This window comes from Cytobacillus spartinae (assembly GCF_042865285.1).
Taxonomy (GTDB): domain Bacteria; phylum Bacillota; class Bacilli; order Bacillales; family Cytobacillaceae; genus Robertmurraya_A; species Robertmurraya_A spartinae.
This window is the reverse complement of the sequence record NZ_JBIACK010000008.1, coordinates 1-57,671: the sequence shown is the minus strand read 5'-3', so window position 1 is coordinate 57,671 and position 57,671 is coordinate 1. Positions and strand designations below refer to the sequence as shown.

Genomic DNA, 57,671 nt, shown 5'->3' with positions numbered 1-57,671 from the left:
GTCACAAATGTTGACCTTCATGTAGAAGCAAAAAAAAATAAAGAAGCACAACAACCAATCCAGATTCTACCATGGAAAGAAGTCAATAGCTTGCTCCCAAAGTACAGTAAATTTACTGTAGAAGATTTCGAGACTGGAATGAAATTTAAGGTTCAACGTCGTGCAGGGAGTCAGCATGCTGATGTACAACCATTAACAGTCAAGGACACTAAAATAATGAAGGAAATATATAATGGTAAGTGGAGTTGGAAACGCCGAGCCATTATCGTTCATCAGGATGGTAGGAAGCTTGCGGCTTCTATGCACGGAATGCCACATGGAGCTGGCGCATTAAAAAATAACTTTCCTGGCCACTTTTGCATCCACTTTTACGGTAGTACTACACATAAAAGAAACTATATGGATTTATCCCATAAGCTAATGGTATTAAAAGCTGGTGGGAAGCTTCAGGAATACCTAAACCATGCAGATCCGTATGAAATAACCAATTCTTTTATCGCTGGTTTTAAAGAGCAAGATGAAGATATCTTAAAATATGTGTCACTACAATTAAGAGATGATTGGGACGAATTAGTCCTTGAAGTAGAAAACGTTGCTATAGGGAACATGTCCGTCTTACCTCCTGAGGACTTAACAGAAGAACTTTCGTTAGACATACCAGTTACCATCGATTGGTTCTTAAAAGGAAGAGGGGGGAGCAAATATAGAGGAAGTGTGCATCTCATAAGATTTTCTCCTTATGACACTTGGAAAGTAGATACAAATAAATTTATTGAAGAAAACCGTCTCACTTCAAAGTAGAGGCGGTTTTAAATTTTTACAATGTTCATGTATTTTTAATATAATTGTAACTTAAATCATAATCGTTACGAATTAAATATGATATAATAAATGAGATTTGAATGTAAGGAGAGAAGATTTTTGACTTCAAAGAGGCTAGATTTTATTAGTATTTTACTATTTTTATTATTTTTAGCCCTTTTCTTGTTTTCGGAGGCCTTATCAATAAATAGTAGACTTTCGATTCCAAAAGAATGGTTAAATGTAAATACGATATTTATCAGCATAGTTTTAGAAGCCATTCCGTTCATTTTGTTAGGTGTCTTTGTGGCAGCTCTGATACAAATTTTTGTATCAGAGGAATGGTTAAAAAAATTCATTCCAAAAAATCCAGTGTTAGCTTTGTTTCCAGCGGTCATTATGGGTGCTATATTTCCAATTTGTGAATGTGCTATTGTCCCAATCGTTAGAAGATTGCTTTTAAAAGGAATGCCTTTACACGTCGGGATTGTATTTTTAGTATCAGCACCTATCCTAAATCCAATTGTATTTGCTTCAACCTATTATGCTTTCGGTGCAAAAGATGTATCCATTGCTTATTCGCGAATGGGAATTGCTTTTGTTGTTTCTTTAATTATTGGTGCCGTCATATATATGATCTTTAAAAATAAATGGCAATTAAAAGAAAAAGAAGATAGCCTTGTTGTTCAAGAGCACTCTCATTCTAAGAAGAAGAACAAAGTAATGGACACGCTTCAGCATGCATCAGATGAATTCTTTGACATGGGTAAGTATCTCATTATCGGTGCTTTTATCGCATCTCTATTCCAAACTTTCTTAGATCGGTCTATACTTGAGGCAGTTGGAATGAATGTATGGCTATCACCAATGGTCATGATGGCTTTTGCGTATGTTTTATCATTGTGTTCAGAGGCAGATGCTTTTGTTGCGTCGTCATTCTACAATCAGTTCACAGGTACATCTCTTATCGCATTTTTAGTTTATGGACCAATGATAGATTTGAAGAATACAGTTGTCATGCTTGCATACTTTAATAAGAGATTTGTACTTATATTTATTGGGATTTTAACCGTAACCGTTTATATAAGTGTCATGGTCTACCATGTATTTTTCTAGGAGGTAGAATCAGTGGAAAGAAAAGCTATTATGTTCTTAAGAGGGGTTATTTTACTAGGTTTCACCATGCTTATATTTAAGTTAATGATTACGGGGGAAATAGCAAATTTCATTGCACCTAGAATGTACCCATTTATGTATTTTGCTATTGCAGTCTTCCTTTTACTAGGGATCATTCAAATTTGGACAAGCTCATCCAAAAAGAATGATGAAGGTTCTTGTTCATGTTGTTCTCATGATCACCATCATAAGAACAGTCCCTTAAAGAATATTTTTATTTATTCCGTTTTTGTCATTCCAATTCTTACAGGCTTTGCTTTTAGCGATCAACTAATGGACAGCTCGATTGTGCAAAAACGTGGAATTACGTTTGCCGGAACTAGTCAAGCTAGTGAAAAAAATGAATTAGCTAGAGATGAGTCGGCTGAAATTGGTTCAGAAAATGAAAAAAGTCTAGCAGAGCAATATTTAGAGGACCCAGATAAATATATGGAAGAACTGGATGAGAGAGTTTCGTCAGATTCGAATGAAGTAGAAGATGATGTTCCAATCGGCCCGCCAGATGGTTACTATGATGAAATGTTAGCAGAGTTAGTAGTGAAGGACAAAATTGTTGTAACGGATGATCAATTTATTCAAACATTAAATGTCCTTGAAATGCATATTGAAGAGTTCCAGGGTAAAGAAATTGAAATAAAAGGGTTTGTCTATCGAGAGGATGGATTTTTAGAGGATGAAGCAGTAGTTGCTAGATTTGGTATGTCCTGCTGTGTGGCAGATGCATCGGTGTATGGTGCATTTTCTACAGGGAATCTTCTAAAGAACATTGAAACGGATGGCTGGGTTGAAATAACGGGTACAATCGGGAAAAAAGAATACAACGGCTATATTCTTCCATATATTCAGGTTACATCCCTTAATGAGATTGACCCGCCAAAGGAAGCTTATGTGTACGAAGAATATTAACTTAAAAGGGTAAAAGCTTGAGAATATTGTTTCTCAAGCTTTTTGTGTACCTTAATAGGAACTAGTTCCGAATTTAGAAAAGGTTTTTTCATCTTCCACTAATCCACATGCTGCACATTGAATGCGATATTCAGGTCCTTTATAGGGTAAGTGAAAAGGCGATAGCTCTTCATTCGAATATTGTTCTAAAACTTGGCCTGTTTGAGGATCCATTTTTATGGGCTGTGATTCTTGTCTTATTACATTAAAACGACTTCGATTTGTTTTACAATTAGGACAACGATAAGGTCCATTCATAAGAATTCTCCTTTCAAGAGGAATTATTTATATTATTTTTTGCATAAGGCACCAAAATTATGTAACATAACGTTTGATAATAATATTTAAAGGATGTTACTAGATGACTGATTATAATTACTTACTAATGCAATATAGAACTTTATGGAATAACAGATTGTTAATGGACGAAAATGATAGCGAGCAGATACTAAAAGAAGCCATCATGAGGGAGTTGAAAGATGAAAATTCCCATCCGCGTATTAGAAAGCCACTACATGAAAAATTCTTCCTGGGCACAAAACGAATCACTGATTCTTCTCTTGCGCCAGAAGATAAACTTGCGCTTATACAATTGCATATTGAATTATTGGAAAAAATAAAAATAGATGGACAATAGTGTATTATCTAAAAATCGTTCTATGAGGGACGATTTTTTTCTTATAAAAGGGTAGAGACTCTATTAAATTACACAATTTTCAAAGAGATTTCACAGATTTATCACACAAACCTTATATGATTAAAATAGATATAGTTCATTTAGCAATAGTTTTAAGAAGCTGCTCTCAAGGGAGAATGGTTATATGAGATTGTTTATAAATTTTTCATTCATATTACTCTTATCAATATGGCTAACAGCCTGTACCAATAATGACTACTCTTCTATTATTGAAGAAGGATCGTTAGCTATTACAGTAAATATCAAAGATATGACCGTTTCATTTATCAATCTCGACAGTCAAGAAAAGATAGATGATTGGAAAATGAAAAAGCCTTATACAGGTGGACTGTTATTACCGGATGGCGATTCTTTATTACTTTATGGGAAACAAGTTGAAACAGCAGATATTTTTTCATTATCACAAGGAAAAGAGGTTGACAGTTGGGACATAGGTAAAGGAGTAGCAAATGCAAAGCTTCTAAATTATGGAGACGAGATTGTTTTTGCTGACCAAGCACAGAATGCTGTCCGATTTTTTACCATTAATGGAGAAGAGATAGGGAAAGTAAGAACTGGAAGAAACCCACTTACTCTTTTAGAAGGCGAGGAGCAAGATAAGTTATATGTGGTTAGTTTCAACGATGAACAATTAACGGTAATAGATATGCGTAGCAAAGAAAAATCGTTCCAGTTTACAATCCACCCTTCGGCAACTGGGGCGATCTTAAGGGAAGAACAAAATGAGCTTTGGATAGGTGGACATGGGGTTGGGGTGGATATTGAAAGCGACATACATGTCTATGACACGGAAAATGGAAAACCAAAAAGAGACATCTCTGCTCCGATTATGCCTATAAATTTTGTGGAAGAGGATGATTATATTTTCGTGCTGAGTCATGGTTCTAGTACTCTTTACAAATTAGATGGAGAAGGTAAAACCATTAAAACATTAAAGGTGGGAGCCAATCCTTTTGATTTATCCATCATCACTGATCAAATGGTTGTTGCCGGATATGATAGTAACGATATTCATGTAATTAATACTCAAACTCTAGAGATTCAAAAGACTATAAAAGTAGGAAAAGGTCCTTTCCAAATCATTATTAGGGAGAGATAATTTCGGTGAGAAAGATTAATGTTTTAATCGTAGACGATGAAGAAGATATGAGGCATCTGGTTCAGATGTACCTAGAAAACTCTGGTTTCTTCTGCTTTCAGGCAGCAACCGGAGAAGATGCTTATAAAGTTATGCAAAAAGAGGATATTGATCTCATCCTTTTAGATGTGATGATGCCTGGCGATGATGGCTTTCAAGTTTGTGAAAAGGTGAGAGAAGAATCTGAGATTCCTATTATTTTCCTTTCGGCTAAGGGAGAGGAATGGGATAAAGTGAAGGGTCTTCAGATGGGTGCGGATGACTATTTAGTGAAACCCTTTAGTCCAGGAGAATTAATTGCACGAATGAATGCGGTACTTAGAAGAACGAATTTCATAAAGATAGAAGCGGATTATGTTAAAATTGGAAAAATTAAAATCGACAAAAAGAGTAGGAAGGTAACAGTCGAAGGAAACAATATCCCCTTAACCTTAAAAGAGTTTGAACTATTAGTTTTTTTCGCTGAACATCAAGCGTTTGCACTCAGTAGAGAACAGTTACTAGAGCATATATGGGGTATGGATTACGAAGGTAGTTTAAGAACAGTTGATACCCATGTTAAAACACTAAGAATGAAGCTTGGAAAAGGAGATTATATTCAAACGGTTTGGGGAATTGGATATAAGTTTGAGGTGCCAACTGAATGAAAAAACTCCATTTAAGCCTTACTAAGAAACTATGGCTTACGATTACTGCTAGCATCATCATTACGATTTTATTTAGCTATTTTTTATCTCATTTATTTTATGAAAAATTGTATGTAGACCATATAGAGGTGTCATTACTTATTGAGGGGAATTTATTAGCAGCTGATTATGAAAGTGGTCCCCTCACTGATGAACTAAGAGATCAAATAGATTGGTATAACTCTAAAAATGAATCAGAAGTGTTTGTTGTCAGTAATCCGAGGGAGCTAAGTGCCTGTCTACCATTTGAAATTGATTATGAAACCCTCATTGGCGCTGAGGAGAGAGAAGAGTTACTAAAGGGAAACCCAGTTACAAAAATGGGTTACGAAGAAAGATTTGATCGTCAAATTATGGCCGTAATCATCCCATTGCTCGATGAAAATGGGCTAGAAGGCATTATTTATTTGTATCTTCCATTGGCTAAGATAACGGAACTAATGAAAAACTTTTCATACTTATGGCTCATCGCAGCTCTATTGTTTGGAACCATAACCATTTATCTTGGCACCATTTTAGTGCAAAGATTAACAAACCCTCTAAAACAGATGAAAGATGCCGCCGAGAGAGTATCTAGAGGAGACTACTCGGTTAAAATTCAGCGTAATTCAAATGATGAAATTGGACAGTTAGCTGAGGCTTTTAACCATATGTCTTCCTCAATTCAAAAAGAGGATGAGAGGAAAAAGGAGTTTCTTGCCAATGTCTCGCATGAATTGCGTACTCCGATCAGTTATGTTTTGGGGTATAGTGATGCGATGTTAACAGGGGTTGTGAAAAAAGAAGAAGAACATCAAAAATATTTACAACTTATCCACCGTGAAGCAGGGAGAATGGAACGTCTAGTTGGTGATCTATTAGATTTGACCAAGTTAGATACACAAGAATATAGGCTAGATAAAATGCCACTCCCTTTAGCACAGTTGGTGGAGGATGCCACTCAAAAATATATTCCTATTATGAAAGAAAAAGGGTTAACTTTTTCACTTCAATTAGATCCAGACATTATTGTTAATGGTGATGAAGGTAGAATTGAACAAGTTGTACAGAATATCATGGACAATGCCTTAAGATACACTGAGTTGGGCGGGATTACGATTACTCTTCAAAGGGAGTCTAACGAATGTATTCTTATGGTTAAAGATACAGGTATCGGCATTCCTGAAGAAGATTTAGAAAAGATTAAACATAGGTTTTACCGGGTGAATAAAGCCCGTACCCGTTTAGATGGCGGGACCGGTCTCGGGTTAGCCATCACAGATAAGATTGTTCATCTGCATGGTGGTAAGTTATTAATTGATAGTATACAAGGAAAAGGAACAACGGTAGAAATTACATTGCCTGTTATAGATGTGCCTGAGTAATGAAGTTATTCTAAACAAACCTAAATCAAGAATACGTAGAGGAGATATTATGATGAGAAAAGGATTATTTATATTGTTTATTTCAATTATGTCCAGCTTTATGTTGGTAGCATGTTCTGAGCAACAAGTAGAAAAGGAGCCACAATTTCTTGATGTACAGCTAACGATAAACCCTGAAAAAGCAAACCCTAATGAACCAGTTGTCTTTGAAGCAAAGGTAACGTATGGAGATGAAGAGGTTACAGACGCTGATGAAGTAAAATTTGAAATTTGGAGAGCACATGATGAGAATCACGAAAAAATTGAAATTGAGCATTCTGAGGATGGAATTTATAAGTTAGAGAAAAGCTTTGAAAGAGAAGGAACGTATTACATTTATTCACATGTTACAGCCAGAGGCATGCATAATATGCCAAAGAAGGAATTTGTCGTTGGTGAACCAAGTGAGCCTGAGGAGGACTCTTCATCTTCTCACATGGATAAAGACGAAGACGCAGAAACAGAGGATCATAGTGGACATTAAGTAGCTATTTAAGCTACTTTTTTTCTTATATGGAATGTTTTGCGGAGAGGAATTAAGTCTAACGGAATAAAATATCTTTATATTTATGACTTTCTAGACCAGAATATAGTTCCAAATAAATTAGGGTAATATAGAATAGATACTCTTATAGGATGTGATGAAATGGATATTCGTAAGGGGGAAATCTCAGACCTCGAACAAATTATGAGGCTGGTCAATCAAACCGTTGAGTTAATGAAGGCTGAAGGAAATGATCAGTGGAAGGATGATTATCCAAAGGACGAAGATTTTCTTCTTGATATAAAACTTGATGCATTGTTCGTTGCTGAGCAGAACGGTCAAATTATTGGTGGTATTACAGTTGACCAAGTAGAGGCTGAAGAATATCAAGAAGTAAGTTGGAGAAAAGAAGGTGAGGATGCCTTTGTATTTCATCGGCTTGCTGTTGATCCTAATATTAGAGGAAGAGGAATAGCATCCGAACTTATCAAATTTGCTGAAAGATGGTCTATTGAAAAAGGGATTTATTATATGAAGACGGATACGTACTCCCTTAATGTAAAAGCTCAACGATTATTTGAGAAAAATGGCTATATGAAAGTAGGGCAAATTTACTTTGAAGGTAGGGAACATCCATTTTATTGCTATGATAAAATCTTAGAAAAATAACGATTAGTTGAAATAGAACCTATTGATCATTGGTATTGATGGAGATTGGCACACGATCCTCCTGTTCAATCATTGGAAGAGAAATCGTTAAGATTCCATCTTTAAGGCTAGTTCGAATTCCTTTTTTATCAGTGTTTACCGGTATCGCTATACTCTTTTCGAACGTTCTATTTTGTCTTTCTTTTAAATAGTATTGGATTTGTGGTTGTAATGTTTTACATTGTCCCTTAATGATGATCGTGTTGTTTTGCATAGAAACATGAATATCACTTTTATGAACACCTGGGACTTCAGCTTCAATTATTATCTTATTGTCGTACTCGTATAAATCGCATTTAGGAAACAAATCCTGCTGTTTGAAAAATTGATGAGCCACTTGGTTACTATCCTTCTTTGAAGAATATACGTTATCAATGAATTGATTCCAGAAACTCTCGTGTTGATTTTTCTTTGTTTGTTCAATGTATTCTAATATTTTTTCCATGTCCATAAGAATACCTCCAGAAAGTGATTGATAGTGGTAGGTTACACTCATGTTAGTAAATTTCGGTTACGTCAATCTCAGAAAATTGCATATCAATATTTTTGGGGATTTTTACTTCTAACGTTCCATCTTTACAATAGGCAGTAGAGCCTTTCTTCTTAACAACAGCAGGTAAAGTAATGGTATGTTTGTCTTCCATCGCTGGAATATGCTCGATAATTAACTGATTAGATGTATGGTAGAGCTTTAACCTCTTTAACCATTCATCCTCTTTGACAGAAACTCTTACAAAGACAAAGTCGTGTGTTTCAAAAACTTCGGAGTGAAGAGGAGTAATTGAATGATTAGGAGAGTTTTTACTGTGTTGTCCAAAGCCTTTCATGAAATCTTGGGGGTTCATGGTCCCTTTCATTTGATCTGAAAACATATTACCCATCATACTTTGTACATACTTCTCTATTTCTTGAGGATTCATTTGCTGCATCCATTTTTTCATATCATTTTGTTCCTTACCAAAGGGGAATAAATTCCAAGGAAACATAAATATCACCTCCAAAATTCAATGCTAAGTCATTCACTTTTGATTTTTTAAAACAGTGGGTAAACTAACAATTTATTTTATGCAAGATGACCTAGATAGGTTAAAGTCTATTTTAGAAAATCTTCTTAGTTGTTTGTTTGTACTAACATTAGGTAAAATAAAAGTTCTTATTGTTTGCATATCTACATAGTTCTTTTTAGTATATTGATATAGGTGAGTACATGGATTATTGAAGAATAATAAATGTTGGCTTAAAATAATGAGCTTAATAAGTAAAGGCTCTTTTCGTAAACTTTGTTGCTATTTAAATACTTTAAACTGCTTTTAAACAGATTATGGTGCTGTTCTCTTTATTCTTGTAAGAAAAGATGCCACGAAGCAAGAAGAAACTGCTCTTTTAAAAAGCCGGCAGTAGGGCTTTTTAATGTTTCTTCTCATCTAAGTACTGATGAAGAACTAATTCAAAATAGCAACAATCTATGCGAAAACAGCCTAAGTAATAAAATGATTGCGGGGTAATCATTTGTGAGAAATAAGACAGCTTTAATAACGGGAGGGGCCACTGGGATAGGAAAGAGGACAGCCCATGAGCTTGCTGAGAAAGGCATAAATCTTATTATTAATTTCCGTAATAGTGAAAGGGAAGCAAAAGATTTATGTGAACAATTAAGTAGAAAGTATGGAACGCATAATTCAACCGTACAGGGTGATATATCAAAGCAGAGTGACTGTGAAGAAATTGTTTCTCATGCACTTAATATGACATCAAGTATTGATATTCTGATTCATAATGCTGGACCTTACATACATGAAAGAAAAAGTATGATTGATTATTCGTTTGAAGAATGGAATTATATCATCAACGGTAATCTAAATGGGGTATTTTATTTATCTAAGTTACTAATCCCAAAGATGAGAGAGCAAAAGTGGGGACGAATTATAACCATTGGATTTGACCGTGTGGAATCCTCTCCCGGATGGGTTTACCGTTCAGCTTTCGCGGCTGCCAAAACAGGTTTGGCATCCTTAACGAAAACAATCTCGATAGAAGAACTTAACTATGGCATAACCGCTAATATGGTTTGTCCAGGTGATATTTTTGGCGAGTGGAAAGAAAAGGGAATTGAAGATACCCTCGATATACTAGAAACGTATTCCCCGATAGGAAGGCCAGGTACTGGTGAAGATATTTCAAGGGTGATTGCTTTTTTAGTCGATGAAAAATCGAGCTTTATTACTGGAAGTGTTATACCTATAACTGGCGGTAAAGATGTATTAGGGAAAATTAGTTACTAATAATGGAGCACCTTTTAAATCTGGCAGAATGTCGGATTTATTTTTTATGGTTTATAACATTACTTAAATAGTGAGTTCGCGGATCTTAATATATAGACCTTTTTTACTAAAATTATCTTTGTAAGCTCTAAATATAGGTCTTTGTATAGAAAGCTTACCTGTATAATGTTAAGATGTTACTAATATCGTACTACAAATTGGTTAGCAGGTGTTGCTTGATGAAGATGTATAGACAGTTTTTAAGAAACTTACTTTGGAACTACACAATTGGATCCTTACTAGCTGTGTTTGGAGTCGGAGGCACTTTTATTTTTTCTTTTTCTACTCTTGAAGTGATCCCTGAAGAAAAGTCCCTTCTTTTCTTTATCATGCTGGGTTCTGTTTTATGTATGTTCATGTTTGAGGGTCTGTATTTTTATAAACACCTGAAACCAATAAGAGAGCTCCTTTTACATACGAATCCAAATCATGAGGTAATTGAAAGAGGTCTTAAAGAGCTTTATCGTTTTCCAGTAAATTCAGTAAAGCGAATTATGTTACCACATTTTTTAGGGTTAAGTATCCCGGCAGCGATTACTACGATTGTCTTAATTCAGGCTAATAAGCTACACATTCCTAATTTATATGTAGTTTATGCACTTATAGCAGCCTTTTCTGTAGCAGTACTGCATGCACTAATTGAATATTATTTGACGGTTCAAGCCATTCAACCCGTTTCTTTGTATATTAAATCTAATTTACAAAGTCAAGATGAGTTCTTATTTTTAGAAAATGAACTACTAATTCCTATTAGTCGTAAGTTTAAAGTGACGGTAATCCTTATTGGGATTTTGCCTATTTTTCTATTTTTACTTGCTGCACAAGTAAAGTTGTCAGATCTAACTGGAATGGAGATGACTATATATTGGCAGTGGGCAGGAGTCATTCTTTTATTTACGATTATATATGCGTTCCTAACGGCTAAGTATCTATCAAAAGACATTGAGAAACCGATTCGTCAACTCCAAGAAGCCATGAGCAATGTTCAAAATCAAAACTATGAATATGTACGAGTAAATGTTTATTCAGATGAATTTTCACAGGTGTTTTCGGGTTTTAATCACATGATTCAAGCTATTAAGACAAGAGAAGAAACGAATAAACAGCTGCTAGAAAGCTTTATGGCAGCACTATCGATTACATTAGATGCGAGAGATCCTTATACATCGGGTCATTCCATGAGAGTTGCTTCGTTTTCTTACGAGTTGGGTAGAAACCTTGGGATGTCAAAAGAAGAACTAGAGCAACTATATCAAACTGCTCTCCTTCATGATATTGGAAAAGTAGGAGTACCAGATCATGTCCTTTTAAAGGATGGTAAGTTAACAGAAGAGGAATTTCAATACATTAAAGCCCATCCTGTTATTGGAGAAAATATTCTCAAACAAGTTCAGCCTGCGAATCAGGTTATAGGTTTGTTACCAGGTATTCGGACACATCATGAACGAATGGATGGCAAAGGGTATCCTGATGGATTAATGGGCGAAGAAATTCCTCTAGTGGGAAGAATTATTGCCGTAGCTGATGGGTTTGATGCGATGACTTCAGATCGTCCATATCGAAAAGGGATGTCCGTTGAGAAAGCTTTAGAGATTCTAACTGAGGGTAGAGGCACCCAATGGGATTCTAAGATTGTAAATGAATTTGTAAAGATTATCATGGCTAAAAGAGAATTGCTAGATATTAAACAGAATGCGGGATAAAGTTGAACCTTGTGAATGTTCGTTCGCTTAAACAAACTTAATAAAACATAAAGATTTATTATAAAAAGGGCAAATCTTATTTAAAAGGTTTGCCCTTGTCATTTGAATTTTACTTATAGCATGCTATACAATATTTGGCTTAATCCATAACTCTCTAAAATCCAAATGTCCAAAAGACTCAAACTTTATATGTTTAAGAGTGGGGTCAAAAGTTTTCTTTTTAATTGGATGGTAGATATAAATAATAAGGTTTTCCCTTTTAATGTAACTTTCCACATTTTCAATTATTTCATCTCTTTTGTTTTTATCTCGCTCCTGCTTCATTTGTTCGAAGTGAATTTTTAAGTTTCTGAGATGGTCTTCCCCAAGGAAACGATTAAATGTAAGGCACTTATTTAAAAATGCTCCCATAAATGAAAGGTGATAGTCTGTTGAGGAGACCTCTCCCTTGAATATTAAATCAGCTTCTTCAATCCTCGAATCATAGAACTCTTCTAAGGGATACGTATCTAATTTAAAATGGATTCCATATAGGTTTGCTTCCCTGATAAGCCATTCTGCCTCTTCAATATAATGGGGATACGCTCCGGTAAAAATAGTTAATTCTTCCCCTTGATAATTAGCTTTATCTAATAGGTATTTGATATGAGCTTTATCTTTGTTTTGAGGAGAAGCTTTCCAATGAAAATAACTTGAAGATTCCTTCAAATTATCTCTCCCCAAATCACTAATCATTCTTTTAACGTCTGCTAAGTGAAAAATAGCTTCTCTAAAGTAAGGATTATGAACAATCGTATCTTTTTTAAAGTTAAATGCTAGAAATCGGAACCCTACCTCAATAACGGTTTTATTAATAGGGTCTTGAGAAGCTGCGTTATGGTCGACATCATAGGAAGTAATATACTTAGCTGTCTCATGGTCAACAATATTAAATTCAACTCCATCTATGAGGGGACGTGTTAGAAAATATTCATCAAAAGCGCTCAATTCCAGTTTCTTTTCAGTATAGTTTTTAATTTTAAAAGGCCCAGTACCAATCCAATTTTGTTCACTGACTGGCTCATTTTTAGCTAAGATCGATAAGTTATGAGCTCCTAAAAATCTTAGAAAAAAGGGATTTGAGTTCCTTAGTTTAAATTGGATCATATACGGAGATATGCAATTAATTTCAATGATATCCTCGGTTAGCCAATCAAAGGCAGTTTCGTTATGAAGAAATCGTTCAAATGTATATTTTACATCCTCACTTGTTAAAACACTTTGATTGTGAAATCTTACACCTTTTCGTAAGTAAAATATCCAATCTTTATACTCAGTGTCAACATCCCAATCATGTGCTAAGTGGGGGCGAATTATATCTTCCTTTTCATCGTATACGACAAGAGTATCCCCTAATTGATGAATGAGAAAAGTCTCAAACTTCATGGATGTATATAGTGGATCTATCGTTGTAATAGGTCTAGAAATGATCGTACGTAAAATATCGTATGAACCCTTGGCGGTTTTAATCCCGAATAAAAGTTGTACTTCTTTCGAAATATCGGCAATCCAAACCTTAGGGATAGGTAATTGAAGTAATTGTATAACGTCTTCGAGCTGATCTCTTTTGATTAACTCTGTTACTTCTAGTTCAATTTCTTCTTTTAAGCCCTTCTTAAATGTTATAAGAGAAGGATTTCCACGCCCAACCCCTGGTAGATAAGAGAGCTTACCTTCATTTACAAACTGTTTTAACTTTCTTTTTACGTTTTTTAATGAGCAGTACCATACTTTCTCAAGTTCCGTAAGTTTAAAGTCTATAGAATAATTGATTTCTCTTGAATAAAAATAAGCCCTCATTTGAAAATACATTAGTTGTTTCAAGCCCATCACCTTCTATTTAAAAGGAATAAAAAATAATCGTTCTAAAAAATGGAGAATAATAGAATATTATATTCTATAATAGTTATTTTTACCAAATTAGAAAAAAATAATAGTGAGGACTCTTTATTAATGTGGTGTGATATTGATCTTGAAAAGGGGTCAATCTAATAAAAAGTGTTCCCTTTTTTTAACCCTAAACGGAGAACATAATATAAATATCTTATTTATCTACTTAGAAGGAGAGCATAATAATCGTACTTTGGAATTATGGTGCAGTTAGTTGTTCAGGTTTAACAATCTTTTAATAATTGATAGAAAGGGGAGGTATATAAAATGGAAGTAGTTTTTGGTCAATATCCCAATTGGAATAAGATTATAGAATTTATCCAGAATCATATCGAGTTTGGGAAAACAAAACTAAACCAGTTAACTTCTAATGATTATGAGAATATGTATCAATATTTATTTGAACTGATAGAAAAAGGAATCGAAGAAGGCGAGTTTTCTCCAGAACAATCGACCGAACTGATTATTAATTCCACTATTATAACTTTAGTTGGCACAGGAACATTGCATCAAAATATTAAATCTCGTAGATTCATTGTGGCAAAGCAATTGCAGTTTATTCAAGACCAGTTAAGAGAGGATTTAGTAGTTATATAGTTAACCCGTGTAGTTCTAAAAGAGGACAATATTTAAAACAGTATACCCTTTTTATGAGGTTTCTTGAAAAGTATATTAATACTATAAAACGTATGGTTCTAAGGAAAGTAGGATTGAGAATGATGAAGATCGTAGGGATTTGCGGGAGTATTCGAGAGAACTCAATAACATTAAAAGTTAGCAAAATAGCCTAACTATAGAATGGACTGGAGGAGTAAGTGAACATGAAAATACTTATTATTGGTGCAACAGGAACGATAGGAAAGGCTGTAAGCGAAACGCTCGAATTAGCTCAACATGATTTAATCTCGGCAGGGAGAAATGATACTGACTACTATGTTGATATCACTTCTCCTAATAGCATTAAAGCTATGTATCAAAATGTTGGAAGAGTCGATGCAGTCATTAGTGTTGCGGGAGCTACCCATTTTGGGTCATTAGCAGAACTAACTCCTGAGAAAAATGAGATTTCAATAGATAGTAAATTAAAAGGACAAGTAAACTTGGTACTACTAGGTCTTAATCATGTAAATGATTTTGGAAGTTTTACATTAACCACTGGAGTAATCGTTGATGATCCGATTATTGGTGGAGTGTCAGCTGCAATGGCAAGTGGTGCAGTTAGAGCATTTGTTCAATCTTCTGCTCAAGAAATGCCACGTGGAATTCGAATAAATGAGGTGAGTCCGAATGTGTTAAAAGAATCAATTGAAAAATACGGACCATTCTTCCCGGGATTTGAACCAGTTGCAGCTGATAGAGTTGCACAGGCTTACAGAAAGAGTGTAGAGGGTGGACAAACCGGGAGGACCTATAAGGTTTATTAAAAATATGAATAGATACGAATGATGACTATAATCAAAATTTTTGGGAGGATATAACCTATGAATAACTATATTTGCTCGACTTGTGGTGTCCAATATGATGCAACTGAAGATAACCCGTTAGAATGTAAAATATGTATGGATGATAGACAGTATGTCCCTTCAACAGGACAGAAGTGGACGACACTCCATAACTTAAAACAAGATGGTTATACAAATGAATTTGTTGAGGTTGAACCTAATTTAATTGCTATTAAAACGAAGCCACAAGTTGGTATCGGTCAAACAGCATACTTAATGAAGACACCTGAGGGAAATGTCCTATGGGATTGTATTACTTATATAGATGAAGATACGGTACAGAGAATTCAAGACATGGGTGGACTTAAAGCAATAGCCATCTCTCATCCACATTATTATAGTGCGATTTGTGAATGGGCCGAAATCTTTAACTGTCCTATTTACATTCACGAATCAGATCAAGAATGGACGACTAGAAAAAGTGATCACTATGTTTTCTGGAAAGAGAAAAGTTTACGCATAAACTCAAGTATTGAACTTATTAATCTTGGTGGGCATTTTAAGGGAAGTTCTGTTTTATTGTGGAAATCAGATACAAATCCAGAGGGTGTTTTATTAGTAGGAGATACGATACTTATGGTTCCAGATTCTGGATGGGTTAGCTTCATGTATAGTTATCCAAATCGAATTCCGCTATCGCCTAATGTTATAAAAAATATTAGGGGTATGATAATTAAATATGAGTTTAATAGGTTATATGATGCATTTGGTAAAAGTATTTTAGAAGATGGAAAAGGCTCAGTAATAAAGTCAGCAGATAGGTATCTTAAATATATTGAAATCGAATAAAGTAGATAAAAAGTAGCAGAAATATTTCTGTTGCTTTTTTAGTGGCTATTGTTATAAAAGGGACAAAACCTCAATATATATATCCTTTTTGTAGCTCTGCCTGAAAGTATAATGATAATAGATAGGAAAACCTGAGGTATAAAAATAGTAAAGTTAACAAGTTAAATTGGTTCTGAGGATTAATATTTCTTTCGGAATATACTAAATAAAGGGGATTGTTTAACTATGAACACACCAAACATTTCAGAACAAAGCATAAACTATATGAACGCATATGAAAAGAGCTTAACACTTTGGCCAGTTCCGTACAAATCATATTTTGTTAAAACTAATTTTGGAGATACACATATTATCGAGAGTGGTGATGAAGCAATGCCACCACTAGTGTTACTTCATGGGGCTAGCATGAGCTCAACAATGTGGTACCCAAATATAGTAGATTGGAGTAAAAACTTTAGGGTCATTTGTATTGATTTAATGGGAGATAAAAATAAGAGTAATTCTATTGTAGATATTTCAGAGCGTGCAAGTTACGCGATATGGCTTGAGGAAGTATTTAATAAGCTTAATATTGAGAAGGCAGATATAGTAGGATTATCATATGGAGCATTAAATACCGTTAACTTTCTTATGTATTTTCCTGAAAGAGTGAAGAAAGTAGTGTTAATGAGTCCTGCAGCAACATTTATTCCATTTGATCCTATTTTCTTTAACTATGCTTTTGGGATGGTAAATAATAGAGAGGGTGTTGAAAAATTCTTCCAATGGATTTTTGGAAATCGTTATACTGTCCATTCGCTTATTTTAGAACAGATGGTGTCGGCGATGATGTGGACCGATACAAACAAGAAAGCAACTCCAAAAGAGAATGGTTTCCCTTATGTATTTACTGATAACGAATTACAAAAATTAAAGACCCCCATACTTCTATTACTTGGTGAAGAAGAAGTGATGTATAACCCTATGGAAGCATATACCCGCGTCAAAACATCAACTAATATTACTGTAGAAATGGTAGAAGGTGCTGGTCATTTAATGAATATGGAAACTCCTGAATATGTGAATAAACGTGTAAAGGAGTTTTTAGTCTAAAAATGCAATTTGCTTCCTCTATATGGAATACTTCAACAGTAGTGTCGGAGGTTCACTAATTCTACAGTCTGTAAGTTCCAGGTCATATTCTGGAACTTTTTTGTATTTTTTCCGTCACATTATATAAAGGGTGTTTAGGAGGGGGAGAAAATGCGAAAGCATTTAATCTTTATTTTAGCTAGTTTAATGTGTCTGCTTTTAGCAGCATGTCAAGGTGAGACAAAGGTGGGAAATACCCATGTAACGGGTGATGTGGTAAATATTCATGGGAGTGTGGAAGGTCTTGAGAATATGGAGGGCTTTCTAGATAGTACTGAAAATAAAGAAAAGTCACATATTAAAATTACTCATTATACGACTGAAGGTGATCCTATCTATACAGACCTCTCGTATGAGGAAGATGTTTATACTGTTAAACATGATTACACGAAGGATTCGTATGGAAGTGGTGGGATTCAAACATTTACCTGCCAAAACTTTATAAAAGAAGAAACACCTGTTTCACTATCTTATATTGTGACAGATTGTGATAAATCCAATTTTAAGATGGATCGAATTCTCTACGTAGAGTATGATTTGTCGAGACAAGATTTATTTGAAGTACAATTAAAATACGGAATAGATTTAGAAAATGATATTAATACCATTGAGAAGGAAATGACAAAGATATTAAATGTAAAAGAAACGCTCCATGTATCAGATTTTGATTTGCCCCATAAAGTAAAACAAAAGATTTTTAAAAGATTGGTACTAGCAAATTACCTTGACGAAGAAGCTCCTCTAAAAACTGACTGTGATGCAGAGGATTATATGAAATATCATCTCTTGGTAAAAATAAATGGCGGGAGCAAAGAATTTAAATGGTCTGCATGTGAAACAAGTGATAAAGGAAATAAATTAACGGATATGGCTGAGTACATGATAAAAGCTTCCGAATTAGAACCAGGGAGCGTTCAGGACGTATATATACAAGGCTATATAGTGGATGTAAGTGAAGAGGAAATACTAATTGCAGAAAATCTTAATAAGTTTGATTATGAATTATTAAAAGATTACAGTCATCAGGAATGGATGGAAACTTACCAACTAAACCTCATTTCTGTACGTCATAATGATAAAAGGAAGCTTGCAAAAGGGACAAAAGTTTTAGTGAAAACCAATGGCAACATGATGGAATCAATGCCTATGAAAGCTACTGCTGAAAGGATAGAAATAATGGAGTAAGACCCTAGAATTAGCTACCCTGTTGCCCATGAAGCTACTTCAATAGAATTTAAATACTACTAATCATACCCGCTACAATCTCTAAAGATTGGGAGCGGGTACTTTTTGTCAAGAAAAATTAAAAATAGAGGACTTTTATATTATACATAGAATTTCTCTAACATAATGTTTTAGGGAGGTCTCCTATGCTTACAAACGAAGTGATTAATGCTTATTTTCACTCACTCGGACCATTGAAAATGGAGGAGAAAATAGAAAAGGGATTTTCAGGAGAAGACAAATATATCATCTCCAATCACGAAGGTGTAAAGTTTTTATTAAGAATAGATGATTTAGAAAAGAAACAGGGTGTATTGGAACACTATGAAATTCTAAAATTGGTAAGCACTACAGGTATCCCAATGACTAGGCCGGTAGATGTTGCATTCATGGAAAAGGAGAAAAAAGTAGCAGTCCTTCTAACGTATGTTGAAGGAATAGATGGAGAAGAAATTCTCCCCTCGTTAAGTGAAGATATACAATATCACTGTGGATTGCAGGCAGGAAAAGTTTTACGGGGAATACATAGTGTTAAACCAAATCCCCCTACAGAGTCTTGGCAAATATTCAAGACTAGAAAGAATGAGAGATATGAAGCAGCTTTGTATGATATAAAAAAATATTATGATAAGTATCAATTTGTTGTGAAATATATTCAGGATCATCTTTTTAGATTAGAAGGTAGACCTAGTGCTCTTACACATGATGATTTTCATCCTGCTAATCTAATCATACACAACAACACTTTTGCCGGTGTCATTGACTTCAATCGATTTGAGTGGGCAGATCCTATTCATGATTTTCACAAAATAGCTCTTTTTACTAGAAATATTTCCATCCCCTTCTCAAATGGGCAGATACATGGTTATTTTGATGGGGATCCTGGAGAGGAGTTTTGGCATTTATACACTCTTTATGCTGCAATGATCGTCACGTCTGCAATGGTATGGTCGTATAAAGTTACCCCTCATTTAGTAGATGACATGGAAGTTAGGGTAGACCAAATCCTAGAGGACCATCAACAACTGCAATCGTCCATTCCTTCCTGGTATCTACCGGCAAGTAGCTATATTAAGATAGAAAAACGGTAGACTGGCCTAGTCTACCGTTTTGTATCATATTAAAAAGATTCATTCTCCCCAGTAAAGCGATACTTCTTTTTCTGAATATAAATAAGCCTACCGCTCAAGCAAATAGCACCTGCTGCTAGACCAGAAATCAACCCAATCCAATATCCGAATGCTCCCCATTCAGTAAAGTTGGCTAGGTAATATCCAAGTGGAAGTCCAATCACCCAGTAGGAGACAAGAGACATAATGAAGGTCGCATTAACATCCTTATACCCACGTAAGGCTCCCTGAATGGGTGCTGCAATAGCATCTGAAAGTTGGAAAAATAGTGCGTACAGTAAGAAATGAGCCGTTAATTCAAGAACTTGTTGATCAGTTGTGTAAATTCCGGCAATCTCTTTCCGGAAAAACAGTAAGATAACACCACATGCAAAGGCTAGGAATACGGCCATTGTAACCCCAATCCAACTATATTCCTTCGCATCCTTGTACCGTTTTGCACCAACCTCAAAGCCTACAACGATGGTAAGAGCCATTGATATGCTTAATGGAATCATATATAAGAATGAGGCAAAATTAAGTGCCGCCTGATGGGAGGCGATCGTTGCTGTATCAAAATTACTCATCAATAGGGTAACAGCTGCAAATATACTAGTCTCAAAGAAGATGGCTAACCCAATTGGTACACCAATAAGTAAAATCTCTTTCCATTTTTTAATAGAGACTGGAAATAGCACTCTGTAAATTTTAAAGTTTGAGAACGGTAAATGCTTCATGACGATATATACGGAGATCCCACAAATCAACCAGTATGTAGTAGCAGAAGCATAACCAGCACCAACTCCCCCTAACTTTGGAAATCCAAATTTTCCAAAGATAAGGAGATAATTGAATAATACGTTAATCGGAAGGGCTGTAAGTGTAATGAACATTGAAACTCGCGTTTTCCCTAATGCATCAATAAAAGATCGTAAAACATTATATACAAACAGTGGAATGATTCCTAAACTCAGGGCGACAAGATAATCATGAGCGATTCTCTGGACATCTTCCTCGAGCTGCATTCCATTTAGGACAGGATTTAAGAATAGTCCACCTATAATAACAATGAGAATAGCCATTATTAGAGATAAGTAGGTACCTTGAACCACATTATAAGAAACTTCATTTTCTTTCTTTCCACCTACCAGTTGAGCAATAATTGGGGTAATTGCAAGTAATATCCCGCTAAGACCCGTGAATATTGGAACCCATAGAGATGAGCCAATTGCCACCCCAGCTAAATCAATCGGACTGAACTGTCCTGACATCGTAGTGTCGAAAAAGTTCATTGAAAACATTCCTAGTTGTGTCACAAGTATAGGGAGTAAAATATATAAAAGCTGTTTAATCTTATCCCTTCTTTGAAAAGTTTGTATCATCTAATAACCTCATTTTCTTCATTTCGGATAACGAAAAGAATTATAACACATTCTTCAATGGGAATACTGACTTAATGTCATTAATTTTTTCAGGAAACGATTGGATAAGGGTTTAGAGACGTACAAATAAAAAAAGCCTAAATATTAGGCTTTCAGACTGTAGACAAACTCGAAAATTTCGAGCTTGTCTACAGTCTTTTTTCTATGATAATAAAATTATCTCTTGGTAACCGTTGATTTACGCTACGGGCGAACGCTTTCCGCGGGGTGCGACTTGAGCCTCCTCAGTCGCTCTGCTCCCTGCGGGGTCTTAAGTTTCGCACTATTCCCGCAGGAGTCGTCGCCCTTCGCTCCAACCAACTAGTAATCTGTTATTATTTAGGGGTGACATACTATGATGACAAAAAATAACCAAAAGTACGCGAACAAAATTGACCAGCTAGTTCCTGATTATCATTTTGTAAGTAAGATAGAATCAACCATTGATTTTGTCGTTCATTTTTCCCAGGGGTGAAAACCTATATTCTGATCTCTGTCGTCCATTAATCCAGATATAATGTTTAAAATGATATTCAAACAATACGTATTCTTTCTATGGGCCAGACAATCGAAACAAATATGACATTATTTTGGGGTTCGGAATGCTATGGAGAACCTTACAAGGTCTAAAGAAATTGTTCATGTAGGCGCTGCTTACGCTTGTAACCATGAACTTAAAAAAACTAGCAACTTAGACATGGAAAGTTGATTAGGACGTTAAACTTAGATTGATTGAAGCGGAAGGCGCTTGACTCCTGGGGGAGTAGCGGGACAGGTGAGACCCCGCAAGAGCGAAAGCGATGAGGAGGCTCACCGCCTGCCCCCCGGAAAGCAAGCGCCTGGAGCGGAAATCAATCATTTTCGTTGCAAATTAAATTAAAAAAAGACAAAAGGCATCATTAAATGCCTTTTGTCGACAATCTGAAAGCCTAAATATTAGGCTTTACGAATTGGATGCTACTTTAAAAGGTTCTTTTTCTTGTGATAACTCGACTTGATCTGGTTGCAATAGAAGTGTTCGAGTAGGAAATGCGATTTCAACACCTTCATTTTCTAAAATCGTTAAGATCCGAAAATTAATGTCTTCTCGTATTTTTAAATAATCATTATAGCCGGTTAAAGTGGTGAAAAAATAAAGAAAGATGTCTAAGCTAGAATCGTTAAAGCGATCGAAATTAACAATAATTGTATCGTTATGAACACTATGATGATTCTTTAGCATGCTTTCTATTTCTTTGACCAATCTCTCGAGTTTACGTTTAGGAGTAGAGTACGTGACGCCTAAATGAAACGATATTTGCCTCTTTCCCATTTTAGACCAATTAATAATGGGTTCATTTGCAAGGGTAGAATTAGGAACCGTTACAAGTGCCTGATCAAAAGTCCTTACCTTTGTGCTTCTAAAAGTAATGTCCTCGATTATACCTTCAACGCTTGGTGTCTTTACCCAATCTCCAATCGTGAATGGTTTTTCAGTAACGATGACAACTCCTCCGAATAAATTACTCACTGTTTCTTTTGCAGCAAGTGCAAAAGCCAAGCCGCCTAGTCCAAGACCTGCGATAAAGCCGTTAACGTTAAAACTCCATTCCTCTGCTATCATACTAGATGCTAAAAGAACGATAATTGTTTTTAAAATTTTCGTTACAAATGGAACGACGATCTTATCAATGTTGATATCTAGTTTCTTCATCAGTTTAGGAAAAAGGAGGGTTGTTACAGAGCTAAGGTTAAGAAGGCCCCATCCGATAATCACAATAAACATGGTTCTAAATACGTTTCTCTCTAATTCTGAAGACATGATTTCAAAAGGAAAATACAAAAGTGTTAGTTGTAGTCCTAATATTACAAATAGCCATCTAACAGGTTTTTCAAATGCGGTTAGTATAGTGGATGCTACATTAATTTTTTTATTCGTTGTAAACGTTAGAATGATCTTGAATAAGGAGGTTGTAATCGCTTTTCTTAATATTAAAAAAGCTAGTAGAATCCCTATGGATATACCAAGGTCATACCAAACTGCTTCCTCTAACAAAAATATTTTTATCAACCCCTTTCTTTGAATAGCTTGGACATATATCATCTTATTTTTGTTTATGCAAAATTATTAACTGTTTGTTTGAAAAAGTTATTTAGAATAATGGGAAGGAGATAAAACTTCCTAATATAGTAAAAAAAACATAGTCTCAAAAGCACAATTCACATACAATAATGAACATAAGTAGAATTGGAGATGAATTAAGCTTAAAGCCCAGTTCCAGTAAATCAAGTGGCTTATAACTATTACGAAAGAATATAGATTACTATTCAATTAGATTGATATAACGGATGAGGAGAATACGTATGCACCGCAACATGAAAATAATAGGTACTGGTATGTACACACCATCAAGAGTGGTAAAATCTTATGAGCTTGATCAAAAACTATCGCTTCCTTCTGGTTGGACCTTTGATAAATCAGGGGTTGAAACCAGGTATTATGTCACCGATGAGACTGCTTCTTATATGGGAGCACAAGCCGCAAAAGATGCTGTAAAGAAAGCTGGGATTTCGCTCAAGGATATTGATTGTATCGTCTCAGGAAGTGGGACAATGGAGCAGCCAATTCCTTGTAATGCTGCTTTGATTCAAAACCAGCTCGGTCTTGAAATGTCCGGTATTCCTTGTTTTGATGTGAATACGACATGCTTAAGCTTTGTAAAAGCCCTGGATTTAGTGTCCTATCTAATTGATGCTGGTCGTTTCCAGACAGTACTAGTTGTCACCTCTGAGATTTCTTCGGTCGGATTAAACTATAAACATAAAGAGAGTAGTATTCTATTCGGGGATGGTGCAGCAGCTGTAGTCGTTCAAAGAACACCAGAAAATGAGAGTTCTAAAGTGATAACTTCTCATATGGAAACATATAGTGCGGGTGCATTTTACTCTGAAATTTCAGGAGGAGGTACAAAGTTTCATCCAAGAGAGCATAATGAAGAGACTGAAGATCGGTTTTTGTTTTCAATGAATGGCCGGTTAATTTTCCGTCTTTCATCAAAGCTTCTTCCTTCGTTTATGGATAAACTACTTGAAAATACAAGTATAGGTATGAACGATTTAAAAGCTGTTGTCCCACATCAAGCGAGTGGAATGGCAATGAGAATACTACAGAAAAAGCTTAATATTCCGGATCATGCTTTTATCAACAACATTAAGGAATATGGAAATACGATTGCGTCTTCGATTCCAATTGCCTTACATGAAACGATTGAATCAGGTAAAATCCAGCGTGGAGATCGTGTTATGCTTATAGGAACTTCCGCGGGCTTATCTATTGGAGGAATGATTTTTGAGTACTAATGAAACGGGGCTTACAGGCAAAACCATTAAGACCGTTCTTCTTACTGGAGGTAGGGCTCCTGTCACCCTTGACTTGGCACGTTATTTCTCAGCTGCTGGCTACCATATCTATGTTGCAGACAGTTTTCCGCAATCGCTTTGCAAAGCTAGTAATTGTATAAAAGGCTTTTTTACTATAACAAGCCCAGTAGAGAATTATGATCGATTTTTAGCAGATTTAAAGGGGATTATTCTTAAGCAAAAAATTAACCTACTCATTCCAACCTGTGAGGAAGTCCTATATATTGCAAAGGGAAAAGAGGAGCTATCGAACTTGTGTCATGTGTTCTGCTCTGAGCTCCCTTTTTTGCTTTCTCTACATAATAAATATACTTTTATTAAAAGTGCTTCTGATAAGGGATTACAAGTACCTACAACGTACTTAGTCAAGAATAAAGAAGAATTAACTCAGGCACTTCAGCTTGTCGGCGCAGCCGTCATGAAGCCGGTTTACTCTCGCTTTGCATCAAAGGTCATCTATTCTGATTCACAACACGTGAAGGAAGTACCTGTTTCATCGAAAGTACCCTATGTCGTACAGGAAAGAATCACGGGAAGATTTCTATGTAGTTATTCGGTCATACATCAAGGCTCTATTAAAGCACATGTAGTGTATGATGCCAATTATACGGCTGGGAACGGGGCATCTATCTTATTTAAATCGGTTGATCATGAAGGAATCAGAAATTGGGTGACAAACTACTTTGAAGATTCGAATGCGGAGGGACAGTTTTCCTTTGATTTTATTGAAAAAGAGGATGGACAAATCTATCCAATTGAGTGTAACCCAAGAGCAACAAGTGGAGTTCACCTTTTTAATGGTAAGTCCCTCCCATCGGCGATTGTAGAAGCGAAGGAAGAAAATCCAGACAGCCAAAAGAGGGAAATGATTGGTTTAGCCATGCTTATTTATGGTTGGCAAAAAAAGAATAAGCGGCAGTGGTTAAAAGACTTCTTTCATTCGAAGGATGTCGTGTGGTCGAAAAAAGATAGTATGCCTTTCCTCTATCAATTTCGCTCATACTTTTCAATCTTAAGGCTCAGTAGAAAATTAAATGTAACCCCACTCGAGGCATCAACACACGATATTGAATGGAATGGTGAGGACGAATGAACATACTTGTAACAGGGGGAACAGGCTTTTTAGGGAAAGCCCTTGCCCGAAGGTTAATAAAAGCTGGGCATCGTGTCACCATTATAGGAAGGAACGTAGTAGTCGGTCAGCAATTAACGAATGAAGGGATATTCTTTTCACAAGGTGATTTATCTGATCAACCATTCATCGAAAAGGCGTGTGCGAATCAAGAATACGTCTTTCACTGCGGAGCCCTATCCTCACCTTGGGGAAAGTATGAGGACTTTTACCGTACGAATGTTACCGGAACCAAAAATATAATCTCAGGTTGCAAAAAAGCTGGAGTGAAGAGGTTGATTTATGTTTCTACTCCAAGCATTTACTTTCACTTTGATGATCGTCTAGATGTTAAAGAATCGGATCCTTTGCCAAGTCGATTCGTCAATTCCTATGCCGAAACGAAATACTTAGCGGAGAGAGAAGTAGACCAATCATTTCAAGAGGGGTTACCGGTTATCACAATCAGACCGAGAGCTCTTTTTGGTCCAGAAGATACAACGATCATACCAAGATTAATTTTAGCGAATGAAAAAAGGTTTGTGCCCTTCATTAATGGTGGAAGGGTCATGATGGACATTACCTATATTGAAAATGTCGTAGATGCCCTTCTACTATGTATGACTTCTCATGAGGGGACACTAGGAAAAAAGTATAATATTACGAATGGTGAAAGAATTCTATTCAAAGATGTTTTGGAAACTTTATTTCATAAGCTAGAACAGCCACTTCAGAAAAAGGAAATTTCCTATCGTAAAGCGATGGGAATTGCTACGGCCATGGAGTGGCTTTCAAAGACGATTTTATTTGGAAAAGAACCAGTACTTACGAAATACTCTGTCAGCGTATTGGCTAAAAATCAAACACTAAACATTGATGCAGCAAAGACCGATCTTGGTTATAAACCAGCTATTTCGATTAATGAAGGAATGGATCGATTTGTTGAGTGGTGGAACCTGAGTCAGAATAGGAGGGATTAGCTTTGGGGAAGGTTAAACTTTCGCTTTTTAAGACAGGTTATTGTGTACACCCAGAAAAAATTGCGGTTAAGGACGGTTCTTTTCGCAAGGTGAAATTCCCTGCGTTAGTAGGTTTAATTTCCCATCCGCAAAAAGGATATATTCTCTTTGATACTGGCTATGCAAGTCACTTTTTCAAAGCTTGTGAGAAATTTCCTTACTCCATTTACCCAAAAGTAACACCTGTATTTTTTAATCCTAGTGAAAGTATTAAAGAGCAGTTATTATCCATACAGATTCACCCAGATGAAATAGCTTCAGTTTTTATATCGCACTTTCACGGTGATCATGTTGGAGGGCTAAAAGATTTTCCTAATTCTAGAATCATCTGTTCAAGAAAAGGCTATGAATATGTAAAAGATAAAAAAAGGTTTCAAGCGGTCAGAAATGGGTATTTACCTGATTTAATCCCATCTGACTTTGAAGAAAGAGCAGTCTTTATTGATGATCAACAAATGGTGAAGTTGAACGAAAAATTTGCACCCTTCCAAGAAGGATGGGATCTATTCGGTGACGGTAGCTTAATTTGTATTGATTTAACAGGACATGCTACCGGTCAACTTGGGTTGTTTCTACATGATGAGAAGCGGGGAGACGTACTTCTTTGTGCAGATGCATGTTGGCAGAGTAAAGCTTATCGAGAGAAAATATATCCACATCGATTAGCAAATATTATCATGCCAGACATAAAAAGTTACCAGGACAACTTAGATAAATTATATAGGTTACATCGTCTAAATCCTGAAATCCGTATCATTCCTACTCATTGTACTGAAATTTGGGAGGAAGAATTATGAGCATCCCTACCGTACTAAAAGAATATATAACTCAAAAATACTTTCGTAGGTTTCATACGAGAGAACGGCTTGATAAATTTCAACAAAAGAAAATACAAAGACACTTGAAGTTTGTCTTGTCTCATTCAGACTTCTACAAGAAATATTTTTCATCTTTTTCTATAAAAAACTGGACCACCCTACCGACAATAAATAAAGAAATGATGATGCAGTATTTTGACGAACTAAATACGGTAGGCATTCAAAAGGATGAGGCATTTCAAATTGCATTCAGGGCAGAAAAAGATAGAGAGTTTTCTCCGACGATAAATGGAATAACGATTGGTTTATCTTCAGGAACTTCTGGGAACCGAGGATTATTTATTGTTTCCCCAAGAGAACGGTTTCGATGGGCAGGAGTTGTGTTAGCGAAGCTTCTACCAGGTGGTCTATTAACCAATCATCGGATTGCCTTTTTTCTAAGAGCGAACAGTAACCTGTATACAACAACAAAATCTAAAAAAATTCAGTTTTCCTTTTTCGATTTAATGGATGATTTTGGGAATCATGTAGATCGATTAAATCAATATGAGCCGACCATTTTAGTAGCTCCACCTTCTATGCTAAGGTTTTTGGCAGAAACTAAGCTAGCAGGGAAATTAGAGATAGATCCCATAAAGGTGATATCTGTTGCAGAAGTACTTGAAGACATTGATAAAAATATTATTTCAAAGGCTTTTAATCAAAAGGTTCATCAAGTCTATCAATGTACCGAGGGATTTTTAGGGGCATCATGTGAACATGGGACACTTCATATGAATGAAGATATTATAGCAGTTCAAAAAGAATACGTGGATGAGGATGAATGGAGATTTACCCCCATCATTACTGATTTTTCTAGAACGAGTCAACCTATTATTCGTTATCACCTAAATGATATTTTAATTGAGAGAAAAGAAAGTTGCCCGTGTGGTTCTCCATTCTTAGCCATTGATAGAATAGAGGGGCGAACCGATGATGTTTTCTATTTGAGGAAAATGGAAGATGAGGAATTAAGACCGATTTTCCCTGACTTTTTTAGGCGTGCCATGATGGAGAGCTCTGACTATATAAGCGAATATCGGGTCATTCAATCATCTCCTCAGCTGTTAGAAATTCAAATTAAATGGGAAAAGGGATATAACGAACAGAAACAAGTGGAAGAATCCATTCATCATTTATGTGAATCCTTTAGTGTGTCAAAGCCAGAAATTCACTTTGTTTCATATGCTGAACAAGTAAAAGGTGTAAAACTCAGAAGAATTGAGAGGAGACCATTTGTAATTGAGTAACATTCGCTTATACCAAAGAAGTGATTTAAATGATATAAATTGGGCTAGCAAAGTAGATGGTCTCTATATTAAGGCGTTTTTTGAAAAAATGTTTGAAGAGGGGAGCACCTACTATTTTGGAAATGTAAGAGTGGAACTGTATTTATTAGAATTGGATGATTTTATTTTTCCAATTACAGTCCCAATCCCCTATGAAAACCAATCCTATGTGGCTTCACCCTATACACAGTATATCCGTTACACGATAGAGGAGCTTAGAGAATTAAATTCACCTTTCTTAGAAAATGTTTTAAAAGCAGCTCTTCAGACCATCGGTATCATGTTAAGAAAAGGTATACTTGATCAAGTTATTATCGTTAACAATTGGCTCTTAAGTACAAATCTTCATCATCAGCTTAATAAAGAAACGTTAAAGACGATGGCTGATTTTCTTGTAGAAAAGTTTCCAAATCATGCTGTTTTGTTCCGGTCATTGACGGGTTATTTTCATAAAGATATGATGGGGGATCTTAAGGATCTTCAGTTTCAATTTATTCTAAGCCGCTCAATTTATATATTTAATCCTGAAGAATACGGAACTCTTAATAAAAGACACCGAAAAAACATAAAGCAAGATATCCAGTTTTTACAAAACAGTGGATATACGGTGGTCGAGCATGAAGATTTATCGTTAGATGATTTAATAAGGGTGAGAGAGCTGTACAATTTGTTGTATTTGGAAAAATACTCCTACTTAAATCCTCAATTCACTACTGAGTTTTTTATCAATGCATGGAAGAATCGTATATTGGAATTTAAGGTCTTGAAAAAGTATGGGACAATCTATGGAGCAGTGGGATTCTTTTATAGAGATGGAACGATGACAACTCCCATTCTCGGGTACGATACAGCTTTAGGCAAAGAGGAAGGTCTTTATAAGCTTTGTTCCGTTATGTTAACTCAACAATCATTGGAGAAACATATGGTTCTTCATAGGAGTGCCGGGGCGGGGTCATTTAAGCGTAATCGTGGTGCAATTAATACTTTCGAATTCTCTGCTGTTTACACGAAACACTTGCCGCAAAATAAACAGTGGGTGTGGAAATTTCTATCTCAGCTTTTAAATCAGATTGGGATACCAATTTTAAAGAGGTTTGAGTTATAAAAAGTGGAGTCATGATTCTTTATCTCGTGCATATATTTGTAAGACACACACAAATAGAGAGGAGAATGTAAGTGGCTTATCCAGGTTCCAAGGGTTGGTATGTTCAAAAACTAAAAGACTTAGGCGTTAATAGACACCCAACTGAACGAAAGAGAATCGAACTTTATAAAATGTATGTGGTTCGAAATCTTTATTTGGAACTCACCAATAAAAAATAGAAAAGGGGTGCCCCGTGAATATATATCACGGGGCACTTTTAATGTGGTCTAAGCTCAGGTCACCTGTTTAATGGCTGCTAACATAGCTGTCTCTCACAGTCATATAATATTATGATTTGCATTACTGTTAATGGGGAGTTGGAGAGATGAGAGCTTTAATTGCAAATAAATTGACCACTATTTGGAGCGAAGTACAAAAACAAATAACAGACAAAAGAATGGAAGACTGCCATAAAGATCCTCTGTTAGAACAGAAATTATTTTTACTAAAGCATTATCCTGCTTATTTGCATGAATATTCCTTATTAGTAAAGCGCATGTTAGATTCAGCTTTTATAAAAGAACCAATAAGTATTATGTCCTTTAGGAATGGTAGCGCAATAGACTACGATGCTTTTTATGCCCTCATTGAGGAGGAAGGTAAGGGTCCGTTTTTTTATACAGGGATAGAACCAAACCTTTGGACCGACCATAATGGAGTACCTGTAAACTCACTATCATGGATATGGACGAATCTAACTGAATTACAAGAATTAAATACAGAAGGACAAAATGTATTTATATTTCCAAAATCTTTATCTGTTATGTCCTATCAAGAAATAGAAGCTCTAAAAAGATTAATACAAACTGGAAGGTTTAAAAGGGATCATATCTGTATTGCTTTTTCAGCAATAGATATGAAGACCAAAACATTTGAAAGGAATAGGTTTGAAACTATTGTGCAAACCTTTTTAAAATGGCAAAAATATAAAATTCAAAAGCAAATAGTCTTACAACCAAAGAAAGATTCAGGTGTAGAAGATAAGGGGTTTGAGTATCCTGCCAAATTATATTCTTATATGGATGAACACCCATTTACAAAGAAGTGGTTGCCTGAAAAATGTGTAAGCTACTATAGTGAGTTGGTTTTCCTGAAAAAATAGCTCATTAAATTTTTCAATTTTATGAACAATTTGAAATGCAAGAATAAAATCCCCCTAACATGTAGATGATAAAGTTAAATACTGAGTGAATGAAGGTTACAAGTTTATAAGTAGAGATTCAGTCGATGAAGAGGAAGAAGAAAGGAGATTCTTATGAGTTTTCAATTAAACAGAATTAATCCTAATCAAACTCAACTATTCTTTGCAGATGGACGCTTTGAGACATTGACGAATGAAGAATTGGATGACTTCTTATCCCAAATGGCAGCCAATGAGAACGATGAAGAATTGGGAACAAATCCTATCAGCTAAAGGGCCACACTCGATTGTAGTGTGGCCCTTTTACTTAATGACTTAAAGGTGGTTGCTGATCATATTTAGAGTTTTGGACTCCAGGAGGAATCTGTCCAGGAATTGGACTTCCATGAATGTAAGCAGGAGAAGGATTTAAGTTTGGAATCTGCCCCATTGCTTCTGGGTTAGCGATATATTCAAAGTTTGCCTGTCCATCTAGAGTTGGCCCACTCGCCCAACGCCCTTTTGCACTTTCTTCACCTTTTGAGAAGTTCATGAAGGAGTAGGAAACTTCTTGTTTTTCTAGTTCCTGAGGGAACGTGGATGGAACAATTGCTTTTTGATTTTGTTCTAATTCTTCAATGGCTGCCATCCATTGATTTTGGTGCATCGTGTCCCGAGCAATGAGGAAGGAAAGCATATCTCTAACACCAGGGTCAGTTGTCGATTCATACAGACGAACAACTTGTAAGCGGCCTTGGGATTCAGCATTTAAGTTTGCTCGGAAATCTGCAAGAAGATTTCCACTTGCAATCGTGTAACGAGCATTCCAAGGGTATCCTACACTATCAGTAGGTGTAGCTCCTAAGCCTGAAACAATTACATGTTGAGGATTCATACCACCCAATACAGCTTCAATTACAGGATCTTTAGCAGCTTCTTCTTGATCTTTTACTGGTGCCCCATCTAGAAGCTGAGCAATCATAGTTGCAATCATCTCGACATGGGCAATTTCCTCAGTACCTATATCCAATAGCATATCTCTATATTTTTGCTCTCCACGGCAGTTCCATCCTTGGAAGAGATATTGAATCATGACACTCATTTCGCCAAATTGCCCACCTAATATTTCTTGTAATTTTTTTGCATAGACAGGGTCTGGACGTTCTGGTTTTGCATTATACTGTAATTCTTTTATGTGATAAAACAAATGGATTCCCCCTTTCTAGTTGTTGTCCACTATTAGTTTCTACATAAAAGGAAAGAAAAGTCTGTTAATTATTGGGCAATGGCAAAGAAAAAACCACTCTTCCATAAGGAATGAGTGGTTTCTCATTAAGCTTCCATCAATTGAGACGATTGTTGTTGTTGGTTACCATTACGTAATACATGAAGAGTGTATAAATCTTTTGGAATTTCATAAAGATTGTATATTGTTTCCACTTTATTAATTTCGTCAAATAGAGATTTTCTAGTTTCATTAGCATGAATTACATAAGGAAGTTTTTCAGCGGCCTTTTGAGAGCGTAAGTTAATCATTCTAATACGCATAAACACTGTTTCGATACCTAGTTCGTAGAATAGTTCCTCGAAAAAGTGATCTTTCGCCAGTTGATTATACCCTTTTCCATGGAATGGCTTACCAAGCCATGTACCAAGGAATCCGGCATTGCCCTCTACATCAAATAAGTTTATCGTCCCAATTGGAGTACCCCATTCATCAAGAATTGTGCGTGAAATGATTTCACCGCGCTCTTCTGCTTCGATGGTCTGCTTTGTTAAGAATAAAAATTCATCATATGAATACGCTTTTTGGCGCACGAAAGGGAAGACATCAGGGTGCGTCATCAGTTCGTACAAAGCATGGCTATCGTGAAGATCACGTTTCTTGAGCATGTTTAATCCCTCCAATATGAGGACAGTCCGATCCCATCTCAAAGAGACTACGGTCCACCCTCGAAATTTTTTGTGTTGCTAAAAAATTTCGGGGTGGGAATCGAACCCACTAGAACCAGCTTAACTGGTGGCGCACCATTTGCCTTCCCTATTTCTTCTTATAGGCTTATAAAGTTGTCATTAACGTCTACAAAAATAGACTTGAATGTGGTCATTTAATTATACTCACTTAACGTATAATACTAGAAAAAATAAAAAAAAGAAATAGGTAAAACTCTAAATTTTTATGAAGTTTTTTGTCAAATTTCTACAGCCAATATTCTACATATTTCACCTTTGGTTATAGACAAAATTTCCATCAATCATGGTCCAGTTTGGCTTTGCAAGAAAATGAAACGGATGATGGCTCCATAACACTAAATCAGCATCTTTTCCAACCTCGATACTTCCAAGTCGGTCATCAATTCTTAAGTTCCTAGCGGGTAAAATGGTGATCCCCTCTAAAGCTCTTTGTTCCGATAATCCTTCCCTAACTGCAATGGCAGCACATAGATTTAGGTATTGAATAGGAGTATACGGGTGGTCGGTTGTGATTGATACTTCAACTCCATGAGCTGTTAAGTTTTGATAAGTAATCCAGCTTTTGTTCTTTAGTTCTACTTTTGAGCGTCTAGTTAAAGTTGGGCCGACACTAACCTTCATATTTAAATCCTTTAATTCTTCTGAAATTAAGTGGCCTTCTGTGCAATGCTCAATTCTAAAATCAAGGTTAAATTCCTCAGCAAAACGGACCGCAGAAATGATATCATCTGCACGGTGGGCATGAATTCGAACAGGAATTTCTCTTTTCAAAGCCTTAACGAGAGGAGCAATTCTTAATGCTTCTGGGTTGTCATGATGTTTTGCTTCGTAAAAAGCTTCTCTAAGCATTCCCATAATACCCATTCTTGTAATCGAGTCTTTGTTCCCTTGGCTATGAATGCGTTTAGGATTTTCACCTAATGCGATTTTTAAACCAGCAGTCTCTTGAACAATCATTTTCTTAATGTTTTTACCAAATGTCTTAATGACTGAGGTGGTCCCGCCTATCACATTCGCACTTCCTGGCATGACGTGTGCTGTCGTGATCCCATATCTAACTGCATCAGAAAAAGCAGGATCCAATGGATATACACCATCAATGGCCCTAATATGAGGGGTGATTGGTTCAACTGTTTCATTTGCATCATTGCCAGCCCAACCCGTTCCTTCATCATATAATCCTAAGTGAGTATGAACATCAATCAATCCTGGTAATAAGTATTGGTTTTGACAATCAATGATTTTAACATGGGAATCCGTTACGATATTTACTCCTATGTTTATTATTTTTCCCTGATTGATAAGAACATCACAGTTTTGGATAGGTCTTGAAGTGATAGGATAAACAAATGCATTTTTTAGTAAGATTTTCTCCATAAATGTATCTTTCCCTTACTTTGTTTTTAATACATTTTATCAGTAATTGTTAAAGAAGGGAGCAGCGTTTTTAATAGATAAAAAAAGAACCCACTTTAGTGGGTGGGTACTACGAAGATTGTTTATTGGATCTAAATTTCACAAAAAGAAAATAGATAAGCATACATGATACACTGATCATAATAATGGGGTACAAAAATGGTTTTGCATACTCTTCAATATTTCTCCAATGGTCACCTAATTCAATGCCTAATAACAAAAATAGGATTGTCCATGGGATCATGGCACCTACTGTATATAAAGTGAATTGAGATAAAGGCATTTTGGCTATCCCTGCAGGAATTGATATGGCATGCCTTATGACAGGGATAAATCTGGCTGAAAAAATGACACCTGTCCCATACTTATCAAACCATTTCTCAGAGGCATCCAGATGTTTTTTATGGATAAGGATGTACTTCCCATACCGATCTAGAAATGGTCGTCCACCATAGGCTCCTAACCAATACAAAAATAATTGGGCCAGTGTCCCCCCAATTACTCCGCTAATTAATGCGCCCAAAAAACTTATTTTTTCCTTGTAAACAAGGAATCCTCCATAACTTAAAACGATTTCACTTGGAATTACCTCTACCATTAACCCTAGTGCAATCCCAAAATAGCCTAGTTCAGATATAAACTCAAAGATAGACATAATAAAATCATGCAAGTGTAACTCCCTCCTCGGATTAAAAAATACCGGCAAATTGAAGGGCAAGAATCGTAAATCCTAATACCCATACATAAATGGCAAACACTTTTAATGATTTTTTCTTTAAAAAGTTGATCATCCAGACCACAGCTACATATCCGAAAATAGCAGATGAAACGGTTGCAATTAATAGACTTCCGAATGAAATGGCTTCAACATGACCAGACGCCATTTCACCGAACTGTAGCACAATGCCTCCAGCGATGGCTGGAATGGAAAGCAAGAAAGAAAAATAAGCAGCAGTTTCACGGTCTAATTTTCTAAACAAGCCTGCTGCAATCGTCAAACCTGAACGAGAAACGGCGGGAAAAATGGCAGCAGCTTGAAAGGTTCCAATGAAAAGTGCATCTCCATATCCGATATCATCCATTTTTTTGGCACCCTTTTTAATCCCGTCAGCCATCCAAAGGATGAGACCAGTAAATAGAAATTCCCATCCAATCGTAACACCAGATTTAGATATGGAATCAAATAAATCACTAAATAAAAGACCGACAATCACCGCAGGAATAGTCCCAATAACCATTAACATCGAGAGCTTTCCAAAAGGATTTTTAATTATTTTTATGAGCTCGTCCTTATATATGACGAGTACAGCCAACAATGTGCCTACATGAAGCATAGTGTCAAGGAATAGCCCCGCTTCATCTAAACCAAATAGATGTCTTCCTAAGTAAAGATGACCAGTACTTGAAATCGGAATAAATTCGGTAAGTCCCTGAATAATCCCAAGTATAAAAGCTTCTATTTTAGACATCATCATGATCACCCTCTCTTAAAGTTGTCCTATAAAAAATGTATTCAGAGAGGTGAAAACAAGAACATATTCTATATAAATAAAGGCTCTTTTTATAAACTTTATTGCTTGAAAAAACTTTGATCTGTTTTTAAAACCGATTAAAGTGCTGTTTTCTTTGTTTTGGGGAGAAAAGATGTCACGAAGCAGCATAGAAGTCGTGTTTTAATAAGTGAAGACAGCTTAAATATACGATACAAATATTTAAGGACAGTTTGAAACCTTTTACAAAAAGGAACGTAAATAATAGTATAAAATGAGGAACCATCTTATTTATTAAAAGGGGGAACAAAAAATGCCAACAAACGAGGATCGAATGCTGGCTGCAGCGATTTATGTAATAAGCTTCTTTACTGCTTTTATTGGACCAATCATTATTTGGATTCTAAAAAAAGATCAATCATCTTATATTGACTATCACGGTCGCGAATATTTAAACTTCCTAATCTCCTACACAATATATTCGGTTATTAGTGTGGTATTAATGTTAGTTTTAGTAGGATTCTTGCTTATTTGGGTAGTAGGAATTTTAGGATTTATATTTACCATTATTGCCGCGGTAAAAGCATATGAAGGGAAAGAATATCGTATCCCGTTAACCTTCCGTTTAATTAAATAATTCAGAAAAATAGGGCCAGGCTCCTACTAAAGTAGGGGCCTGGCCCTATTTCCATAACCGACTTACATATATTTGATTGCCGTTAATTTGACGATGAATAATTGGGTGGTCAAATAGGTTTCTATCCACTTTTGTTTCTTTTTTTCTAGGTCGTACATTTATGCCAAAAACATTTTCAATATAGTCTTCTTGCCTATACAATTCCTTAATCCCCCTGTAGTAATACCTTTTCTAATTAGTTAAGTATGGAGATAATTTCTTGATGACATCATTCATCTTATCCGCATTCTTGTTGTACATATTTTTAGCACTTTGGTTTTCAGTAGAAAGCGCAAAAACTTCAAGGTCAGCTTGGCATTTCTTAAGCATAGCCATCAAGAGAGGCCTTTCCTGAGGAGAAGGAACCTTGAGCATGTCGTCATAAACGTCAATGGTTAACTCACCGTAAGAATCTATTTGTGCAAGATAAACATTGTCGATTGAAACACCAAGCTTGTCCAACTCCATATCTAACCATTTGCTTGTTTGTCCAGTTGCATTAAGAGCGTCGTTAAGAATCTTTCCGTCCATGATAACGGAGATCGGTGCCTTTTCATTGGGCATATTTAGTTGAACATCTTTTGGTGTAAGCGGTTGGGACTCGCGCTTTAAAAACACACTAATATCTCCTCGAGGCTCCAAAAGAGCAAACTCTACATCTGCTGTTTTAAATATATTTTTTTGCCGTAGTAGTGAAGTGAGTTCTTCAACAGAGTACCGCTCTTTTTGTAAGTTTTCCTCTAATATCTTTCCATCCTTAATGACAATCGTGCTTTTTCCTTCAATAAACTCACGAAATCTCTTATTTTTTAGAGATAAAATATCTGTTAATACCGTGACGCCTGCAAATATAGACACACCAATAAGTCCGTAAAGAATATTACTTTCAAGTCCAGTAACTACTTCTCCAGCAATGGTGCCAATTGTAATTCCAGCAACATATTCAAAGAAGCTTAATTGTGCAATTTGTTTTTTACCCAACATCTTTGTTAGGAAAAACAAAACAATAATAAATAAAAAGGATCGTAGGACAACATCAACCCACCCAGGCATTTCACTCACCTCAAAAAGGATTTAGGACCCTTTATACTCGGGTTCCTCTTGTTCAACCTCCGTTAATCGAATCTGTAAGTCTTTTTTTATTTCTCCAATCGTCATCATCGTCTCATGGAATGTTATTGATGCAGATTCTTCCTTTGCATTTTGAGCAAGAGAAGACAGCTGGGCTTCAATTCCCTTAATCGTTGATAAAGTTTGTTTTATATTGGATGCGACTGTCATTAAACATCTTCCTAAATATAATTTTATGGTAGATAAAAACGATTATAATAAAAAAATTTATTAAAAGGCTGGCAGTAGCCAACCTTCTAGTCTCTGTATTGGGGTTCCTCTTGCTGGATTTCCTGTAGTCTTGGTTCAATGCTGTCAATAATCGATTGTGTTTGCTGAGCAGCTTGTTGGTACAGCTGCTTTGCACTTTGGTTTTCAGTTCCTAAAGCAAATGTTTCAAAACTAGCTTGAGCACTTTTAAGGCCCGCAATGGTTTGTTTAATCTGAGTAGCTACAGTCATATTCAGCCCTCCATTCTTTCCTTAGTCCATTTACAAAAAATAGTATGAGTTAATAGGTAAATTCCATTCATCTCCCAACTGGTATTTAATTCCAAAAACTTCAAGCAATTCAAATTAAGTTTTTAATAAACTTGATTTCTTTTAAAAAAAACAAAATTTTTCTGAACGATTTTCGAACGTCGTCCGTCATATATACGAAATCATGATTGTTATAACGTGGAGGGATTTATAATGGAAGAACTTTTAAATATTAACTGGGCAATTATTCTACCGATCATTGTCATTCAATTGATTGTAATGGTTGTGGCTTTAGTGGATTTAATTCGAATCGAAGCAACGAATGGTCCGAAATGGATGTGGGCGCTATTAATTTTATTCTTTAGTCTATTAGGACCGATTCTTTACTTCGTTCTTGGAAGGAGAAATAACTAATGTCTGTGATACGTGTCGAGGGTTTGACGAAAAGTTTTCAAAACCTTGAAGTGATCAAATCACTAGACTTTGAACTTCAAGATAAAGGTTGTTTTGCTTTGCTGGGGCCAAATGGAGCAGGCAAAACTACAACGCTTAGAATGTTAGCTGGATTAATGAAGCCAACGTCAGGTTCAATCACTTTTGATGGAATGTCCAAAAATGATGATATTCGAAAGTTAATAGGCTATCTTCCTCAATATCCTGTCTTCTATGAATGGATGAGTGGTAGAGAGTTTCTAGAATATGTAGGAGTGCTTGCTGGGCTTACAAAGAAGGAAGCAAAGGAACGTACTATTGAACTTTTGGAATTAGTCGGAATCTCAGAAGCCAAAAATAGAAGGATTGGCAAATATTCAGGTGGTATGAAGCAACGATTAGGAATCGCTCAAGCGATTATCCACCGTCCAAAGCTCGTCATGCTTGATGAGCCGGTTTCAGCCCTAGATCCATTTGGCCGAAGGGAAGTATTAGAACTCCTTGAAAAATTGAAGAAAGAAACAACGATTCTTTTTTCAACTCATATTTTAAATGATGCCGAGGAAGTTTGTGAGGAAATCTTATTCCTTCACAATGGCAGACTAGTTGAAAGAGGAACGATGGAAGATTTACAGGAAAAATACCAGCAGGGAAAAATTGACTTGGTATTACGAGAACGTACAGAGGAGTTTGTTCAGGTATTTTCAGGAACAAATTGGCTGGGTTCATACTCAATAGAGGGCAGAAAAGCAACGTTTTTTGTAGAAGATATTGAACAAGCAAAAATGGCCATTTTAAAAGAAGTATCAGGGAACAATTGGCCACTAATAAAATTTGAGATTAGTAGAATGAGTCTAGAAGATGTGTTTATGAAGGTGGTGCAAAAATGAGTCAGTGGTTTACTCTATTACAAAAAGAATTGTTGGAAATGACTAGAAATTTCAAATGGATTTGGGTTCCGATCACATTTATTTTACTTGGAGTTATGGATCCTTTATCGACGTATTATTTGCCACAAATTCTTGATTCAGTAGGTGGTTTACCAGAGGGGACAGTTATTGAAATTCCAACACCTTCTGCAGCTGAAATTTTAATGATGAGTATTGGTCAATACAATATGTTAGGTCTATTAATCATTGTTTTAACATCAATGGGGATTATTGCTAATGAGAGGAAAAGTGGAGTTGCTGGGCTAATTTTAGTAAAACCAGTTAAATATAGCTCATACATTACAGCAAAATGGACTGGGGCTCTAATTTTATTATGGGTATCCTATTTTATAGGATTTTTGGTCTCCTGGTATTATGTGGGAATTCTTTTTGACTGGGTTCCATTCACAGATTTTATTAAGAGTTTCTTTGCATTTGGGATTTGGCTTTCTTTAGTTTTAACGATAACCTTGTTCTTTAACGCATTTTTCCAATCGCCGGGTGTCGTAGGGTTTATTTCTCTAGGTGTTGTCATTGTATTGAACCTGGTAAGCAGTATGCTCTCGCATCTTATGGAATGGAGTCCAGCTCAAATCTCATCATATATTGGAACATTTCTGATGACAAACTCTTTTCCGGATGAAATGCTTCCGGCTATTATAGTGACTTTTATTTCCATGATTTTGTTAGTAGTTGGTTCCATTTATGTGTTCCAGAGAAAAGAACTTGCATCCTAGTAGATGGTTAGTCACACACCAAAACGAAGATATTCAGATTACTACCATTATTAAAAGTAGGTTGTTAAAATAGATTAGACCATTATTCCAAATAAATAGAAAGGGAGTATGGATGTGTCTAATCAAACGGGTCTTGTTCTTGAAGGCGGAGGCATGCGCGGTGTTTACACTGCCGGTGTCTTAGAATATTTTTTAGAAAAAGAAATCTTTTTCCCGTATGTAATAGGGGTGTCTGCAGGGGCTTGTAATGCAGCTTCCTATTTGTCTAAGCAGAAAGGGAGAAATAAAACAGTTAATATTGACTATATAAAAGATCGTCGATATTTATCCTGGAATAATTATTTCAAAAGACGTGAGTTATTTGGAATGGATTTTATTTTTGATGAAATTCCACACAAACTAGTTCCCTATGATTATCATGCTTTTTATAGTAATCCAACTGAATTTGTCATCGGAACAACTGATTGTTTGACTGGAGAACCAATTTATTTTGGAAAAAAGGATTATGAAAAGGATGTATTGACCGTTTTAAAAGCGTCTAGTTCTTTACCTTTTGTAGCCTCGGAAATAAAATTCAAGGATAGAATCCTTTTAGACGGTGGAATTAGCGATTCAATTCCCATTAAGAAAGCTGAAAAAGATGGGTTTAAGAAGAACATTGTCATCCTAACAAGAAATGTAGGATACACGAAGCAACCATCTAAATTTCATTTTTTCGTTAAAAAGAAGTACCCACATTATCCGAAGCTCCAAGAAGCGATGATCAACCGCTATCAAAAATATAACGACACGATTTCTTACCTAGAACGTGAGGAGCAAAAAGGAAATGTGATGATCATTCGACCTCAACATCCAGTGGAAGTGGGCAGAATGGAAAGAAATCCTATAAAGTTGGAAAGATTATACCAACAAGGCTATCAGGACGCCCAAAACCTAAAGGGGAAATTACTTGAATGGTTATAACCGGTTCATCCTATGAGGATGACCGGTTTTTCCTTTAAAGACGTTATTCTCCTAACCATTTATACATGTAAAACTCATCCTCTGGAACACCATCAATGATAAGTGAACCTATCTTTTCCCCTTCAATCATAAAGCCCATCTTCTTATAAAGATGTAATGCCGCTTCATTTCTTTTGATAACGGTTAGTTCCAATCTTTTTAATTTCTTTTCTCCAGCCCAGCGAAAGACTTCCTGAAAGAGATTTTTCCCGACTCCCATCCCACGATAGTCTGCATGGATGCCTACTACAATATAGGCAGAGTGTTGTGTTCTTCTAACCGTGTTTCCAAGAACCATCATATACCCAACAAGTTGATGGTCCTTTTCAGCTACAAAAATCGTAGAGTTAGGATCTTTTAGGAACCGTTCTATTCTCTGTCTTTCTTTCTCCTCTGAAGAATCACGTTCTCCCCCTTCAAATAACATGAACCCAGATTCATCTACATGCTTTAATAATGGAAGGAATTGACCCGCATCCTCAAGTGTTATCTCTCTAATCATATGTTCACCTCTTTAAATTTGTAATAGGTATCAAAAGTATATGTTTTTACCTATCTATTCGCAATCAAAATAATAGAAAAAATATACAAATCTAGCATTTTTAAAAACCAAAACGAATAAAGTATAGAAAGAATCCATCGAAAGGGGATTAATATGTGGCAATGGATCTTAATTATACTTGCACCTTTTATTGTATTGGCTCTAGTAGAAGAAACGGTTCAAGGCTCTGTTCATAGATATGTTAATGGACCATCAAAACTAGAATTAAAAATGAAAGTATATGCTAAAAAGTTAATTACTAAATCAAAAGAGACTTTTACAAAGATAAAACGAAAGAAACATAAGGAAAAAGAGTAATTTACTTGTGTTGTGATAACTCCTTTTGTATTAGTTATCAAATAATGTAAGCACTTTTTTTAGAAAACCTAAGAAAGCCCACTATGAAAAATAGTTATTTATAAAAATGAGGAGAACGAAAATGAATATTCAGCAATTTTATCAACAGGCTGCGAATGTTTCCTTAAATGCTAGTTTAGCTTCGTTTATACCTCCTATCATCATTTTAACGTTAGGAGTGTTGGTTCTTCCAAATGGAAATATCATATTATTTATACTGCCGTTTCTGCTATACAGTTTTTTCTGTTATCAATCCTATTTACTTAATAAGGAACGCTCGTTAGGAATTCATCCATATCATTTAGTAAAGGAGCTGGAATTCACATCTTTGTTAGATCAACAAAATCTCCTCTTCTCGTTTATGCCTGCACCGTCATTAAGAATGGTTTTCTTCCACACTACAGGTCAATATGGGGGAGAACTTAAGGATGTAGAATACTCTGGGTATAGGTGGTTTTTACCTTATTTTGCTGATAAAAGGCTTCCAAGAAATTATGGTTTGTATAACGATCAGCAGCAGTTACTGGCAACGTTTAAAAGAAAAGGTAGAAAAATGATAGTCATGGATTCAGAAGAGGAACGTATTATTACCTTACTTTGGTCTAACCATAAGGTATGTTTGATCGAACCGAGTCACACCAAAATAGAAATTGATTCCGCAGCACTTTATATCGATTCAAAATATTACAATGAACAGGGTTCTATGATTGCTCGTGTGCGAAAAGGCTTAATGCCTCTAGAATGGGGAAAAGTATTCAAAGACAGCAATACGCCTGTTTTGTCTTTCGACAAGGATACAACACTACAAGAGAAAATGATCATTTTCTCTTCATTGATATTTCAATACAGTTATTCCAACCATTAAATCTTAAACGTATTGTTTTTTTATAATTTATAAATTTACAGATATAATATTTGTCGATTAATCGGTTTCATGCTATTATTCACTTAATCGAATAGGATTTCCTTCGGGGTAGGGTGAAATTCCCAACCGGCGGTGATGAGGGTTCGTCCTCTTAGTCCGTGACCCGGTTTCATGTTGTATGAAAACGGTGGATTTGGTGAAATTCCAAAGCCGACAGTTAAAGTCTGGATGGGAGAAGGAAAAAGTAGCTTGTGTTAAAAATATTGATTTTTAACGCTTATTTAGTCATGCTTTATTACCCCGTACTTTTTTAAAAGTATGGGGTTTTTATGTTGCAAATGGATGAAAAATGGAGAATACATAACAGCTAAAGGAGGTAATGGTTACGGATATTCAAGATTTAGAATACATGCGTCTTGCAATCTCTTTAGCTCGTGCAACAATCGGCCAGACGAGTCCAAACCCTAGTGTGGGTGCAGTTCTGATTAAAGATGGTCGACTGATTGGTTCGGGTGCCCATTTAAAAGCAGGTACGCCTCATGCAGAAGTTCACGCGATTCAAGCTGCAGGTGAGAACGCAAGAGATGGCATTTTATACGTTACACTAGAGCCTTGTAGCCATTTTGGAAAAACACCGCCTTGTGCTGACCTTATTATTAAGTCAGGAATCAAGAAAGTATTTGTGGCCACACTTGACCCAAACCCCCTTGTAGCTGGTAATGGAATTAAAAAGCTAAAAGAAGCGGGAATCGAAGTTCATGTCGGTCTAGGGGAAGACGAGGCTAAAAAGCTAAATCATTCATTTTTTCATTTTATAAAAACAAACACTCCATTTGTAACAATAAAAGCTGCCGTCTCTTTAGATGGAAAGACTGCAGCGAAAACAGGTGATAGTAAATGGATTACCTCTCCAGAATCCAGATTAGATGTTCACCAGTTACGTCATGAGCATGACGCGATACTTGTAGGTATCAACACGGTTTTAAACGATGATCCTCTCCTGACCACCAGACGACCCCAAGGTGGAAAAAACCCCATTCGTATTGTTTTAGATACGCATCTAAAAACACCTATTCATTCACAGTTGGTTCAAGATCAATCTGCCAAGACCATTATTTTTACTAGCAAAGATGTTGATTCTAAGAAAGTAGAAGAATTAACTGGTCAAGGTGTTGAAATTATCTCTTTTCATACAACGAATATACCGATAAAGGAAATGTTAAAAGTACTTGGGGAAAAGAAGATTATGTCCCTTCTTGTAGAAGGTGGTTCTGAGATTCATGCATCCTTTATTGAAGAAGGAGCCTTCCAGCAAGTGATTCTTTATATAGCCCCTAAAATTATTGGTGGAAGGTCTGCGATTCCATTTGTAGGCGGAGAAGGACCTGAGCTGGTGGAGTACAGCAAAAAACTTGAATTTGTATCGTTTGAAAAGGTTGGTCCTGACTTAAAACTTATTGCGAAACCTCTTGTAGAGGAGGATTAGAAATGTTTACAGGAATTATCGAAGAATTAGGAACGATTAAAAAGATTTCCAAACAAGGGAACACCATGGTACTTAGCATAGCTGCGAAGAAAGTGACCGAGGATCTTAAGTTAGGGGATAGTATTGCAGTGAATGGTGTCTGTTTAACGGCAACAGACTTTAGCAAAGAGTATTTTCTGGTAGATGTTATGCCTGAAACATTTAAGAGTACATCCCTATCGTCATTAAAGGAAGGAACCCTTGTTAATTTGGAGAGAGCCATGTCATCCAACGGACGATTTGGAGGTCATTTTGTAACTGGTCATGTTGACGGAATCGGACAAATTATTAAAAAAACTCCGAAAGAAAATGCTATATATGTTGATATAACCCTCCCTAAGGAATATAGTCATCTGACTATATTAAAAGGGTCAGTTGCAATCGATGGAACTTCTTTGACCATATTTGGATTAACCGATCGTCAACTAACGGTTTCCATTATTCCGCACACGGCAAATGAAACCGTACTAGGGCTTAAAAAAGCAGGCGATATTGTAAATTTGGAGTTTGATATGATTGCTAAATACCTTCATTCGTTTATATCTAAAGATAAAAGTGAGAGTAATGGCTCAACAGGGATTTCAAAAGAGTTTTTAAAAGAAAATGGTTATTTATAATGTTTCTAGCTATTATGAACCAGAGCCTAAAAGAAAGAGGTGTCTTTCATGTTTAATACGATAGAAGAAGCGATTAAGGACTTAAAAGAGGGTAAGATAGTTATCGTTTGTGATGATGAAGATCGCGAAAATGAAGGAGACTTTGTTGGTATTGCAGAGTTTGTAACTCCCGAGATGATTAATTTCATGGCAAAAGAGGGAAGAGGACTCATTTGTACACCAATTGAAGAATCACTAGCTGAAAAGCTGGATCTGAGTCCAATGGTTGAAGTAAATACAGATAGCAAAGGAACAGCATTCACTGTGAGTATTGATCATGTCGATACAAAGACGGGAATTAGTGCATTCGAAAGATCTTATACAATTGAGAAATTAATGAACGAACAAGCAACTGCTAGTGAGTTCTCCCGTCCGGGACATATATTCCCGTTAGTTGCAAAACAAGGTGGGGTTCTAAGAAGAGCAGGGCATACTGAAGCGGCCGTAGATTTAGCGAGGCTTTCTGGAGCGAAACCAGCTGGAATCATTTGTGAAATCATGAATGATGATGGCACAATGGCCCGTGTAGATGATCTTACTGTTATAGCGGAGAAGTTTGACTTAAAAATGATTACCATAAAGGATCTAATCGAATATCGCTTAGATCATGATTCCTTGATTAAAAAAGAGATTGAAATTCAACTTCCTACAGAGTTTGGTGATTTTAAAGCTGTTGGTTTTACCAACACATTAGATGGAAAAGATCATATGGCCTTAGTAAAAGGAGAAATTACTGCTGATGAGCCTGTTCTTCTGAGAGTTCATTCTGAGTGCCTAACAGGTGATGTATTTGGTTCATACCGTTGTGACTGTGGACCTCAGCTAGAAGCAGCCCTTGCGCAAATCGAACAGGAAGGAAAGGGAATTCTTCTTTATATGCGTCAAGAAGGAAGAGGAATTGGTTTGCTTAACAAGTTGAAGGCCTATAAGCTCCAAGAAGAAGGTTACGATACAGTAGAAGCAAACCATAAGCTCGGATTTAAAGATGATTTAAGGGACTATGGTGTGGGTGCCCAAATATTAAGGGCGCTTGGTGTTAGAAAAATGCGTCTGCTCACAAACAACCCTAGAAAAATTGCTGGGTTAGGTGGTTATGGCTTAGAGGTAGTTGAACGAGTTCCGCTCCAAATGCCAGCAAAAGAAGAAAATGAAAAATACTTACAAACGAAAAAATCAAAGTTAGGACATTTACTTTCATTTTAATAATCCCATAATAGATGACCAAGAGGAGTGTATGATTTTATGAAAAAAGTATTAGAAGGTAATTTAGTAGGAACTGGCTTAAAGGTTGGAATTATTGTTGCACGTTTTAATGAGTTTATTACAAGTAAGTTACTTAGTGGTGCTGAGGATGCTCTAAAGCGCCACGGGGTAAATGATGAAGATGTAACCGTTATGTGGGTACCAGGTGCATTTGAAATTCCACTTGCAGCTAAGAAGTTAGCAGAGAAAGGTGAGTTCGACGCCATCATTACTTTAGGAACTGTTATTCGAGGAGCTACACCTCACTTTGACTTTGTAAGCAGTGAGGTCGCAAAAGGCGTAGCAAACACGGGATTACAAAGCGGTGTTCCAATTATCTTCGGAGTATTAACAACAGATTCAATTGAACAAGCCATTGAAAGAGCAGGAACAAAAGCAGGAAACAAAGGTTGGGAAGCAGCTGTTGGAGCCATTGAAATGGGTAACCTGTATCGTCAGTTTTAATTTTTCTAATTGACAGCCTTTAGTAAATCTAAAATACATTCATTAAAAATATATTTCAAAAAGAGTATCTTGTAAAAAAGGTACTCTTTTTAATTTGGGTGTATGGACCTATAAAAGATTTTAAGGAAAAAGACCATAAAAATTGAAAAAAATTAACATCTTTACATATTTCGACAACATCTTTTGGTCTATTTAGTTAAAATAAACGTATATTATTCCTATTTTTCATTTAATTATTGAAATAGTTTGTTTTAGTTATTAGTATGAATATAGGACTAAAGTCATTTAATGTTTGATTTTTAAATTAAATACCTAATAAGGTTTATAAAAAGAAGTAAATGTCGGGGGTCAAAAATGGAAGTATATGTAGCTAGGCAGCCAATTTTCAATATAAGCGAAGAGGTATTTGGATACGAGCTTCTGTATAGAAGTAATGAAGAAAACTCTTTTCCTAATATAAACGGGGATCAAGCTACTGCAGATGTTATCATTAATAGCTTCCTGAATATAGGTATTGATGAACTCTCAAATGGGAAGCCTTGCTTTATTAATTTCACAGCAAATCTTCTTCAATTGCGCTTGCCGACATACTTTAGACCTCGTGAAATTATTGTTGAAATCCTTGAGAGTGTAGAACCTAATCAGGAACTGATTGAGATTTGTAAGGAATTAAAACAACTAGGGTATCAAATTGCCCTAGATGACTTTGTGTTTAATGATCAAAATCCTTACTCTTATCAATTAATTAAATACGCTGATATTATTAAAGTGGACTTCCTTCATACGCCAAGAGAGATGCGCGAGACAGTTGAAACGTTCGCAAAAACATTAAAGCTAAAAATGGTTGCAGAAAAAGTAGAAACGAGAGAAGCATTTGAGGAAGCGAAGGAACGAGGGTATCACTACTTTCAAGGATATTTCTTTGCGAAACCGACCGTCGTATCTACTCATGATGTTCCAACCTATTTTCAATCCTATTTTGATATTATCCATAATCTCTCCATGACGGAGCCTAGTATTGATATCATCTCAGAATTGATTGAGAGAGACGTCTCGTTGTCTTACAAACTATTGAAACTTATTAATTCTCCTGCATTTCGTCCAAAGCACAAAATCAATTCAATTAGACAAGCAATTGTACTTTTAGGCTTAATTGAAATTCAGAAATGGATATATGTCCTAGCAGTCCGTGAAAACACGACAGATAAGAAGGAACTTGTTAAAGAGACAATCAACTTATGTTTAACGCGGGCTAAAATGTGTGAATCCGTTCAAAAGTTGAGGAAAAAAACAGCAGTAACAGCAGGTTACTTTATGACAGGAATGTTTTCATTAATGGATTCTATCATAGGGGTTCCAATGGAAAAACTCCTTCAAGATTTACCGCTTCAGGACGAAATTGTTGAAGCGTTAAAAGGGAATAGCAATCAATTTAGAGAAGTCCTTGATCTCGTCATTGCTGTGGAACGAGCTGAGTGGTGTGTGATAAGTGAAAAGTGTCAAACACTACAGATAGAAGAAAAGGATCTGTTTCTACTCTATGCAGACTCGATTAGTTGGACTAGAGATTTGATATTATCAGAAGTAACCTCATAATTTGCCTAACACTTGTCAAAAAATTGGCAAGTGTTTTTAGGTACTTTTATTGTAACTCGTACATTTGTAAATTAGAAGATAACACCGTAGGGAGAATATGACAGATAGGTGACATTTATCACAAATAATCAATGAACGAATACAAAAAGTGTTCGCTTTGTTCATGCTACGTTTTTTCCATTGAACAATACAATATTTTATGGCACTCTTAAATATATCATTTTGAAAACTTCTCGGAGGTGCAAGCCATTGGAAATCGAACTTATTAAATGTCATGGATCAGGTAATGATTTTCTACTAATAGATGAAATCTCCAACAATTATTCATTTACCGAAGTACAGCGTGCTGAACTTGCAAAAACACTTTGTAATCGTGAAAAAGAATTGGGGGCAGACGGAATTCTATATGTGATGAAAAGTGACAAAGCAGACGGGAGAATGCGCGTATTCAACACAGATGGATCTGAGGCATCCATGTGCGGAAACGGTCTTCGTTGTGTGGCACGTTATGTTTGTGAACTTTTAGAAAAAGATGAAGCCCTTATTGAAACCATGAAAGCAGATTTACTCGTAAAAAAAGAACAAGATGTTTACGAAGGAATTCCAACTTACTTGGTAGAAATTTCTCCGGTTTCTTTTAAGCTAGAGGATTTACCTTTACACTTAAATCAAGACACATTATTAAATGAAAAAATCCCATCACTCTCTGAACAATTAATATTCACTGCATTAGCTGTTCCAAACCCTCATCTTGTCTCCATTGTGGAGAAGCAAGATGTTGAATCTACTATTCAAAAAGAGTTAAGTGAGTTTGTTAACGGTCCTAATGAGTTATTCCCAGATGGGGTAAATGTTAGTTTTGTAAAACCACTCAAAAAAGGTCATATCTATGTTCGCACCTTCGAAAGAGGAGTAGGGTTCACGAATGCTTGTGGTACGGCCATGTCAGCTTCAACTCTTGTTACTTGTTTAAGTGGATTAAATGATTTCGAACAATCTGTAGAAGTATACAATAATGGCGGTAAGGTTAGATGTATCGTTCATAAGTTGAATGAGGAAACATTCAAAATTGATTTAATTGGCAATGCCACTTATGTGTATTCGACACTAGTGGACGTAGATCCCGATAATCCAACTACTTTCACTTGTGGAATGAAAAATGAATACTTGGACGAAAATGTGTTGTATTCAAAATTACAAGAAGATGTTAAGCAGTTCTTACAGGTAAATATGTAAGTAAGCTTGCCTAAAGAGGGATATTCATGTTATTTGAAACGATAATCGAACTATCGGTTAGAGCTGTTGGAGGATTCGTTGAAATTACTCTAATGTCATATGAACCAAAGTCAAGAGCAGAGAAAGTTCAAAAGCAGTTGGAGTCTTACCAGGGGAAAAGAGTCAAGATTAGAACGGGTGAAGTACTTCTTGGTGGGAAATTTCGGTTCGACGAGGTGCTTGACGTTGAGGCGTTTCATTCTACGTTAGACGGTGAAAATCTAAAATTAATAACAAATCAAGAACTTAAAACGACTATTACCATTCAAGGCAAATCAATTTCTAGATTTTATACGGGGAAAAAAAGCAATGCCCGCATTTGTATTAATACAAACGGAGTAGATTACTTAATTGAAGATGTAATGTTACAAGAATCCCTACAAAAATAAAGAGAGCTACAGTGCTCTCTTTATTTTTGTTGTTTTAGAAATTCAAGGACAGGGGAAAAATTTTGTTCTTCTTTGGCCTGGAAAAAAGATCTGAATGGGTCGCCGTGCTTGTTGATTCTTTTTAACATATTTGTCACTTGAAAATCCTCCATCCGCAAATCTTCACTTACCTCTTCCCAAAATAAAGGAGCAGCAATGGTTGCCTGTTTATTCCCTCTTGCCGAATAGGGAGCTATTATGGTTTTTCCCTCTGCATGCTGGATGTAATCAACATATAAGCGGTTACCTCTGTTCTTTTTCAATCGTTCAATCGTAAAAGACTCAGGCTCCTTAGATATAAGATACTCTGCAACAAATTCAGTGAACAATCTAGTGTCGCCATAGGTATATGTGTTCTCTGGTAATGGAATATATACTTGAAGCCCCTTATTCCCAGAAGTTTTAATAAAGCTAATGAGACCCAAGTGGTCTAGAACCTCTTTAATATAATTCGCAGCTTTGATAGCTAAATGGAAAAAGTCTCTTGAAGGTGGATCTAAATCAAATACAATCTCGCTAGGACCGTTGCTTGAAATGGTTTGAAAGGGAATATGAAATTCGAATGAAATTTGATTGCCCAACCACAAAAGTGTTTTTAAGTTATTACATACAATGTAATTAATCCCCTCATGAACCTCTGTACTGACAAAATCAGGTGCGTAATCGGGACAATTCTTTTGGTAGAAGGCCTCCCCAAATATCCCGTGCGGATAACGAATAACGGTCAATAATCTATTTTTTAGAAACGGAAGAAAGTAAGGGGACACCTCTCTTAAATAATGAATGAAGTCCATTTTTTTGACAGGGGGTGTTTCCCATAATGGCTTGTTAGGGTGAGTAATATCCACATCGGTAGGAAGGTTCTTTTGCTGCTGTATAAAATCTTCGTACTTACAATCCTTTGGTGTGAGATCGAACCGAAACCTTTCAAAATGAGGTTCCCGCATTTGCCCCTCATACATTTCTAAGTACTTAAGTTCCAGACAAATAGCTGGTTCTACATGGGTAAATTGTTGATCCTCACCCGTTTTATTTTGTTTAATAATTTGTGCTAAAGCCTGCTTCTCATCTGGTTTTATCCCAAATAAAAATAATCCAATTGGATGGATTTGATTTTCATTATAAACTGCAACATGAAAATACCCATTTGATTTCTCGTATGCAGTAACAAAACAAGAAACATATTTCCAATTTTTATATTTTAACCAAAGTGTGCTTCGCTTCCCTTCCTCCCACTTGTTTTTTAATTGTTTTGCAACAATTCCTTCTCCGTCATGAAGAACAACTTTCTCCCAAATTTCATCAAAGGACGTATAGGGAGGGATTAATTGTAGCAGTTGATTGCTTTTAGGGTCGGGAGTCGTTGGAAGGTTTATATCGTTAAATAAATCTTCAAGAATTTCTTTCCTTTTCGTATAAGCTTCATTTGTTAAGCTCTTTCCCTTTACCTTTAAAATATCAAATATTAATAACTTGCATGGTGAGTGTTTAGCTTTTTCTATAATTCGTTGCTCAGAACGCATTCTTCCTCTGATTTGAATACTTCCAAAGTTAGCCTTATAAGTGTTTTCTAAAGAAACAAGCTCTCCGTCAAGTATCAAGGGAAGGTATGGCTTGAACGTTTCTTTATTGTTGAGTAAATAGGAATGAATTTCTGGAAAAATTTCAAGAAGTGACTTTTCGTTCCTACTTGTCAGACGAATATCTTCATCCCACTCCAAGAATGCTCGAAATCCATCGTACTTTACTTCGTACATCCAGTCCTTACCAGCCGGAACATCAAAAGTAAGGCTTGGTAACATCGGTTTCAAAAAAATCAATCCTCTCATGTTAGATGAATGTATTCATAAGATTGCCAACGCCTATTAAAAGTACTCAGCTTATCATTGGGAGATAATTCTCGTCCGTTATTTAAACCGTTTGAGTTACCAAAAGTTTATTAGCATGTTCGTCTTGTCTTCACACAAATTAATAATAAACTTAAAAAGAATGGAGAATTTATATGCACACGATATGGAAGGGAAGCATAAGCTTTGGGCTTGTTAATATCCCCATTAAACTACATGCTGCTACAGAGGATAAAGATATAAAGCTTCGCACTTTGCACAAAGAATGTCATTCTCCGATTAAATACGAGAAGGTTTGTCCCGTATGTGAAGTGGAAATCGGAACTGAAGATATTGTTAAGGCTTATGAGTATACAAAGGGTAAATTTGTTGTTTTAGAAGATGAGGATTTAGAAAGCTTGAAAAAGGAAAATGAAGAAAAAGCGGTTGAAATCATTGACTTTGTTAAAATGGAGCAAATTGATCCGATTTATTTTAACAGAGGTTACTTTATGTCTCCAAATGAAGGCGGAGGTAAAGCTTATTCCTTATTAAGAAAAGCTTTAGAGACTTCTGAAAAGGTTGGATTGGCTAAGATTATCATCAGAGCAAAGGAGCAACTAGCTGTAATACGTGTCTACAATAACACATTAGTTATGGAAACCATCCATTATCCGGATGAAGTAAGGTCAGCTGGGGATGTTCCGAATGTACCTGCAGAAGATAAAGTAACAGAGAAAGAACTCGAAACAGCCATCATGCTCATTGACCAATTAACCACTGAATTCGAGCCTGAAAAATACACAGATGACTACCGAACCGCATTGCTAGACCTTATTGAGGCAAAGAGAACTGGTCAAGAGATTGTGACACCGGTGGAAAAAGAACCAAAAGCAAACGTTACAGACCTCATGGCAGCACTTCAGGCATCTATAGACAAAACCAAACCAAAACGAGAACCAACGACCGCCCTAAAGAAAGAGGCTACTACTACAAAAAGAACAAAGAAAGACAAAGAAGTAGTGGTTGAAAATACAACTGCACCAACAGAAGCTACGACCGTTACTCCAGCAACAGCTCCAACGAGGAAAAGAAGAACGACCGCGAGAACAAAAGAAAAGAAACAAGCGTAAACAAAGGTGTTGGCTCCTTTATAGGGCATGGGTGTTATGAAGGATAAAATCATAAAAATAAGATTACAAATTGTCCTTCATCGGCCTTGATGAAGGACAATTTTCATTAGATAATTTTGACTCTGTCTTTCATGCGTTTTGTTCAATCCGGAAATCCTCCAGATACATATGTTACTCGTTTAACCTAGTAATTCGGTTATCTGTCTAAATGCTTTTATAAACTAAATCATGGAAAAATGTTCAGATTTTTGTCAATATATAATAAACTTAAAAAAGTGTTGTACTAGTATGGAATCTTTTATTAGGTTTTATTGGAACAAAGGAGTGAGGGAATGGATCAAAAAATACTACCTGCATCAGCAAGTATGAAAGAATTCGAACGGTTTTTAAATAGTCCTTATGAAATTGGTGTATTCTTAGACTTACATATAGCACAGTTGAAGAACGTGAACCAAATGGCGCAGTCTTATGGTAAGAAAATGATTTATCATGTAGATTTGATTCATGGAATCAAAAATGATGATTATGCAACAGAATATATGTGCCAAGAATTTAAACCATATGGCCTAATATCTACAAAATCAAATGTGATATTAAAAGCTAAACAAAAAGGGGTTATTGCAATTCAGAGGATGTTTCTCATTGACTCCCATGCATTGGAAAAGAGTTATAAGCTTGTTGAGAGAACAAAACCTGACTATATTGAAGTTCTTCCTGGAGCGATGCCTTGGATGATTAAAGAGGTAAAAGAGAGGCTGAATACACCAATTTTTGCTGGTGGTCTCATACGTGAAGAAGACGAAGTACATAATGCACTTAAAGCAGGAGCCACTGCCATTACAACATCCAAGACGGAGTTGTGGGATTTATTTCTATAAAAAGTTGCATTTCAAAGGGGAGAGGGAAATGGAAAAATTTATTTTATCTCTAGATCAAGGAACGACAAGTTCTAGAGCAATTTTATTTAACAAAAAAGGTGAGATCACGCATGTGGCTCAAAAGGAATTCACGCAGCATTTTCCGAAACCGGGCTGGGTTGAACATAATGCGAACGAAATCTGGGGGTCCATTTTGGCGGTCATAGCGAGTGTCCTTTCTGAATCAAATGTTAAGCCTGAGCAGATTGCTGGAATCGGCATTACGAATCAACGAGAGACCACAGTTGTTTGGGATAGAGAAACTGGGCAACCTGTTTATCATGCAATTGTTTGGCAATCTAGACAGACGAGTGATATATGTCTTGTGTTGAAGGAAAAGGGCCATGATCCGTTATTTCGTGAAAAAACTGGCCTACTTATAGATGCTTATTTTTCTGGAACGAAAGTAAAATGGATTCTTGATCATGTCGAAGGAGCACGGGAGAAGGCTGATGCAGGAAAGTTACTATTTGGAACCATTGATACTTGGTTAATTTGGAAACTCTCAGGCGGGAAAGCTCACGTGACGGACTATTCAAATGCCTCAAGAACGTTAATGTACAATATTTTCGACCTTAAGTGGGATAAAGAGTTACTCGATATCCTAACTATTCCAGAATCCATGCTACCTGAGGTAAAATCTTCCTCTGAAATCTATGCGAATACGGCGAGCTATCATTTCTTTGGTCAAGAAGTTCCTATTTCGGGAGCGGCAGGTGATCAACAGGCAGCTTTATTTGGCCAAGCATGCTTTAAACAGGGAATGGCGAAGAACACTTATGGAACTGGATGTTTTATGTTGATGAATACCGGGGAAAAGGCTGTTAGGTCTAAACAAGGCTTATTAACGACCATTGCATGGGGACTAAATGGGAAGGTTGAGTATGCGCTTGAGGGGAGTATCTTTGTTGCTGGATCAGCCATCCAATGGCTTCGCGATGGTTTAAGAATGTTAAAGCATGCAAGTGATAGTGAAAATTATGCCAAAAAAGTGGAAAGTACAGAAGGTGTTTATGTGGTACCTGCTTTTGTTGGACTAGGAACACCTTATTGGGATAGCGAAGTAAGGGGTGCCGTATTTGGTTTAACTAGAGGAACCTCTAAGGAACATTTTATCCGTGCTACTCTAGAGTCTTTGGCCTATCAGACAAAAGATGTTCTGTCCGCAATGGAAAGTGACTCTGGAATAAAATTGAAAACCTTAAGAGTTGATGGGGGAGCAGTGAAAAATAATTTCCTAATGGAGTTTCAAGCGGATTTACTCGATGTACCTGTAGAGAGACCTACTGTCAACGAAACGACTGCTTTAGGTGCTGCTTATTTAGCGGGATTAGCGGTAAACTTTTGGAACGGTCAAGAAGAGATTTCCAGTCAATGGGCCATTGATGATACATTCAAACCTAAAATGGAAAATGGCAGACGAGAAGAGCTCTACAGCGGCTGGAAGAAAGCAGTAAAAGCGACTATGGCTTTTAAATAAGCAAAAGAATACCTCGAATAAAATAAATTGTTTTCCATTTCCACAAATTGGTGGTATAATGAAAGTAAGTTAATAGCTCGGTAGGAGAATGGGAGAGACCACAATAACATTATCGTCTTTACGGTAGTGCGTTTGTGGTCTCTTTTTTTGTTTTTCCGAATAAACTCTCCGGAGGGATCATTCATGAACTTTTCAAACAAAAATCGAGAAGATATGATAACAAAGTTGAAGACTGAAAAATTTGATGTGTTAATAATAGGTGGTGGGATTACAGGAGCTGGAATTGCTCTAGATGCATCGACAAGAGGCATGAAAACAGCGCTTGTGGATATGCAGGATTTTTCGGCTGGTACATCAAGCCGCTCAACTAAACTCGTACATGGAGGTTTACGTTATTTAAAACAATTTGAAGTAAAAATGGTGGCGGAAGTTGGAAAAGAAAGAGCGATCGTTTATGAAAACGGACCTCACGTGACAACTCCGGAATGGATGCTTCTCCCATTTCATAAAGGAGGCACATTTGGAAAGTTTAGTACTTCTATTGGATTGAGAATATATGATTTCCTAGCAGGAGTTAAGAAGTCAGAGAGAAGAAAGATGTTAAGTCCTAGTGAGACACTTCAGAAAGAACCTTTGGTGAAAAAAGAAAATCTTAAAGGCGGTGGCTATTACGTAGAATACCGTACAGACGATGCAAGGTTAACATTAGAGGTAATGAAGTCAGCTTTCGCTAACGGGGCAACAGCCTTGAACTATACGATGGTTGAAGAGTTGCTATATAAAGATGGAAAAGTGGTTGGTGCACTTGTAAGAGATCAAGTAACCCAACAAACGTATGAAATATATGCTGAAAAGATTGTGAATGCCACAGGACCTTGGGTGGACAGTGTTCGTGAAAAGGATCAATCTAGAAACGGCAAAACGTTGAAGCTTACAAAAGGGGTGCATATTGTTATTGATCAATCTAGATTCCCATTAAAACAAGCTGTCTACTTTGACACGCCTGATGGGAGGATGGTATTCGCCATTCCTAGGGAAGGAAAAGCATATGTTGGGACTACAGATACATTTTTTGATGAAGATATTACTAACCCGACGATGACTTCTGATGATCGGCAATATGTTATGGATGCGATTAATTATATGTTCCCAGAATTAAATATATCTGAAAATGATGTTGAATCTAGTTGGGCTGGAGTGAGGCCATTAATCTGGGAAGAGGGGAAAGACCCTTCAGAAATATCTAGAAAAGATGAAATCTGGGAATCTGATTCAGGGTTAATCACAATTGCAGGTGGAAAATTAACGGGTTATCGTAAAATGGCAGAAATGATTGTTGACTTACTGGCAGATAAATTGAAAAAAGAAAATGGTAGATCCTATACAACCTGTAAAACGAGAACGATGCCAATATCAGGTGGAAATGTTGGTGGTTCAAAAAACTTTCCTTCATTTATCTCTAGACAGGTAGCCGATGGCTTGCAACTAGGATTAACGAAAGACGAGGCAAAGCATATCGCCTCTATGTACGGATCAAACGCTCCAGAGGTCTTTAAAATGATTGAAAATCATAGAGAAAAAGCAAATGAATACGGACTTCCTATTCTACTATTTGCAAAATTGCACTACTCACTTGAGCAAGAAATGGCGCTCACACCTTTGGATTTCTTTAATAGAAGAACGGGAGCTATACTGTTTGATATAGATTTAGTAAAGAAGCATAAAGAAAAAGTCATCAAGTATATAAATGATTATTTTAATTGGAATGTGGAAAAAAGAAATAGTTACAGTAAGGAATTAGAGACAGAAATATTAAATGCGACCATCCCCCGCGATAAACAACATAACGAAAGGCTGGCCTAAACTCTCCTACTGGGAGAGTTTTTCTTATGTTCGCCCAGCATGGGCGAACTCTAACGGGTGAAAGTCCCGAGTATGACCAAGTAGCGGTAAGTACATAGCTGAAAGCAAGGGTGTCCACGGTGACGTGGAATCTGAAGGAAGCTCGAGGCAA

General features: G+C 36.2%; 61 protein-coding genes and 1 riboswitch (1 of these 62 running past the window's edge). Of the genes, 44 read left to right on the top strand and 17 right to left on the bottom strand.

Translation table 11 applies throughout. The features are described 5' to 3' along the window. From ACFYKX_RS15815 to ACFYKX_RS15805, 3 genes are all read left to right on the top strand, one after another. Positions 1 to 801 carry the 3' portion of a hypothetical protein gene (locus ACFYKX_RS15815; RefSeq protein ID WP_389362033.1) on the top strand. It extends 39 nt beyond the left edge of the window, so only the last 801 of its 840 coding nucleotides appear in the window; its start codon lies beyond the left edge, outside the window; its stop codon occupies positions 799 to 801. Positions 802 to 921: 120 nt separating this feature from the next. Then, positions 922 to 1,917: a permease gene (locus ACFYKX_RS15810; RefSeq protein ID WP_389362032.1), complete on the top strand. Its 996-nt coding sequence runs from the start codon at positions 922 to 924 to the stop codon at positions 1,915 to 1,917. Positions 1,918 to 1,929: 12 nt separating this feature from the next. Further along, on the top strand, positions 1,930 to 2,883 hold the full coding sequence (locus ACFYKX_RS15805; RefSeq protein ID WP_389362031.1) for a TIGR03943 family putative permease subunit: 954 nt from the start codon (positions 1,930 to 1,932) through the stop codon (positions 2,881 to 2,883). Between the two features lie 51 nt (positions 2,884 to 2,934). Here the strand turns inward: ACFYKX_RS15805 and ACFYKX_RS15800 are convergent, their stop codons facing one another. Further along, entirely contained in the window at positions 2,935 to 3,180 is a 246-nt protein-coding gene (locus ACFYKX_RS15800; RefSeq protein ID WP_389362030.1) for a DNA alkylation repair protein, read from the bottom strand. A 103-nt stretch (positions 3,181 to 3,283) separates the two neighbouring features. Between ACFYKX_RS15800 and ACFYKX_RS15795 the strand changes: the two genes are divergently transcribed. From ACFYKX_RS15795 to ACFYKX_RS15770, 6 genes are all read left to right on the top strand, one after another. After that, entirely contained in the window at positions 3,284 to 3,559 is a 276-nt protein-coding gene (locus ACFYKX_RS15795) for a hypothetical protein (protein ID WP_389362029.1), read from the top strand. Between the two features lie 184 nt (positions 3,560 to 3,743). Continuing rightward, positions 3,744 to 4,718: a YncE family protein gene (locus ACFYKX_RS15790; RefSeq protein ID WP_389362028.1), complete on the top strand. Its 975-nt coding sequence runs from the start codon at positions 3,744 to 3,746 to the stop codon at positions 4,716 to 4,718. 5 nt (positions 4,719 to 4,723) lie between these two features. Then, positions 4,724 to 5,404 (top strand): response regulator transcription factor, encoded by a 681-nt coding sequence (locus ACFYKX_RS15785; protein WP_389362027.1) that lies wholly within the window; start codon positions 4,724 to 4,726, stop codon positions 5,402 to 5,404. Next, positions 5,401 to 6,807, top strand: coding sequence for a sensor histidine kinase (locus ACFYKX_RS15780; RefSeq protein ID WP_389362026.1), 1,407 nt, complete (start codon positions 5,401 to 5,403; stop codon positions 6,805 to 6,807). Before ACFYKX_RS15785 ends, ACFYKX_RS15780 begins: the two co-directional genes overlap by 4 nt. Before the next feature lie 49 nt (positions 6,808 to 6,856). Further along, positions 6,857 to 7,330: a FixH family protein gene (locus ACFYKX_RS15775; RefSeq protein ID WP_389362025.1), complete on the top strand. Its 474-nt coding sequence runs from the start codon at positions 6,857 to 6,859 to the stop codon at positions 7,328 to 7,330. A gap of 162 nt (positions 7,331 to 7,492) precedes the next feature. After that, on the top strand, positions 7,493 to 7,999 hold the full coding sequence (locus ACFYKX_RS15770; protein ID WP_389362024.1) for a GNAT family N-acetyltransferase: 507 nt from the start codon (positions 7,493 to 7,495) through the stop codon (positions 7,997 to 7,999). A 19-nt stretch (positions 8,000 to 8,018) separates the two neighbouring features. Here ACFYKX_RS15770 and ACFYKX_RS15765 read toward each other — a convergent pair whose 3' ends face one another. Continuing rightward, positions 8,019 to 8,489 carry an Hsp20/alpha crystallin family protein gene (locus tag ACFYKX_RS15765; RefSeq protein WP_389362023.1) on the bottom strand — a complete coding sequence of 157 codons (471 nt, stop codon included), beginning with the start codon at positions 8,487 to 8,489 and terminating at the stop codon, positions 8,019 to 8,021. A 46-nt stretch (positions 8,490 to 8,535) separates the two neighbouring features. Then, positions 8,536 to 9,024, bottom strand: a complete 489-nt coding sequence (locus ACFYKX_RS15760) for an Hsp20/alpha crystallin family protein (protein WP_389362022.1) — start codon at positions 9,022 to 9,024, stop codon at positions 8,536 to 8,538. A gap of 525 nt (positions 9,025 to 9,549) precedes the next feature. On the opposite strand from ACFYKX_RS15760, the gene ACFYKX_RS15755 reads away from it, so the two are divergent. Together ACFYKX_RS15755 and ACFYKX_RS15750 are read left to right on the top strand one after the other, a co-directional pair. Continuing rightward, positions 9,550 to 10,320 (top strand): SDR family oxidoreductase, encoded by a 771-nt coding sequence (locus tag ACFYKX_RS15755; protein WP_389362021.1) that lies wholly within the window; start codon positions 9,550 to 9,552, stop codon positions 10,318 to 10,320. 218 nt (positions 10,321 to 10,538) lie between these two features. Next, complete coding sequence (locus tag ACFYKX_RS15750) at positions 10,539 to 12,062, top strand: HD-GYP domain-containing protein (protein ID WP_389362020.1); 1,524 nt, start codon at positions 10,539 to 10,541, stop codon at positions 12,060 to 12,062. Between the two features lie 123 nt (positions 12,063 to 12,185). Here ACFYKX_RS15750 and ACFYKX_RS15745 read toward each other — a convergent pair whose 3' ends face one another. After that, positions 12,186 to 13,925 carry an ABC transporter substrate-binding protein gene (locus ACFYKX_RS15745; RefSeq protein ID WP_389362019.1) on the bottom strand — a complete coding sequence of 580 codons (1,740 nt, stop codon included), beginning with the start codon at positions 13,923 to 13,925 and terminating at the stop codon, positions 12,186 to 12,188. Between the two features lie 333 nt (positions 13,926 to 14,258). Between ACFYKX_RS15745 and ACFYKX_RS15740 the strand changes: the two genes are divergently transcribed. From ACFYKX_RS15740 to ACFYKX_RS15715, 6 genes are all read left to right on the top strand, one after another. Beyond that, positions 14,259 to 14,588: a hypothetical protein gene (locus ACFYKX_RS15740; RefSeq protein ID WP_389362018.1), complete on the top strand. Its 330-nt coding sequence runs from the start codon at positions 14,259 to 14,261 to the stop codon at positions 14,586 to 14,588. 224 nt (positions 14,589 to 14,812) lie between these two features. Continuing rightward, the gene (locus ACFYKX_RS15735; RefSeq protein ID WP_389362017.1) at positions 14,813 to 15,415 is read left to right on the top strand and encodes a short chain dehydrogenase; all 603 of its coding nucleotides are present in this window, start codon (positions 14,813 to 14,815) and stop codon (positions 15,413 to 15,415) included. 57 nt (positions 15,416 to 15,472) lie between these two features. After that, on the top strand, positions 15,473 to 16,282 hold the full coding sequence (locus tag ACFYKX_RS15730; RefSeq protein WP_389362016.1) for a hypothetical protein: 810 nt from the start codon (positions 15,473 to 15,475) through the stop codon (positions 16,280 to 16,282). Between the two features lie 225 nt (positions 16,283 to 16,507). Then, positions 16,508 to 17,374, top strand: a complete 867-nt coding sequence (locus tag ACFYKX_RS15725) for an alpha/beta fold hydrolase (RefSeq protein WP_389362015.1) — start codon at positions 16,508 to 16,510, stop codon at positions 17,372 to 17,374. A 150-nt stretch (positions 17,375 to 17,524) separates the two neighbouring features. Continuing rightward, on the top strand, positions 17,525 to 18,598 hold the full coding sequence (locus tag ACFYKX_RS15720) for a DUF4362 domain-containing protein (protein ID WP_389362014.1): 1,074 nt from the start codon (positions 17,525 to 17,527) through the stop codon (positions 18,596 to 18,598). 185 nt (positions 18,599 to 18,783) lie between these two features. Next, positions 18,784 to 19,728: an aminoglycoside phosphotransferase family protein gene (locus ACFYKX_RS15715; RefSeq protein WP_389362013.1), complete on the top strand. Its 945-nt coding sequence runs from the start codon at positions 18,784 to 18,786 to the stop codon at positions 19,726 to 19,728. A gap of 29 nt (positions 19,729 to 19,757) precedes the next feature. Here ACFYKX_RS15715 and ACFYKX_RS15710 read toward each other — a convergent pair whose 3' ends face one another. Beyond that, positions 19,758 to 21,128 (bottom strand): MATE family efflux transporter, encoded by a 1,371-nt coding sequence (locus ACFYKX_RS15710; protein ID WP_389362012.1) that lies wholly within the window; start codon positions 21,126 to 21,128, stop codon positions 19,758 to 19,760. A 982-nt stretch (positions 21,129 to 22,110) separates the two neighbouring features. Then, positions 22,111 to 23,217 carry a mechanosensitive ion channel family protein gene (locus ACFYKX_RS15705; protein WP_389362011.1) on the bottom strand — a complete coding sequence of 369 codons (1,107 nt, stop codon included), beginning with the start codon at positions 23,215 to 23,217 and terminating at the stop codon, positions 22,111 to 22,113. A 293-nt stretch (positions 23,218 to 23,510) separates the two neighbouring features. Between ACFYKX_RS15705 and ACFYKX_RS15700 the strand changes: the two genes are divergently transcribed. The 9 genes from ACFYKX_RS15700 (at position 23,511) to ACFYKX_RS15660 (ending at position 31,400) form a co-directional block, all read left to right on the top strand. Further along, entirely contained in the window at positions 23,511 to 24,506 is a 996-nt protein-coding gene (locus tag ACFYKX_RS15700) for a beta-ketoacyl-ACP synthase III (RefSeq protein ID WP_389362010.1), read from the top strand. After that, positions 24,496 to 25,659 (top strand): ATP-grasp domain-containing protein, encoded by a 1,164-nt coding sequence (locus ACFYKX_RS15695; RefSeq protein ID WP_389362009.1) that lies wholly within the window; start codon positions 24,496 to 24,498, stop codon positions 25,657 to 25,659. The genes ACFYKX_RS15700 and ACFYKX_RS15695 overlap by 11 nt, the downstream gene beginning before the upstream one ends. Beyond that, the gene (locus ACFYKX_RS15690) at positions 25,656 to 26,657 is read left to right on the top strand and encodes an NAD-dependent epimerase/dehydratase family protein (RefSeq protein ID WP_389362008.1); all 1,002 of its coding nucleotides are present in this window, start codon (positions 25,656 to 25,658) and stop codon (positions 26,655 to 26,657) included. Before ACFYKX_RS15695 ends, ACFYKX_RS15690 begins: the two co-directional genes overlap by 4 nt. Before the next feature lie 2 nt (positions 26,658 to 26,659). After that, complete coding sequence (locus ACFYKX_RS15685; protein WP_389362007.1) at positions 26,660 to 27,493, top strand: MBL fold metallo-hydrolase; 834 nt, start codon at positions 26,660 to 26,662, stop codon at positions 27,491 to 27,493. Then, positions 27,490 to 28,803 carry a F390 synthetase-related protein gene (locus ACFYKX_RS15680; RefSeq protein WP_389362006.1) on the top strand — a complete coding sequence of 438 codons (1,314 nt, stop codon included), beginning with the start codon at positions 27,490 to 27,492 and terminating at the stop codon, positions 28,801 to 28,803. Before ACFYKX_RS15685 ends, ACFYKX_RS15680 begins: the two co-directional genes overlap by 4 nt. Further along, complete coding sequence (locus ACFYKX_RS15675) at positions 28,796 to 29,947, top strand: hypothetical protein (RefSeq protein ID WP_389362005.1); 1,152 nt, start codon at positions 28,796 to 28,798, stop codon at positions 29,945 to 29,947. The genes ACFYKX_RS15680 and ACFYKX_RS15675 overlap by 8 nt, the downstream gene beginning before the upstream one ends. 71 nt (positions 29,948 to 30,018) lie before the next feature. Continuing rightward, complete coding sequence (locus ACFYKX_RS15670; RefSeq protein WP_389362004.1) at positions 30,019 to 30,165, top strand: DUF2639 domain-containing protein; 147 nt, start codon at positions 30,019 to 30,021, stop codon at positions 30,163 to 30,165. 146 nt (positions 30,166 to 30,311) lie between these two features. After that, entirely contained in the window at positions 30,312 to 31,088 is a 777-nt protein-coding gene (locus tag ACFYKX_RS15665) for a hypothetical protein (RefSeq protein WP_389362003.1), read from the top strand. A gap of 153 nt (positions 31,089 to 31,241) precedes the next feature. Beyond that, entirely contained in the window at positions 31,242 to 31,400 is a 159-nt protein-coding gene (locus ACFYKX_RS15660) for a hypothetical protein (protein ID WP_389362002.1), read from the top strand. 34 nt (positions 31,401 to 31,434) lie between these two features. Here the strand turns inward: ACFYKX_RS15660 and ACFYKX_RS15655 are convergent, their stop codons facing one another. From ACFYKX_RS15655 to ACFYKX_RS15635, 5 genes are all read right to left on the bottom strand, one after another. Beyond that, on the bottom strand, positions 31,435 to 32,313 hold the full coding sequence (locus tag ACFYKX_RS15655) for a manganese catalase family protein (RefSeq protein WP_389362001.1): 879 nt from the start codon (positions 32,311 to 32,313) through the stop codon (positions 31,435 to 31,437). A 125-nt stretch (positions 32,314 to 32,438) separates the two neighbouring features. Continuing rightward, positions 32,439 to 32,999: a GNAT family N-acetyltransferase gene (locus ACFYKX_RS15650; protein ID WP_389362000.1), complete on the bottom strand. Its 561-nt coding sequence runs from the start codon at positions 32,997 to 32,999 to the stop codon at positions 32,439 to 32,441. A 330-nt stretch (positions 33,000 to 33,329) separates the two neighbouring features. Continuing rightward, the gene (locus ACFYKX_RS15645) at positions 33,330 to 34,457 is read right to left on the bottom strand and encodes an amidohydrolase (protein ID WP_389361999.1); all 1,128 of its coding nucleotides are present in this window, start codon (positions 34,455 to 34,457) and stop codon (positions 33,330 to 33,332) included. Positions 34,458 to 34,566: 109 nt separating this feature from the next. Next, positions 34,567 to 35,166, bottom strand: coding sequence for a DedA family protein (locus ACFYKX_RS15640; protein WP_389361998.1), 600 nt, complete (start codon positions 35,164 to 35,166; stop codon positions 34,567 to 34,569). A 19-nt stretch (positions 35,167 to 35,185) separates the two neighbouring features. Then, positions 35,186 to 35,965 (bottom strand): undecaprenyl-diphosphate phosphatase, encoded by a 780-nt coding sequence (locus ACFYKX_RS15635; protein WP_389362201.1) that lies wholly within the window; start codon positions 35,963 to 35,965, stop codon positions 35,186 to 35,188. Between the two features lie 334 nt (positions 35,966 to 36,299). On the opposite strand from ACFYKX_RS15635, the gene ACFYKX_RS15630 reads away from it, so the two are divergent. Then, a complete protein-coding gene (locus tag ACFYKX_RS15630; protein ID WP_389361997.1) occupies positions 36,300 to 36,623 on the top strand; it encodes a DUF4870 domain-containing protein in 324 nt (107 codons plus the stop codon). 45 nt (positions 36,624 to 36,668) lie between these two features. Here ACFYKX_RS15630 and ACFYKX_RS15625 read toward each other — a convergent pair whose 3' ends face one another. From ACFYKX_RS15625 to ACFYKX_RS15610, 4 genes are all read right to left on the bottom strand, one after another. Then, a complete protein-coding gene (locus ACFYKX_RS15625) occupies positions 36,669 to 36,824 on the bottom strand; it encodes a hypothetical protein (RefSeq protein WP_389361996.1) in 156 nt (51 codons plus the stop codon). 30 nt (positions 36,825 to 36,854) lie between these two features. Next, positions 36,855 to 37,715 carry a DUF421 domain-containing protein gene (locus tag ACFYKX_RS15620; RefSeq protein ID WP_389361995.1) on the bottom strand — a complete coding sequence of 287 codons (861 nt, stop codon included), beginning with the start codon at positions 37,713 to 37,715 and terminating at the stop codon, positions 36,855 to 36,857. 21 nt (positions 37,716 to 37,736) lie between these two features. Beyond that, entirely contained in the window at positions 37,737 to 37,943 is a 207-nt protein-coding gene (locus ACFYKX_RS15615) for a DUF1657 domain-containing protein (protein WP_389361994.1), read from the bottom strand. An 86-nt stretch (positions 37,944 to 38,029) separates the two neighbouring features. Further along, on the bottom strand, positions 38,030 to 38,233 hold the full coding sequence (locus tag ACFYKX_RS15610) for a DUF1657 domain-containing protein (RefSeq protein ID WP_389361993.1): 204 nt from the start codon (positions 38,231 to 38,233) through the stop codon (positions 38,030 to 38,032). Between the two features lie 231 nt (positions 38,234 to 38,464). Here ACFYKX_RS15610 and ACFYKX_RS15605 point away from each other — a divergent pair, with 231 nt between their 5' ends. The 4 genes from ACFYKX_RS15605 to ACFYKX_RS15590 all read left to right on the top strand — a co-directional run bounded on the left by ACFYKX_RS15605 (position 38,465) and on the right by ACFYKX_RS15590 (position 41,312). Next, a complete protein-coding gene (locus ACFYKX_RS15605) occupies positions 38,465 to 38,665 on the top strand; it encodes a PLD nuclease N-terminal domain-containing protein (RefSeq protein WP_389361992.1) in 201 nt (66 codons plus the stop codon). After that, a complete protein-coding gene (locus ACFYKX_RS15600; protein ID WP_389361991.1) occupies positions 38,665 to 39,573 on the top strand; it encodes an ABC transporter ATP-binding protein in 909 nt (302 codons plus the stop codon). Before ACFYKX_RS15605 ends, ACFYKX_RS15600 begins: the two co-directional genes overlap by 1 nt. Beyond that, positions 39,570 to 40,349, top strand: coding sequence for an ABC transporter permease (locus ACFYKX_RS15595; protein ID WP_389361990.1), 780 nt, complete (start codon positions 39,570 to 39,572; stop codon positions 40,347 to 40,349). Before ACFYKX_RS15600 ends, ACFYKX_RS15595 begins: the two co-directional genes overlap by 4 nt. Positions 40,350 to 40,457: 108 nt before the next feature. Beyond that, complete coding sequence (locus ACFYKX_RS15590; protein WP_389361989.1) at positions 40,458 to 41,312, top strand: patatin-like phospholipase family protein; 855 nt, start codon at positions 40,458 to 40,460, stop codon at positions 41,310 to 41,312. A gap of 43 nt (positions 41,313 to 41,355) precedes the next feature. Here the strand turns inward: ACFYKX_RS15590 and ACFYKX_RS15585 are convergent, their stop codons facing one another. After that, positions 41,356 to 41,853, bottom strand: coding sequence for a GNAT family N-acetyltransferase (locus tag ACFYKX_RS15585; protein WP_389361988.1), 498 nt, complete (start codon positions 41,851 to 41,853; stop codon positions 41,356 to 41,358). Positions 41,854 to 42,006: 153 nt separating this feature from the next. Here ACFYKX_RS15585 and ACFYKX_RS15580 point away from each other — a divergent pair, with 153 nt between their 5' ends. From ACFYKX_RS15580 to ACFYKX_RS15540, 9 genes are all read left to right on the top strand, one after another. Then, positions 42,007 to 42,210, top strand: coding sequence for a hypothetical protein (locus ACFYKX_RS15580; RefSeq protein ID WP_389361987.1), 204 nt, complete (start codon positions 42,007 to 42,009; stop codon positions 42,208 to 42,210). A 121-nt stretch (positions 42,211 to 42,331) separates the two neighbouring features. Continuing rightward, the gene (locus ACFYKX_RS15575) at positions 42,332 to 43,114 is read left to right on the top strand and encodes a hypothetical protein (protein ID WP_389361986.1); all 783 of its coding nucleotides are present in this window, start codon (positions 42,332 to 42,334) and stop codon (positions 43,112 to 43,114) included. A gap of 95 nt (positions 43,115 to 43,209) precedes the next feature. Then, positions 43,210 to 43,358, top strand: a riboswitch (FMN riboswitch). A gap of 147 nt (positions 43,359 to 43,505) precedes the next feature. Next, entirely contained in the window at positions 43,506 to 44,600 is a 1,095-nt protein-coding gene (ribD, locus tag ACFYKX_RS15570) for a bifunctional diaminohydroxyphosphoribosylaminopyrimidine deaminase/5-amino-6-(5-phosphoribosylamino)uracil reductase RibD (protein WP_389362200.1), read from the top strand. A gap of 2 nt (positions 44,601 to 44,602) precedes the next feature. After that, positions 44,603 to 45,256: a riboflavin synthase gene (ribE, locus tag ACFYKX_RS15565; protein ID WP_389361985.1), complete on the top strand. Its 654-nt coding sequence runs from the start codon at positions 44,603 to 44,605 to the stop codon at positions 45,254 to 45,256. 48 nt (positions 45,257 to 45,304) lie between these two features. Continuing rightward, positions 45,305 to 46,498 carry a bifunctional 3,4-dihydroxy-2-butanone-4-phosphate synthase/GTP cyclohydrolase II gene (locus ACFYKX_RS15560; RefSeq protein ID WP_389361984.1) on the top strand — a complete coding sequence of 398 codons (1,194 nt, stop codon included), beginning with the start codon at positions 45,305 to 45,307 and terminating at the stop codon, positions 46,496 to 46,498. Between the two features lie 39 nt (positions 46,499 to 46,537). Continuing rightward, entirely contained in the window at positions 46,538 to 47,002 is a 465-nt protein-coding gene (gene ribH / locus ACFYKX_RS15555) for a 6,7-dimethyl-8-ribityllumazine synthase (RefSeq protein WP_389361983.1), read from the top strand. Positions 47,003 to 47,356: 354 nt separating this feature from the next. After that, positions 47,357 to 48,598, top strand: a complete 1,242-nt coding sequence (locus ACFYKX_RS15550) for an EAL and HDOD domain-containing protein (protein WP_389361982.1) — start codon at positions 47,357 to 47,359, stop codon at positions 48,596 to 48,598. 249 nt (positions 48,599 to 48,847) lie between these two features. After that, complete coding sequence (gene dapF, locus ACFYKX_RS15545) at positions 48,848 to 49,834, top strand: diaminopimelate epimerase (RefSeq protein ID WP_389361981.1); 987 nt, start codon at positions 48,848 to 48,850, stop codon at positions 49,832 to 49,834. Positions 49,835 to 49,860: 26 nt separating this feature from the next. Continuing rightward, complete coding sequence (locus ACFYKX_RS15540) at positions 49,861 to 50,262, top strand: hypothetical protein (protein WP_389361980.1); 402 nt, start codon at positions 49,861 to 49,863, stop codon at positions 50,260 to 50,262. Positions 50,263 to 50,282: 20 nt separating this feature from the next. Here the strand turns inward: ACFYKX_RS15540 and ACFYKX_RS15535 are convergent, their stop codons facing one another. Continuing rightward, positions 50,283 to 52,112 (bottom strand): DNA ligase D, encoded by a 1,830-nt coding sequence (locus tag ACFYKX_RS15535; RefSeq protein WP_389361979.1) that lies wholly within the window; start codon positions 52,110 to 52,112, stop codon positions 50,283 to 50,285. A gap of 191 nt (positions 52,113 to 52,303) precedes the next feature. On the opposite strand from ACFYKX_RS15535, the gene ku reads away from it, so the two are divergent. The 4 genes from ku to ACFYKX_RS15515 all read left to right on the top strand — a co-directional run bounded on the left by ku (position 52,304) and on the right by ACFYKX_RS15515 (position 57,520). Further along, complete coding sequence (gene ku, locus ACFYKX_RS15530) at positions 52,304 to 53,260, top strand: non-homologous end joining protein Ku (protein ID WP_389361978.1); 957 nt, start codon at positions 52,304 to 52,306, stop codon at positions 53,258 to 53,260. Positions 53,261 to 53,592: 332 nt separating this feature from the next. Next, positions 53,593 to 54,138, top strand: a complete 546-nt coding sequence (locus ACFYKX_RS15525; RefSeq protein WP_389361977.1) for a glycerol-3-phosphate responsive antiterminator — start codon at positions 53,593 to 53,595, stop codon at positions 54,136 to 54,138. Positions 54,139 to 54,166: 28 nt separating this feature from the next. Continuing rightward, positions 54,167 to 55,657 (top strand): glycerol kinase GlpK, encoded by a 1,491-nt coding sequence (gene glpK / locus ACFYKX_RS15520; protein ID WP_389361976.1) that lies wholly within the window; start codon positions 54,167 to 54,169, stop codon positions 55,655 to 55,657. Positions 55,658 to 55,840: 183 nt separating this feature from the next. Continuing rightward, positions 55,841 to 57,520, top strand: a complete 1,680-nt coding sequence (locus ACFYKX_RS15515; RefSeq protein WP_389361975.1) for a glycerol-3-phosphate dehydrogenase/oxidase — start codon at positions 55,841 to 55,843, stop codon at positions 57,518 to 57,520. Positions 57,521 to 57,671 lie beyond the last annotated feature (151 nt).

Coding starts and splice junctions, on each gene's coding strand:
- ACFYKX_RS15790 (WP_389362028.1), top strand. CDS start 3,744: ATGAGATTGTTTATAAATTTTTCATTCATATTACTCTTATCAATATGG.
- ACFYKX_RS15750 (WP_389362020.1), top strand. CDS start 10,539: ATGAAGATGTATAGACAGTTTTTAAGAAACTTACTTTGGAACTACACA.
- ACFYKX_RS15585 (WP_389361988.1), bottom strand. CDS start 41,853: ATGATTAGAGAGATAACACTTGAGGATGCGGGTCAATTCCTTCCATTA.
- ribH (WP_389361983.1), top strand. CDS start 46,538: ATGAAAAAAGTATTAGAAGGTAATTTAGTAGGAACTGGCTTAAAGGTT.
- ACFYKX_RS15660 (WP_389362002.1), top strand. CDS start 31,242: ATGAGTTTTCAATTAAACAGAATTAATCCTAATCAAACTCAACTATTC.
- ribE (WP_389361985.1), top strand. CDS start 44,603: ATGTTTACAGGAATTATCGAAGAATTAGGAACGATTAAAAAGATTTCC.
- ACFYKX_RS15610 (WP_389361993.1), bottom strand. CDS start 38,233: ATGACTGTAGCTACTCAGATTAAACAAACCATTGCGGGCCTTAAAAGT.
- ACFYKX_RS15665 (WP_389362003.1), top strand. CDS start 30,312: ATGAGAGCTTTAATTGCAAATAAATTGACCACTATTTGGAGCGAAGTA.
- ACFYKX_RS15615 (WP_389361994.1), bottom strand. CDS start 37,943: ATGACAGTCGCATCCAATATAAAACAAACTTTATCAACGATTAAGGGA.
- ACFYKX_RS15650 (WP_389362000.1), bottom strand. CDS start 32,999: ATGCTCAAGAAACGTGATCTTCACGATAGCCATGCTTTGTACGAACTG.
- ACFYKX_RS15730 (WP_389362016.1), top strand. CDS start 15,473: ATGAATAACTATATTTGCTCGACTTGTGGTGTCCAATATGATGCAACT.
- ACFYKX_RS15540 (WP_389361980.1), top strand. CDS start 49,861: ATGTTATTTGAAACGATAATCGAACTATCGGTTAGAGCTGTTGGAGGA.
- ACFYKX_RS15595 (WP_389361990.1), top strand. CDS start 39,570: ATGAGTCAGTGGTTTACTCTATTACAAAAAGAATTGTTGGAAATGACT.
- ACFYKX_RS15645 (WP_389361999.1), bottom strand. CDS start 34,457: ATGGAGAAAATCTTACTAAAAAATGCATTTGTTTATCCTATCACTTCA.
- ACFYKX_RS15560 (WP_389361984.1), top strand. CDS start 45,305: ATGTTTAATACGATAGAAGAAGCGATTAAGGACTTAAAAGAGGGTAAG.
- ACFYKX_RS15580 (WP_389361987.1), top strand. CDS start 42,007: ATGTGGCAATGGATCTTAATTATACTTGCACCTTTTATTGTATTGGCT.
- glpK (WP_389361976.1), top strand. CDS start 54,167: ATGGAAAAATTTATTTTATCTCTAGATCAAGGAACGACAAGTTCTAGA.
- ACFYKX_RS15635 (WP_389362201.1), bottom strand. CDS start 35,965: ATGTCTAAAATAGAAGCTTTTATACTTGGGATTATTCAGGGACTTACC.
- ACFYKX_RS15770 (WP_389362024.1), top strand. CDS start 7,493: ATGGATATTCGTAAGGGGGAAATCTCAGACCTCGAACAAATTATGAGG.
- ACFYKX_RS15550 (WP_389361982.1), top strand. CDS start 47,357: ATGGAAGTATATGTAGCTAGGCAGCCAATTTTCAATATAAGCGAAGAG.
- ACFYKX_RS15775 (WP_389362025.1), top strand. CDS start 6,857: ATGATGAGAAAAGGATTATTTATATTGTTTATTTCAATTATGTCCAGC.
- ACFYKX_RS15690 (WP_389362008.1), top strand. CDS start 25,656: ATGAACATACTTGTAACAGGGGGAACAGGCTTTTTAGGGAAAGCCCTT.
- ACFYKX_RS15575 (WP_389361986.1), top strand. CDS start 42,332: ATGAATATTCAGCAATTTTATCAACAGGCTGCGAATGTTTCCTTAAAT.
- ACFYKX_RS15620 (WP_389361995.1), bottom strand. CDS start 37,715: ATGCCTGGGTGGGTTGATGTTGTCCTACGATCCTTTTTATTTATTATT.
- ACFYKX_RS15780 (WP_389362026.1), top strand. CDS start 5,401: ATGAAAAAACTCCATTTAAGCCTTACTAAGAAACTATGGCTTACGATT.
- ACFYKX_RS15795 (WP_389362029.1), top strand. CDS start 3,284: ATGACTGATTATAATTACTTACTAATGCAATATAGAACTTTATGGAAT.
- ACFYKX_RS15700 (WP_389362010.1), top strand. CDS start 23,511: ATGCACCGCAACATGAAAATAATAGGTACTGGTATGTACACACCATCA.
- ACFYKX_RS15735 (WP_389362017.1), top strand. CDS start 14,813: ATGAAAATACTTATTATTGGTGCAACAGGAACGATAGGAAAGGCTGTA.
- ACFYKX_RS15515 (WP_389361975.1), top strand. CDS start 55,841: ATGAACTTTTCAAACAAAAATCGAGAAGATATGATAACAAAGTTGAAG.
- ku (WP_389361978.1), top strand. CDS start 52,304: ATGCACACGATATGGAAGGGAAGCATAAGCTTTGGGCTTGTTAATATC.
- ACFYKX_RS15630 (WP_389361997.1), top strand. CDS start 36,300: ATGCCAACAAACGAGGATCGAATGCTGGCTGCAGCGATTTATGTAATA.
- ACFYKX_RS15605 (WP_389361992.1), top strand. CDS start 38,465: ATGGAAGAACTTTTAAATATTAACTGGGCAATTATTCTACCGATCATT.
- ACFYKX_RS15760 (WP_389362022.1), bottom strand. CDS start 9,024: ATGTTTCCTTGGAATTTATTCCCCTTTGGTAAGGAACAAAATGATATG.
- ACFYKX_RS15800 (WP_389362030.1), bottom strand. CDS start 3,180: ATGAATGGACCTTATCGTTGTCCTAATTGTAAAACAAATCGAAGTCGT.
- ACFYKX_RS15740 (WP_389362018.1), top strand. CDS start 14,259: ATGGAAGTAGTTTTTGGTCAATATCCCAATTGGAATAAGATTATAGAA.
- ACFYKX_RS15600 (WP_389361991.1), top strand. CDS start 38,665: ATGTCTGTGATACGTGTCGAGGGTTTGACGAAAAGTTTTCAAAACCTT.
- ACFYKX_RS15710 (WP_389362012.1), bottom strand. CDS start 21,128: ATGATACAAACTTTTCAAAGAAGGGATAAGATTAAACAGCTTTTATAT.
- ACFYKX_RS15525 (WP_389361977.1), top strand. CDS start 53,593: ATGGATCAAAAAATACTACCTGCATCAGCAAGTATGAAAGAATTCGAA.
- ACFYKX_RS15765 (WP_389362023.1), bottom strand. CDS start 8,489: ATGGACATGGAAAAAATATTAGAATACATTGAACAAACAAAGAAAAAT.
- ACFYKX_RS15720 (WP_389362014.1), top strand. CDS start 17,525: ATGCGAAAGCATTTAATCTTTATTTTAGCTAGTTTAATGTGTCTGCTT.
- ACFYKX_RS15680 (WP_389362006.1), top strand. CDS start 27,490: ATGAGCATCCCTACCGTACTAAAAGAATATATAACTCAAAAATACTTT.
- ACFYKX_RS15715 (WP_389362013.1), top strand. CDS start 18,784: ATGCTTACAAACGAAGTGATTAATGCTTATTTTCACTCACTCGGACCA.
- ACFYKX_RS15590 (WP_389361989.1), top strand. CDS start 40,458: ATGGATGTGTCTAATCAAACGGGTCTTGTTCTTGAAGGCGGAGGCATG.
- ACFYKX_RS15725 (WP_389362015.1), top strand. CDS start 16,508: ATGAACACACCAAACATTTCAGAACAAAGCATAAACTATATGAACGCA.